Origin of the sequence: Amycolatopsis bullii, assembly GCF_014654205.1 — a bacterium.
Taxonomy (GTDB): domain Bacteria; phylum Actinomycetota; class Actinomycetes; order Mycobacteriales; family Pseudonocardiaceae; genus Amycolatopsis; species Amycolatopsis plumensis.
In genome coordinates, this window is sequence record NZ_BNAW01000035.1 from 1 (window position 1) to 57671 (window position 57671).

A 57671-nucleotide genomic window follows, 5' to 3' on the forward strand; every position below is an offset into this window, starting at 1 on the left:
GCCTTCGCCGCCAGGCCGGCCCGCTCCGGCGACCCCGGCACCACGTGCGCCGCCCGGGCTGCCGGGCCACCCAGTGCCCTCGGCACCCAGCCCGGCCTGCCCGTCAGGCGCTCCCACCAGCGTGGCACCCGGCCGCGCCACCGGGCGCGTCCTCGCCTCCCCCGGCGCCGCCGGAGCAGTCGCCGAATTCAGGCCCGCGATCACCCGCGGCGTCAGGTGCAGCACCGGCACCCCGGACCGCTCCAGCCACCCCGGCCCGTACACGACCGTGGCCGCCGCGGCGAGGTCCGCCGCGAACGACTCCGCCTCCCGGTACCGCGCGTCCAGCTCGCGGGCCAGGCTGCGCATCACCACCCCGGCGATCGGCGACGGCACCCCGGAAATCGGCTGCGGGTCGGTGAACATGTGCTGGCGCATCATGCTGATCGCGCCGCGGGTGTTGTCGAACGGCAGCCGGCCCGACAGCAGCTCGTACAGCACCGTGCCCGCCGCGTACACGTCGGCCGCTGGGCTCAGCGCGTTGCCCATCGCCTGCTCCGGGGCGATGTACGCCGGTGTTCCGAGGATCTCGCCACCGTGCGTCACCAGCGTGGCGCCCTCGCTGATCACCCGGGCGATGCCGAAGTCGGCCACCTTCACCACGCCCTGCGTGCTGAAGAGCAGGTTCCGCGGCTTGACGTCGAGGTGCAGCACGCCCGCCCGGTGCGCCGCGTGCAGCCCGGCCAGCATCGCCAGCCCGATCGCGCACGCCTGCTCGCCGCTCACCCCGCCGCCGTGGAAGCGGCTGTGCACCGTCCCGCCGTCGAGGCGCTCCATCACCAGCAGGTGCTCGCGGCCGGTGCGGACGTAGTCGTACACCGGCACGATGTGCGGGTGGTCCAGGCTCGCGAGCACCCGCGCCTCGCGGTCGAAGAGCTCGCTGCTCGCCGCGTGGTTGAGCACGTCCCACGGCAGCTGCTTGATCGCGACGCTGCGGCCCAGCGTCCGGTGCACACCGGCGAACACCACGCCCATGCCGCCCTCGCCGATCGACTCCCCGATGTCGTACTGCGGCAGCGCGGCGACCAGCTCGGCCGGTGCGCTCATCGGGTGAACTCCTGCGTGGACGGGACCGTGAGCCGGACCGTCTTGTCACTCTCGGTCACCGCGGGCGGGGCCGGGTGCGGGGTCAGGTAGCCGAGCAGGAACGCGATCGCCGCCGCGCCGAGCACCACCGGGATCTCGACCGCCGGCTCGGGCGGGACCAGGCGCAGCACCGACAGGCTGATCACCGCGACCAGGCCGGTGCCGAACCCGGCGGGCAGGAACCGCACGCCGCGGCGCCAGCGGTTGGGCGCCAGCCGGTGCCGGGCCAGCGCGAGCAGCGCGGTCACCCACGCGAGGATGGTCAGCACCAGCATCGCCAGGCCGAAGACACCGTAGACCGACCAGAAGGAGCCGCGGACGTCGGCGACCGTCGTCGCCTCCCCCAGCGTGACGCGGCCGGCGTCGAGCAGCTCGACCGACGACGGCAGCAACCCGGTCGCCTGCCCGGCCAGGTCACCGAGGTCGAGGACGAACGTCCGGGACACCGAGCCGCGGGCCGGCACCTCGAAGGGCGCGGTCGTGTCGTAGGCGAAGAAGGTCAACGCGAGGGCGACGCCCGAGAGCCGCACGCTGCGGACCTTCACCGGCGCGGTGCCGGAGTTGGTCGCGACGACCTGCAGCTCGACCTGGCTCGCCGGATCGATCGCGACGGTGGCGTCCTCGATCGGGCGCTGGTCGATCGACACCTGCAGCCGCAGGGAGCCGGAGTCCGCCGACGCCGGTGGCGCGCCCAGCAGCACCGCGCACAAACCCAACGCAACCCCCGCCGCGATGACACGTCCCATTGGGCACCCCTACTTGCGTTATCCGACTGGTCCGGAATGCTACAGCGAGCACACACCGGGGAGGGACGTCCCAATGCGATCCGTGGTTCGGCTGTTTTTCGGCGCCGTGGCCGGAACGTTGCTTCTGCTCGCCGGGGCGGGCACCGCCAACGCACAATACACATCGTCGGTTGGTTTGAAACCGTCGAGCGGCCAGGCCGGGAGTTCCTTCACCATTTCCTGGAATTTCTACCCCTGCAAAGGGCCGGTCACCTTTTCCTGGAACGGCACACCGATGTGGTCGGCGAACGCGACCCTCACCGAGACCAGCGGGACGGTCGCGGCCACCGTGCCCGGCGGCGCCCAGCCGGGGACCTACCCGGTCACCGGCACGTGCACCAACGCCCGGACCGGCGGCCCGCTCAGCGCGGGCAGCCGGTTCACCGTGACCGGCACACCCACCACCACGCCCCCGCCGCCGGTGACGACCACGCCGCCCCCGCCGGTGACCACGCGCCCGACCCGGCCGGGCACCACCACGACTCCGGCCAAGCCGACGACCACCACCCCGGCGCCGACCACGAGCACGCCGCCGACGACGGCGACGACCCCGCCGGCCACGCCCGGCACCCCGACGACGTCCACCACCGGGCCGAAGCCCGGCGAGCTGGTGCTCGACCACCCGAGCATCAAGCCCGGCGACGCGCTCTCGGCGTCCGGGAAGGGCTGCCTGCCGGGCCGGATGGTGACGCTGGTGTCCGACGGCACCGAGGTCGGCACCGCCTACACCGACAGCTCGGGCGCCTTCACCGCACCGGTCGAGTTCACCCGCATCGAAGCCGGGCCGCACACCGTGATCGCCGAGTGCGGCGTGCGGCTGACCGGGGCCGTCGACCAGGTCGTGACCCGCTCGTCCGGCGGGCAGACCGGCACGCTGGTCGTCCTCGTGTTCTTCGTCCTCGCGGGTATCACGGTGATCCGCTTCCGGTGAGCCCCGGTTGACATGCAGCCGTCCGGCTGCCTATCGTCGAAAGGCAGCCGGACGGCTGCATATCGACGGAAGGCGCGATGGACGAGGTCTTCAAGGCACTGGCCGACCCCAGCCGCCGCCGGCTGCTGGACGTGCTCAACGAGCGCAACGGCCAGACCCTGCGCGAACTGTGCGCGGGGCTGGACATGGCCCGCCAGTCGGTGAGCAAGCACCTGGCCGTGCTCGAGGCGGCCGGGCTGATCACCACCACCTGGCGTGGCCGGGAGAAGCTGCACTACCTCGACGCAGGCCCGATCAACGCGATCGCCGAGCGCTGGATGACCCGCTACGACCGGCGGCGGGCCGGCGCGCTGGCCGATCTCAAACGAGCACTGGAGTCCGCACCGATGAACGACTTCGCCTACACCACCTACATCAGCACGACGCCGGAGAAACTCTGGCAAGCGCTTACCGATCCGGCGTTCACGAGCCGGTACTGGGGTGTCTCCTTCGAAACCGACTGGAAAAAGGGCTCGCCGATGACGTGGGCCGAACGAGGCGCGAAATCGAGCGATCCCGAACAGATCGTGCTCGAATCGGAACCCCACCGGCGACTGGCGTACACCTGGCACACTTTCACCGCCGACTGGGCGAAAGCGAACGGTATCGACGAAGAAACGCTGGAAAAACTGCAGCGGGAAAGCCGGAGCAAAGTCACGTTCACCATCGAGCCGCACGGGGAAATGGTGAAGCTGACCGTGCTCCACGACGGTTTCGACCCCGGCAGCACGACGCTCGAGATGTGCAGCCAGGGGTGGCCGGCCCTGCTGTCCAGCCTGAAGACGCTGCTGGAGACCGGTGCGCCTCTTCCGTGAGCCCGGACAACCGGGCTAAGTACCCGAACCAGACAGATCTGGCACAGAGATACGTCTGAATCCTCCCCGTTTCGTGGGCGCCCCGCTGAAGTCCGGGTGAATTTCGCTCGTTCGACAGGATCCGATGCGGTTTTGCGGGCGTTAGGCTCGCATAATCCGTGACCGGTGATGGTCCGATCGAGTGACGGGAGAGTGCGCGTGCCGGGGTCAGTGCGTACCCGCTGGATCGTGGTGGCCGTGGTCGTGGCCGCCGCGGCGGGCGCCGTCGTGGCGTTCTGGCCGGACGACGCGGCCGCCGTCGACCCCGAGATCGCGGTCTCGCGCTCGGCGTGCGGCACCGGCTGGACGGACCCGAAGCCGGGACCGCAGACGTTCCGCCTGCACAACACCGGGTCGGTGACGGCCGAGGTCGACCTGATCGACCCGGCCACCGGCGTGATCTACGGCGAGGTCGAGGGCCTCGGCGCGGCGACGACCCGGCCGTTGCAGGTGAACCTCGGCAATGGCAGCTACGCGTTCCGCTGCCTGCCCGAGGACGCGGGCGCGATCGTCGGGCCGTCCGTGCGGATCACCGGCGGCGCCGAGCGGACCGGGCCGGGCGTCGCGCCGGTGACGCACGACGACCTGCTCGGGCCGCTCAAGGCCTACCAGCAGCACGTCACGGCGGGGCTCGGCGAGCTGGTGGCGAACACCGGCGCGCTGAAGAACGCGGTGCACGGCGGTGACCGCGCGGCGAGCCAGGCCGCGTGGGTGACCGCGCACCTGACGTACGAGCGGCTGGGCGCGGCCTACGACGCGTTCGGCGACTCCGACGGCGCTCTCAACGGCACGGCCGACGGCCTGCCGGGCGGCGCGGCCGACCCGGGTTTCACCGGCTTCCACCGCCTGGAGCAGGGCCTTTGGCGCGGCGAGGACCTGAGCGGGCTCGCCGCCGTCGCCGACCAGCTCGACACCGGCGCCCACGCGTTGCAGACGTCCTTCGCCGACAGCCAGGTCGACGGGAACGACCTCGGGCTGCGCGCGCACGAGATCATGGAGAACATGCTGCAGTTCGAACTGACCGGCCGCACCGACTACGGCAGCGGCACGAACCTGGCCACGGCCCGCGCCAACCTCGACGGCACCCGCGCGGTCCTGGACGTCCTGCGGCCGCTGCTGACGCCGCGATACCCGGACCTGTCCAAAGTGGACAGCTGGCTGAACCGGACGCAGTCCGCGCTGGACGCGGCGCGCCGGCCGGACGGCACGTGGCTGCGGCCGGCGGAGCTGGGCCGGCAGCAGCGGCAGAAGCTCAACGCGGACGTGGGCGAGCTGACCGAACTGCTGGCCCCGATCGCGGCGATCGCCGAGCCGAGGAGGACCTCGTGACGCCTCGTGGGAACCGGACCTCGGGTTCGCCGCACGGGCCGATCGCCGGAACCGGCGTCCCCCGCCGTTCGTTCCTGCGCCGGGCCGCGATGGGGGCCGGGCTCACCGTGGCCGCCGGGGCCGGGCTCGGAGCTTCCTCCGCGACCGTCACCGACGGCAGCTCGCCGGTGCCCTTCCACGGCCCCCACCAGGCCGCCATCCTCCGCAAGCCGCCGTCCCAGACCATCGTCGCCTCCTTCGACGCCGTCGCCGAGTCCAAGGCCGAGCTCACCGAGCTCTTCCGCGCGATCACCGACCGGGCCCGGTTCCTCACCGCCGGCGGGGCGCCCGCGTCGCTCGGGATCACCGCGCCGCCCGCCGACTCCGGGGTGCTCGGGCCCGTCGTGCCCGGCAGCGATCTCGGCGTCATCCTCGGCGTCGGCGCGAGCCTGTTCGACGACCGGTACGGGCTCGCGAAACTCAAGCCCGCCAAGCTGAAGCCGATGACGACGTTCCCGGACGACGCCCTCGACCCCGCCCAGTGCCACGGCGACCTCAGCCTGATCCTGTCCGCGAACGACACCGACACCGTCCTGCACGCGCTGCGGGACATCGCGCGCGCCACCCGCGGTGGCATGCAGCTGCGCTGGAAGCTCAACGGCTTCAGCTCCCCACCGCGCCCGGAAGGCACGCCCCGCAACCTCATGGGCTTCAAGGACGGCACCGCCAACCCCAACGGGTCCGAAATAGACGGTCTCGTGTGGACGACGGGCGAACCCGCGTGGACCGCCGGCGGCAGCTACCAGGTGATCCGGCTGATCCGGATGCTGGTCGAGTTCTGGGACCGGGTCTCCCTGGCCGAGCAGGAGAACATGTTCGGCCGCCGCCGCGACACCGGCGCCCCGCTCGACGGCACCCAGGAAACCGACGTCCCCCGGTACGCCGACGACCCGGTCGGCACGGTCATCCCGCTGACCAGCCACATCCGCAAGGCGAACCCGCGCACGCCGGAGACCGACGGCAGCCGGATCCTGCGCCGCGCGGTGAACTACGACCGCGGCGTCGACAGCAACGGCAACCTCGACATGGGCCTGCTGTTCGTCTGCTACCAGCAGGACCTCGAGCGCCAGTTCGAGGCCGTCCAGACGCGGCTGGCCGGCGAACCCCTGACCGACTACATCTCCCCGTTCGGCGGCGGCTACTTCTTCGCGCTGCCGGGTGTCACCGGCCCGGACGACCACTTCGGGCGCGCCCTGCTCGCCTGACGACCCCATCCCCACCACGAAAGGAATCCACTGTGGATAGAAAGACCCGCCGGCGACGACGCGGGCTGCTCGGCGCCGGGGCCCTCGCCTCGGCCGCCGCGCTGGCCGTCGTCACCGGCTCCGCGGCGACCACCGCGGACGCCCAGCCGCTGAACCTGTTCCCCGCGCACTGGATCCCGACGTCGACGCCGATCAAGCACGTCGTCGTCATCTTCGGCGAGAACATCTCGTTCGACCACTACTTCGGCACCTACCCGAACGCGGCGAACACCGACGGCACCCCGTTCACCGCCGCGCACGGCACCCCGAAGGTCAACGGCCTGGACCACCAGCTGCTGACCGCCAACCCCAACGCCTACAACCCGAAGCGGCTCACCCACGAGCAGGCGCTGACCTGCGACCAGAACCACAATTACGGCGCCGAGCAGGCCGCCTTCGACGGCGGCAAGATGGACAAGTTCGTCGAGAAGACCGAGACCGACAAGTGCACCGGGCAGCCGATCCTGTTCGGCGAGCCCGGCCTGGTGATGGACTACTACGACGGCAACACCGTCACCGGCATGTGGAACTACGCCCAGCACTACGCCCTGAACGACAACTCGTTCAACACGGTGTTCGGCCCGTCCAGCCCCGGCGCGATCGACCTGATTTCCGGCAACACCCACGGCGTCCAGGCGGTCGACCCGGTGACGCACGAGCCGGTCAGTGACGCCTACGCGGTGCAGTCACCGGACTCCAGCGGCGTCGGCACGATGATCAACGACCCGGACCCGGCCTGGGACGACTGCTCGGGCAAGAACCACACGAGCAAGGACAACCTGGCCACCATGCACGGCCGCAACATCGGTGACCTGCTCAACCAGCGCCACGTCACCTGGGGCTGGTTCCAGGGCGGCTTCCGCCCGACCGGCTCGGCCAACGGGTACGCGGTCTGCGGCCAGACCCACACGAACATCGGCGGCAACGCGGTCGTCGACTACAGCCCGCACCACGAGCCGTTCCAGTACTACCCGTCGACGGCGAACCCGAAGCACGTCCCGCCGTCCTCGGTGCGGGCGATCGGCCAGACCGACCGCGCGAACCACCAGTACGACATCTCGGACTTCAACGACTCGCTCCAGGCCGGCTCGATGCCCGCGGTGAGCTTCCTCAAGGCCCCGGAGTACCAGGACGGCCACGCGGGTTACTCGGACCCGCTGGACGAGCAGCAGTTCGTCGTCAGCGAGATCAATAAGATCCAGCAGTCCCCGGACTGGAAGTCGACGGCGATCGTGCTGGCCTACGACGACTCCGACGGCTGGTACGACCACCAGAAGTCGCCGATCATCAACGGCTCGCACGACGCTTCGCAGGACCAGGCGATCTGCACGGCCAAGGCGACGACGCTGGGCACGTACGCCGACCGCTGCGGCTACGGCCCGCGCCTGCCGCTGCTGGTGGTTTCGCCGTTCAGCAAGGTCAACCACGTCGACCACACGCTGACGGACCAGACGTCGGTGCTGAAGTTCATCGAGGACAACTGGTTCACCGGCCGCATCGGCGACTCGTCGTTCGACACGCGCGCGAATTCGCTCAACGGGATGTTCGACTTCTGGTGGCCGAAGGCCCGCAAGGTCACCCTCGACCCGAAGACCGGAGCCGTCGTCCACTAGCGCCCCAATGTGGCCTTCGGTGCGTTGAATTGGCACTGCGGCGCGAAGCGCCTCCGTTGAGGGTGGTGGCGGGGGCATGGACGGAGCACCGAAGGCCGCCTTGGGTGCGTCAGACGCAACCAAGGCCGCCTTGGGGCGCTTGGGTCAGGGGGTGACGGGGTCGAGGTCCCAGGTCAGGGTGACGACCGTGCCGGAGTCGCCGGAGGTGATGTCCGCGCGGTCGGCGCTCGCGCGCAGCAGCAACAACCCCCGGCCCCGCAACGAAACCGGGCGGGTGTCCGGTACCGGGGTGCGCCATTGGCCGTGGTCGGTGATCACCACCTCGAGCCGGCCGGGGGACACCGACGCGTCGACGTCGACGAGACCGCCGTCCACACCGTCGTAGGCGTGGTCCGCCACGTTCGCCAGTGCCTCGTAGCTGGCCAGCACGATGTCGCCGGCCCGGTCCTCGTCGACGCCCGCCGCCAGCACCCACGCCATCAGTTCGTGCCGCAGGCGGCGGAGGGCGCCCGGCGCCGCGGGGACGTCGTGGCAGCGGAACGGTTCCGGCCTCATGTGAGTGCTTCGTCGACGGTCGGGTGGACGCCGATCCACGTGTCGAGCCCGGTCGTCTTCAACGGACCCGACGTCACCGGGGAATCGCTCACCACGCACAACGCGCGCTCGGCCAGCCTGCGGTGGGCCGCCGCGAGCACCTGCAGCCCCGCCGAGCAGAAGAACGTCACCTCGCGCAGATCGACCACCAGTTTCTCCGGCCCGCGGGCCAGCACCACGTCGACGACTTCCCCGAACTCCGGCGCACTGACCAGATCGATCTCCCCCGCCACGGCCAGGACCGCGGCGCGGCCCCGCCAGTCGAGCGTCACCGCCAGCTCGGTGGCCGGCAGGTCCGGCGGCGAAGAGGTCATGGCCTCCCATCGTGCCGCACTCCCCGCCAAACGGCTACCTGTGCGGGAGCTTCACCACCGTCACCCAGAAATCGTCGATCTTCCGGACCACCTCGACGAACTTCTCGAAGTCGACCGGCTTGGTGACGTAGGCGTTGGCGTGCAGCTCGTAGCTGCGCAGGATGTCCTCCTCCGCTTCGGACGTGGTCAGCACGACCACCGGGATCGTGCACAGCCCGGGGTCCTGTTTGATCTCGCCGAGCAGTTCCCGGCCGTCCTTGCGGGGCAGGTTCAGGTCGAGCAGGATCAGCCCCGGCCGCGGCGCCGCACCGAACGGCCCTTCGCGCTTCAGGAACCGCAGCGCTTCGACGCCGTCTTCGGCGACGTGCAGCGGGTTGCGGATCTTGTGGTGCGCGAAGGCTTCCCGGGTCATCAGCACGTCACCCGGGTCGTCCTCGACGAGCAGGATGTCGATCGGGGTCGGCGCCTCGGTCATGCGGTCTCCCCCTCTTCGAGAGCCGGCAGGGTGAAGCGGAAGGTGGTGTCCGCGGCCTCGGTGTCGAGCCAGATCCGGCCGCCGTGGTACTCGACGATCCGGCGGCACAGGGCCAGGCCGATCCCGGTGCCCGGGTACGCCGAGCGCGTGTGCAGCCGCTGGAACAGCGCGAACACCCGTTCCGCGTACTCCGCGTCGATGCCGATCCCGTTGTCCGTCACGGAGAACACCCAGTCGCCGCCGTCGCGTTCGGCGGTGACCCGGACCTCCGGCGGCGCCTCGCCCTTGAACTTCAGCGCGTTGCCGATGAGGTTCTGGAACACCGCCGTCATCAGCGCCGGCTCGACGCGGACCTCCGGCAGGTCGCCGCGGGAGACCTTGCCGCCGCTGAGCGAGAGCGCGACCTCCAGGTTCGCGATCGCGTCGTCGACCAGCGCGCCCGCGTCGGCCACGACGTGCTCGCCCGGCTTCCGGCCGACCCGGGAGAACGCCAGCAGGTCGTTGATCAGGGTCTGCATCCGCTTCGCGCCGTCGACGGCGTACTCGATGTACTGCTCGCCCCGCTCGTCGAGCAGGCCCTGGTACCGCCGCTGGAGCAGCTGGCAGAAGCTGGCCACCTTCCGCAGCGGCTCCTGCAGGTCGTGCGAAGCGACGTAGGCGAACTGCTCCAGGTCGGCGTTGGACCGCTCCAGCTCGCGCGTGCGCCGGTCGAGCATCGCGTTGGTTTCTTCCGCCTCGCGCGTGCGCCGGTCCAGCATCGCGTTGGTTTCCTCCGCCTCCCGCGTGCGCCGGTCCAGCAGGGCGTGCGCCTGCTCGAGCTCGGCGACCTCGTCGAGGATGCGCTGCCGCATCGCCTCGACGTCGGCGCCGAGCTGGACGATCTCGCGCGGCCCGCTCCCGCTCACCGGGCGGTGGATGTCGGAATCCGCGACCCGGCGGACTTCGGCGGCCAGCCGCAGGATCGGCCGGGTGACGACCTGCCGCAGGCCGAAGAACAGCATCGCGAACAACACCAGGACCAGCACGCCGACGACCACGAACATCGCGTTGAGGAAGCTCGCCGCCGCGTCGAGGTCCGCTCGGCCGCTGTCGCGCAGCGCGGCGAGGTGGTCGAGCTGGGCGTCGAGTGCCCGGCGCACGTCGACGAACAGCGTCCGGCCGCGCTCGACCTGGTCGGCGGTGACCGGCGGCGCGTCGGGGGCGATGGTGGGGGCGGCCGCGGCCTGCCAGGCGGTGGCCGCCCGCAGCACGGCGTCGAGGTCGTCGCCGATCCGGGTGCCCGGGGCCGCGCCGAGCTGCCGCAGCTGCGCGACGGCGTCGGCCTGCGACCGCATTCCGTCCGTGTAGGGCACCAGGAACGCCGGCTGGCGGCCGAGCTGGTAGCCGCGGACCCCGCTCTCCTGGTTGAGCAGCGCGGTGGACAGCTGGATGGCGGCCAGCCGCTGCGGCGCGACCACGTCGAGCAGGCGGGTGCGCGCTTCGGCGAGGTTGTTCAGCGCGATGCCGGCGGCGATCAGCGCGGCGACCAGCAGCACGGTCTCGACGGCGGCCAGCAGCGCCAGGCGGCGGCGGATCGGCCGGCCGCGTGCGTCAACGCTCATCGGCCTCGGCTTCCGGGTCGTGGGCTTCGGGGTCGTGGCTGAGCAGGGCGAGGGCGACGTCGTCGTCGAGCGGGCCCGAGTTGAGCCGTTCGGCCCGGGCGATCAGCTCGTCGAGCAGGGCGTGGCTGTGGATCCCGGTCTCCCGCTTGATGTCGAGGACCAGCTCGGCCATCCGCTCGTGGCCCAGCCGTTCGGACCCGGCGCCGACCCGGCCCTCGAACACGCCGTCGGTGTACAGCAGCAGCGACCACCCCGGTTCCAGCGGCACGTCCACCGCGTCCCACTTGGCGCCTTCGACGACGCCGAGCGGGACGCCCAGGCGTTCGCGGGAGAGCAGGTGCCCGTCGCCCGGGGTGAGCAGCAGCGGCGGCAGGTGCCCGGCCAGCGACAGGCGCAGGGACCTGCGGTCCGGCGCGACGACGACCATGCAGACGGTGGCGAACAGCGGCTCGATCCGCTCGTGCACCAGGACCCGCTCGACCATGCTCAGCACGTCGGGCATCGGCAGGCCGGCCATCACCAGCGAGCGCCACGCGATCCGCAGCGCGACGCCGAGTGCGGCCTCGTCCGGCCCGTGGCCGCAGACGTCGCCGATCATCATGTGCACCGTGCCGTCGGCGAGCTCGATCGCGTCGTAGAAGTCGCCACCGAGCAGGGAGCCGTTGCGGCCGGGCCGGTAGCGGGCGGCCAGGTCGAGGTGGGGGTCGCGCAGCAGCGGGCTGGGCAGCAGGCCGCGTTCGAGCCGCGCGTTCTCTCGCGCGAGCAGCTGCTGCTGGAGGAACTGCTGCTCGACCTGCTCGGCGCGCTTGCGTTCGCGGGCGAAGCGCAGGGCCTTCACCAGCAGCGGGCCGTCGACCTGGTCCTTGACGAGGTAGTCCTGCGCGCCGGCGGCGACCGCGGCGACCCCGGTGGCCTGGTCGTGCTGCCCGGTCAGGACGACCACCGCGACCCCCGGCGCGTGCTGCCCGAGCTTGGTCAGGCCGCCCAAGCCCATGGCGTCGGGCAGCTGCAGGTCGAGCACGACGCAGTCGGCGGTGAGCGGGCCGCTGAGCGCGGCGGTGAGCGTCTCGACGCGTTCGAGCGCGTACGGCACGTCGGTGTCCGCCAGCATCTCCTCGACCAGCAGCGCGTCGCCGTCGTCGTCCTCGATCAGGAGCACCCGCAGGCGCGTGCGGGGATCCCACGATGAGTCGAGCGCGGCGGTCACCGGCGTCTCCCGTTCGGCTGCTCTTGAGCCAGCACATCCAGACGATCAACCCTAGCGGCACCGGCCGCGGCCGCCTACGGCCGTGGAACCGGTCCCACCGGGGTAGCGTTTTATAGCACCCCGGTGGGACACCGGATCGATAACGGTTCGGGTGCCGCCCGTGCCGGGACCGGACATATCCCGCATACGCTGCGCGGATGCCCCGGTCCGCCGCGCTCGCCTGGTGGGGTGCGACGGCGTGCTGGTTCCTCGGCACCCTCGCCGGCCGCCTGACCGGTCACCGGAGCGAGGTCACCGGAGCGGTCCCGCTGCCGGTCGCCGTGCTCGTGTTCGCCGTCTGCGCGGGAGCTTTCGCGCTGCTCGTCCACGCCGCCCGCCGCGGGGTGAAGGGCGCCCGTCCGGCGCTGGCGGTCGCCGGTGGGCTCGGCGTCGTCGACCTCGTGGCGCAGCTCGCCGGGGACGTGGTCGCGCGCGACTTCGGGCACGGCGGGTTGTTCCTGGCCGCGCTGGTCTGCTCGGGTGCCGGGTTCAGGTTGATGTTCCGGTCCCGCTGAGCCGTTCGGAACAGGTCCAGCACCGGCGTACTGCCGACGCTCGCCCAGCCCGCCAGTGCGTCGCCGCGATCGCGGCCACGAGCTGCGTGCGGGTCGCCGCGGACAGCACCTGCGTTCGCAGCGTCAGCTTGTCGTCGGTCGCGCCGCGGGAAGTGAGCGGCCGTCAGCGCGCGGTCAACGTCAGGGCGAATGTGTTCCCCTCACCCTGCACCAGCGAACTCAGGAACGCGGTGAACGCGCCACAGCCGGTCAGCGGCGGGATCGTGTACGTGCCGGTGACCGGACCGCCCGTCGCCACCGCGAACCCGCTGCCGGTGCGCAGGTCGACCGGGATGGGCGCGCCCGCCCGGCAGCCCGGGTCGGCGACCGGCAGCCCGAAGAGCGTCACCTGCGGCAAGGCCAGCGTGAACGCCGAGTGCGCGGTGAACCCGCCGTCGCGCAGTTCGCCGGTCTGCGGGCCGTCCGGGGTGAACTGCAGGTCCGCGCGGCCGGGCACGAACCCGAACGCCTTGAACTCCGCGCCGGTCCTGTCGAACGCCGTCGCGAACTCCGGGCCTGCCGCGAGCGATCCGGTGAGCGGGGCGGTCGAGCGCAGTGCCTTCACCGCCGTCGACCCCGCCACGGTGTAGCGGTGCTGGGTCGGCGTGCTGCCGAGCTCGAAGCCGAGCAGCACCGGGTCCTGGCCCGGGTCGAGCGTGCACTCCGAGGTGAACGAGCCGAGCCCGGTGAACGAACCGTCCGCCTTCTTCGGCGTCAGCCGGGTGCTGAACCCGCCGATGGTCAGCGTCGTCTTCCCCGCGTTCGGCAGCTGGACCGGCGGCACCGAACCGGACGCCGTGGCGGTGAACGCCCCCGACGGCGGCACCGCCGTCTTCGCCACCGTCAACGGGAGGCTCAGCGGCAGCGTCAGCGGGCCGTTGGCCAGCGTCACCCCTGCGGACGCCGTCCCTTCGATGCTCGCCGCGCCGACCAGGGCCAGGCCACGGGCGGACTTGTCCGGCACCGTCACCGAGACCGCGAGGTCCCCCGTCGTGAACGTCCCGCCCGGCGCGGACGGCACCTCGAAGGCGGCCTTGATCTCCACGGCCAGCTGCTGCCTGCCGATCAACGGGAACGGGCAGGTGAACGTCAGCTCCTTGTCGACCGGCGTCGACGCCGCCGCGGGCGTGGCGACGGCGGAAGCGAGCACGCAGGCGGCGAGCAACGACCGGGCGATCCGCACGGGCGCTCCCTTTCTCGAGGTTTGCGGGACGTGGCACCGGCCCCCGCCGCGGCACGGTCAGCGCGCAGCGGGGGCCGGCAGATCGGGCTACTTCTTGGCGAGGGTCAGGTCCAGCGAGTTGCCGTCGCTCTTGGCGAAGGCGCTGACGATGTCGTTGAACGGACCGCAGTTCTGCAGCGCGGACAGCGAGTACGTGCCCGACAGCTTGCCGCCCTTGAGCAGGTCGAAGTCGGGACCGGTGGTCATCTCGCTGGTCGAGGGGCTGGTCGTGCCGCACTTCGGGTCGGTGCTGATCGGGATGCCGAACAGGTTGACCGTGGTGAGGAACGTGTCGAACTTGATGTGCGCCTTGAAGCCGGTGCCCACCAGCTCCCCGGTCTGCGGGCCGTTCTGCACGACCTTGACGTCCGAGCTGCCCTGCAGGAAGCCGAACAGCTTGAACTCGGTGTGCGTCGGGTTCAGCTGCAGGTTGCCGGTGAACGTCTTGGCCGACAGGTTGACGTCGGCGTCGAACGAACCGGTGATCGGCGCGGTGCTGCCGAGCGACTTCAGCGCCGTCTGCCCGGTGATGCCGAAGGAGTACTTGATGCCCCCGCCCGGCGGCGTGGTCGTGGGCGGGGTCGTCACCGGCGGGGTGGTCGTCGGCGGCGTCGTGACCGGCGGGGTCGTGGCGGGCGGGGTGGTCGTCCCGCCGCCGCCGTTGATGGTGATCGTGGCCAGCGTGTTGTTCTGGCCGCTGTCCTGCGTGCAGGGCGCGTCGATCGTGCCGTCCGGCGTGATGCCGGTGACCGAGCCGTCGGCCTTGCGCGGGGTGACCTTGAGGTTCAGGTCGCCCACGGTGATCTTCGCCTGGCCAGCCTGGGTGAACGTCAGCGACGGCGTCTTCCCCGCCGCGTTGATGTTCATCTCACCGGACGCCGGGATGTTCGTCTTGTCCAGCGTGATCGGCACGCTGACCGGCAGGTTGAGGCTCGGCGCGGCGACGGTCGCGCTCGCCGTGGCGGTGCCTTCCAGCGTCGTGGCGCCGATCAGGCTCAGGCCGCTGACGGTGTCCGCGTTGATCGTGGACACGGCCTTGATGTCGAACGCGCCGGTCGGCTGCCCGGTGTTCACCGTGGTCGGCAGGTCGGTGTTGATCACCACCTTCAGCGACTGGGAACCCACCAGCGGGAAGGTGCAGTGGTAGTTCAGCGTCAGCGAAATCGGGTCGGCGGCGCTGGTCTGCGCCCCGGCGACGAGCGCGGTGGCGACGAGCCCCACCGCACCCGCGGCCGCGGCGGCCGCGACCGTCATCTTCTTGCCTCTTGGGTGACTCACGATGGTCCTTCCGTGTATCAACAGTGATACGAAACGGCGGCGCGTTCTCTGCAATCGCGGCCGGACCGTAAGCTAACGAGCGTCGATGGCGCCGATCAAGGGCTTTCGGTAAAAAGGCCACACGGGCACCGCAAATTGTCACACCGGCACGCCAGACCACCTGGTTTCCTAGCAGGCCGGGGAAGGTTTCCCCAGCACAGGGGCAACGACGAACCGCTGATGCACGTAACAAAGCCGGTCCTCGAAATGTTTACGCACATGCCAACCGGCCATTCTCTTCTTGCTCGCGCGCGAGCGCGGCGCGTAGCTTCGAAACCCATGAAAAGAATGCACAGCGCGGTGCTCGTGATGTCGGTGGCCGCGCTCCTGTCGTGCGCCGCGTGCGCTTCCGACGCCCCGCCCGACCCCGGACGGCACGCCGACCCCGCGGCCCTCGCCTGGGTCGACAAGGTGTGCACCGGCGTGGCCGCGGGCTCGGCGAAGCTCTCGCAGCCGCCCGCCGTCGACGACGCCGACCCGGTGAAGACCCGCGACGCGATGGTGGACTTCCTGGGGCGCCTCGGTTCCGCACTGGAGGACATGGCGGGCGGCCTGCGCACGGCCGGCGTCCCCCCTGTCCCGGATGGACAGTCCGTTGTGGACAAAGCCACCGGCAACCTCACCGAGACGCAGAGCAAGCTGGCCGAGACGAAGACCCGGATGGCGCAGGCGAAGGTGACCGACCAGCCCAGCCTGCGCCAGGTCATCTCCGAAGCCGACGCGACGATGGGCAAGCTGACCGATCCCGAGGGCCCGATCAAGGACCTCAAGGCCAACCCGGAACTCGACCTGGCCTTCAGCGAGTCCGCGACCTGCAAGCGGGTCTACGGGAGCGGCGCGTGAGCGCCCGCCGTGTGCTCGCCACGCTGGTGGCGCTGGTCCTGACCACGGCATTCGCCCCCGCTGTGGCCACCGCCGAGCCCGCGCCGCCCGACGACACCTTCTACGTGCCGCCCTCGCCCTTGCCCGCGGGCCGGCCGGGTGACGTCATCCGGTGGCGACCGTCGAACGCCGGCCCCCGGCACGCGTCCGTCGACGCCTGGCAGGTGATGTACCTGTCGACGAACGCGCTCGGGCAGCCCGACGCCGTCACCGGCACGGTCCTGGTGCCGAAGACCGCCGACCGCGCGACGGCGCCGATCGTCGCGTTCGCGCCGGGCACGCACGGCCCGGCGTTCGCCTGCACCCCGTCGAAGATGATCGACATCGGCGCCTTCTACGAGCAGCCCGGCCTCGACGACCTGCTCGACGCGGGGTACGCCGTCGCCGTCCCGGACTACGAGGGCTACCAACCGGCGCCGAAGACGACGTACGTCGTGGGCCGGTCCGAAGGGCCCGCGGTGATCGACGCGGTCCGCGCGGCCCAGCGGCTCGGCGCGGCCGGGCTGTCGACGTCGGCGAAGGTCGTCTTCCGCGGGTACTCCCAGGGTGGCGGCGCCGCGGCGTGGGCGGGTGAGCTGCAGCCGTCGTACGCGCCGGAGCTGAACCTCGTCGGCGTCGCGGCCGGCGGCGTGCCGGCCGACCTGGTCCAGGTGACGCTGCAGCTCGACGGCAAGTTCGGCTTCGGCGTGTTCGCCTACGCCCTGCTCGGCCTCGACCAGGCGTACCCCGAGCTTCAGCTCGACTCGTTCCTCAGCGACAACGGCCGGGCGAAACTGGCCGAGATGAAGCAGAGCGCGTGCACGTTCGAGCTGCTCACGACGTACGCGAACCAGAAGATCGCGGACTACACGACCGGCCCGGGCTACATCAAGCCCGCGTGGGTGGCGCGGCTGAACGAGAACAAGCTCGGCGGGACCCCGCCGCGGGTGCCGGTGTTCCTCTACCACGCCACCGGCGACCAGCTGGTGCAGTTCGCGCAGGCCGACAGCCTGCACAAGACCTACTGCGCGGCCGGGGTCCAGGAGACCTGGAAGACCTACGACACCGACCACATCACGCTGGTCTACACCGGCAACGCCGACGTCCTGGCCTTCGTGCGGGACCGGATCGCCGGGAAACCGGCGACGGCGAACTGCTGATCAGCGGCTCCGGCCGCCGCGGGGGTGCTGCTGCCACGAGCTGATCACCGAGCTGACGTAGGAGCGCCACTGGTCCTCCGGCGACGCCGAGGTCGGGGTGGGGGTCGGCTCGGGCGCCGCGGGCTTGCGCCCCGCGCCGGGCGGCGCGCTCGTGGTCTCCGCCGTGGTGTGCCGGACCTCGGCGGTGAGCGGCGGCGCGGAGGCGGCGGCGCTCATGGTCTCCACGGCTTGACTGGAGGTCGGCGGCGGCGGCACGACCGGCGCGGGGGCGTCGGGCGGCGGCACGGCCGTCCCGCCCACCTGGCTCGGCTGGAGCAGCACGACCGCGGCCAGCCCGAGCCCGACGGCCGCCCCCGCGGCGAGGACGTACGGCTTCGCGCGGCGGGACCGGTCGGCGGGCGGCGCCTCCCGCGGACGGCTGTCATCGTCCTCGCTCGTCGCCAGCTCGGCGTCGAGGATGGCCAGCGGATCGGGAATGGGATCGGGCTCGGTGGCCGCCGCTTCTTCGGCGAGCTTCGCGTCGAGTTCACCGCGGATCATCAGCGGCTTCGTCTGCGAAAGGTTCACCAGCTCGGCGACCGAGGGGAGTTCGCCCTCACCGCCCGTGCGTGCCATCGAAAACCTCCACCCGTTCCGGCGTCACCTGGAGGAACCATGCCAGAGCCGCGAGAGCTGCTCCGCTTCGCCGTCGTCGGCCTGGCCGCGTACGGGGTCACACTACTGGGCGACTACAGCCTGAAGCTCACCGTGTGCCGGGAGAAGCCGGTGACGGCCCTCGCGATCGCCACGGTCGTCTCGACGGCGTTCGCGTACCTGCTGTCCCGCCGCTGGTCGTTCGCCTCGCGCGGCGGCCACCGGCGGCTGCGGGAGGCGACCCTGTTCTTCGCGGTCAACGCGGGCGCGGTGGCGGTGAACCTCGTGCCCGCGCTGGTGTCGCGGTACGTGCTGCACCTGTCGGTGCCGCACGTGGATCACCTGACGCAGGAGGTCGCGGACTTCGTCGCCGGGATGCTGCTGGGCACCCTGGCCGGGACGGCGTTCCGCTGGTTCGGGTACCGGCGGTGGGTGTTCCCGTCAGCGCCACCAGTTGGCGTCGCCGAGGGTGGCGAACCCGAGCTTCTCGTAGAGCGGCCGCCCGAGCTTCGAGGCGGTCAGCGTGACGGGCAGGTCGTCGAAGTGCCGTAGGACGGCGTGCATCAGCGCGCGCCCGACGCCCTTCGAGCGGTGCTCGGGCAGCGTGGTCACCCAGTAGACGCCGCCGACACCGCCGTGGGCCATCGTGAGGCACGCGCCCTGCGCGCCTTTGCGGAAGAACGCGGTGGCCTGGTCGAGGAGGCCTGCCGGGAAGACGCTGCCGGGCCGGTGGGGCTGGTACTCCTCCAGCGGGAAGCCGCGGACGATCAGGTCTTCGGCTTCGGCCAGGCCGTCGGCGGTTCCGATCCGCTCGACGCCTTCGGCTTCGGGGGCGGAGCCGGCCTCGCGGGCCATCACCGGCAGCTGCCCGGCGGACATCCCGAGCCCGGTCAGGTCGAGCACCCGGAACGGGTCCTCCACGACGACGGTCCGCCCGTCCGCGCGGCGCTTCCCGGCGAGTTCGGTCAGCTCCTCGACGGCAGCGGCGCCGGGCGCGGCGGTCCGCAGCATGATCCGGAACCGGCGGCCGTCGATCACGGTGAAGGCCGGGTGGTCTTCGACGTGGTCCCCCCGGGCGCGGGCGAGGGTGCTCCACATGGCGACGGCGTTGTCGGAGGCTTGGCGCAGGCGCTCGGTGAGCAATCCGGTCATGTCCGGCAGCCTAGAGCCGGACAACCACCCACCGGACCGTTTTCCCCCAGCAGCCCCACCCACCCGACCCTCCAGGCACGCAACCCGACCCTCCAGGCACGCAGGCTGACCCTCCAGGCACGCAGGCCGTCCGTCCAGGTACGCGTCCGGGCCGGTCAGCCGCGGTCCGGCAGCGCCCGTTCGGCCAGCAGGGCCAGCTCCAGCCGCAGCCGCTCCGACGGGTCGTCCAGCTTCTCCCCGAACAACTCGCCCAGCTTCTTGAGCCGCGCGCGGATCGTCTGCGGGTGCAGGTCGAGCAACCGGCCCAGCTCGGGCGCGCTGCCGCGGGTCCGGACCAGCGCCAGCAGCGTCTCCGCCAGGTGCTCCCGCCGCCGCTCGGGCAACCCCGCCAGCGGCTCCAGCGTCGTCGAGGCCAGCTGGCCGACCAGGAACTCGTCCGCGAGCAGCAGCAACGTCGTGACGTGGTCGCGGCACCAGATCACCGGGCCCGGGACGTCCAGCAGCCCGCGGGCGGCGAGGTCGACCGCGCGGCGGGCGATGCGGAACGATTCCGGTGCCTCCGCCGGCGGGACCAGCGGCCCGACCGCCGCCGTCCAGCCCGGGGGCAGGCCCGTCAGGCCGATCAGGTCCACGTCCGGGGCCGGGGTCAGCGCGGCCGGTGGGTCGCCGGCCGGGTCCGCCGGGACGTGCTCCGGCAGCAGGCCGGGCGGGAGCTCCGGGGCGCCCGGCAGCGCGCGGAACGCCACCGCCGCCACCCGCTCGGGCACCGGCAGCCCGGACACCGCGATCAGACCGTCCACTTCCGACGGTGTCCGGCCGCCGAGCAGCGCGTGCAGCAGGCGCCGGTGCCGTTCGCCGCTTCCCGCCACCGCGGCCTCGGCCGCGCTGTATCCCTCCGCGACGGCCGCCATCGACGTCTCCACGTCGGCGAACATCCCCTCGGCGGCGCCGTACAGGACGTCACCGGACAGGCCCGCTTCCCGCGCGATGTCGGCGATCCACCGCCAGGTGACCCGGCTCGACACGCGCACCGCCGCCTGCACGGCTTCGCGGCTGAGACCACTGTGGAACGCGTCGCGCCCGTGGCCGCGGAACCCGGCCAGCCGGTCGGCCTGCCACAGCGACGGCGTGCCGACGCGGTCGACGTCCCGCTCGATCCCGCGCCGCGCCAGCTCGATCGCGGTCGCGCGGCCAGGGCCGTCGCCGAATTTCTCGGAATAATCCGGAATCTCCGCGGCGATGGCGTCGATGCAGGCCCGGGCGATCTCGGGGATGCGCGGGCGCACCGCGTCGCCGAGCTCCTGCGGCAGGCGGGACCACACGGAACTGTCCGAGGCAGCGGAACCGCGCATGGGGAATTCAGTCCTCCACTGGGAATTGGCTCCTCGGAAATACTGACACGGAGCGTAGAACGCGCACCCGTCCGTGTCAAAAGGACGTGTCAGCGTCACCCTTTCCGGGAACCGATCGTTGATTTTTCAGTGACACGTGCGTCGGATACGCTCGGCGCCCACGCACTCTAAGGGGGATTGGTGGTCGAGTACCGCAGCTTTCGCCTGCTGGCTTCGCTGCCGCGTGCGCTCGGCGCGGGATTGCGCCCGCACGTCGGGCACGCGGCGGCCTCGATGATCCAGGAGGTGCAGCGCACGGTGCCGGCCTACGGCCAGCCGCTCAAGGGCGTGTTCGGCAAGGTCCTGGTGAAGAGCGTCGAGTTCGCGGTGCAGCACTGCATCGATTCGATGGGCGAGCCGTCGCTGGGCCACGAGCACTGGATCGAGTTCTACCGCGGCCGCGGCCGGATCGAGTTCACCGAAGGCCGCAACCTCGACGCGCTGCAGGACAGCGCCACGATCGGGGCCCGGGTGGCCTGGCGCGCGATGCACCCGGCGGTGGTCGCCGCCGGCGTCGACCCGGCCGTCATCTCGGTGGCCGCGGAGGCCATCTTCGCCTACGTCGACGAGCTGTGCGCGACCGCGATCGAGGGGTACCAGCAGGCGCAAGCCGAGGCCGAGGGTGCCGTCCCGGTCCGGCGTCGCCGACTGCTGGAGCTGATCGCGGGCGCCCCGGAGGGCGCGGCGAGCAGCATCGCGGGCCTGGCCGGCGGGGCGGGCTGGCCGCTGCCGGAGACGGCGGCAATGGTGGCCCTCGAACGCGGCCCGGAGGCGGCGGACTTCCCGGCGGACCTGCTCGGCGACGGCGTCCTGGCCGACCTCGACGGGCCGGAGCCGTACCTGCTGACCAGCGACCCGGACACCGACCTGACCCCGCTGACGGCCAAGCTCGACGGCTGGCGCGCGGCGGTGTCCCCGACGGTCCCGCTGGCCGACGCCCCGGCCGCACTGCGCACGGCCCGCCGGGCGCTGCTGCTGTCCGGCCCGGACGTCCCCGGCCCGATCATCTGGTGCCGCGACCACCTCGCGACGCTCTGGCTGCTGGCCGAGGACTTCCTGGCGGCCGAGCTGGCCCGGCAGAGCCTGGACCCGTTTGCGTCGCTGAGCGAGAAGCAGCGGGAGCGGCTGAGCGAGACGCTGCTGGCCTGGCTGGAGACGCGCGGGGGTGCGCCGGAGATCGCGCAGCGGCTGGGGGTGCACCCGCAGACGGTCCGCAACCGCCTGCGCCAGCTGGAGGAGCTGTTCGGAGAGCGCCTGAAGGACGCCGACGACCGCTTGGGGATGCAGCTGGCGCTGCGGGCGCAGCGGCTGATGCGTGCTCACCGGCCCCCGGAGGGCTGAGCGGCCGCCGGTGCGGCGAAAGCTGTGGACAACTCCGGGTACGGCCCGGACTTGGGGACAACTCCGGGTGCGGGGCCGCGCGCGGGACCGGAATTGTCAGTGGCCGCGAGTAACGTTGAAACCGGGGGTCCCCCAAGCGGCCGGGGGCTTCGACGCGTCCGGAGATCCGGCGCGGCCGGCCCCGTGCCCCGCAACGCTCACCATCCGGTCCAGCGTGCGCACCGGCATCGGCAGCACCCGCCGCCACGGGCGGCGGCCCGACCACCCCGGCCGCGGCCCCTGGTGAACGAAATGGAAACTCGCGCGGCAGGACATCAGCGCGTCCGGTGCGTCATTGCGACCATGCCTCCGAGGATTACCGGATACCGGCGGAATGTCGATACGCATTCCCGGTGACGCCGCGAAAACCCGCACGCGCCGCCGCCTTTTCGCAATCGGACTTGTCACGCCCGTCCGTGATTCCCCGGCGGTGGCGTTCACCACATCCGCGGCAGCAGTCGGATGCCCTAATTTCCCCTTCGCGAGAAAGGCCGCCCATGACCGTCAAGACCCTCACCCTCCACGGCCGTCGCCTCCGGCTGCACGAGCACCTGCCTCACGCAGGCGAGAGCGACGAAGCGGTCGTGCTGCTGCACGGGATCGCCGGCAGCGCCGAAACCTGGGCGCCGGTGCTGGAGCGCTGTGCCCGGCTCGGCCGCCGAGTGCTGGCCCTCGACCTGCCCGGCCACGGCGAATCCGAGGCACCCCGTGCCGACTACGGGCTCGGCGCGCTGGCCAGCACCGTGCGGGACGTCCTCGCGGTGTCCGGGGTGCGGCACGCGACCGTCGTCGGGCACTCGCTCGGCGGCGGCATCGCGCTGCAGTTCGCCTACCAGTTCCCGGAAATGTGCGACCGCCTCGTGCTGGTGGGCAGCGCCGGCCTCGGCCCGGAGGTGAGCCCGGTGCTGCGGGCCGCCGCCCTGCCGGGCGCACCGGCCACAATGGCCTTCGCGGTCAACCGGCTGACGCTCGCCCTCGCGCGGGCCGCGGCCCGCCTCGGACGCCGGCTCGGCGGTTCGCTCCAGCCCGAAACCCGGGAACTGGCCCGGCATTTCGGCTCGCTGGCCGACCCCGCGCGCCGCCGGGCGTTCCTGTTCATCGCGCGCAGCCTGATCGACCTGCGCGGCCAGCGGGCGAGCGCGGTGGACAAGCTCTACCTGGCCGAAGCGGTGCCGGTCCTGCTGGTGTGGGGCGCGCGAGACCCGCTCATCCCGGTCGCGCACGGGCACCGAACGGCCGCACTGCTGCCGGACAGCCGCTTGACCGTGCTGGAAAACGTGAAACACTTTCCGCACGTGGCCGACCCGGACCGGTTCTGCGCGCTGCTGCACGAGTTCCTCACCGAGACCGCGCCCGCCCGGCTCACCCTCGACGACATCGTCACGCGGCTGACAACCGATGATCGGGGCCGCTGAAAAGTTGTCACGCGCGCACCATCCGCCCGCGCCGGAAGTGTCACGTCCTCTCGCGACGCTCCACCCGTTCGGGTGTAGTCCGGACGGGTTACCGCAAAGTCAGCGGACAACCCGTTGACAGTGCCGTTCGCGCGAAATTATGTTGCCTGAGCCACAAAAACCGGATCGGCGGTCCCGCCGACAAGGCCGATTTTGTTGCCAGCAAGGATAAAACACATGACCGACGTGGACACCGGATTCGCCGCCCCCGCCCTGCGGGCCGGACGGCCGAACGCCGGCGAGCGCACTCCCGGACCGGCCTACCGGCAGCAGTCCGTGTCGGCCGACCGGCCCCGGCCCGCCTACCCGCCCGCCCCGCGCAGCCCGGTGGATCCCCGCCAGGGACGCGCTTCCGGGGCGATCGGGCTGTGGGCGTCCCTGCCCCGCGAGCTGGCGATCCGCTTCAAGCCGCGGGTCGACCCGCTCGCCCGCGCCATCCTGCAGGAGGTGCAGCGGGCGGTGCCCGAATACCGCCAGCCGCTGGAAGGCGCGTTCGGGCACATCATCACGCAGGGTGTCCGGCAGTCGATCATCCAGTGCCTCGACAGTGTCGGCACCCCCGGTGCCGTGCCGCTCGAGACGTGGACGACCGTGTTCCGCAACCTCGGCAAGATCGAGTTCAACGAGGGCCGCAGCCTCGACTGCCTGCAGACCGCCTACCGGGTCGGCGGCCGGGTCGCCTGGCGGCACATCAGCGAGTTCGGCCAGGCCGCCGGCGTCTCCGCGGACACGCTGTGCACCAGCGCCGAAGCCATCTTCGCCTACGTCGACGAGATCTCCGCGCTCTCGATCGAGGGCTACACGGCGGCCCAGACGCGCGCCGCGGGCACCCGCGCGCGCCGCCGCCGGCGGCTGCTGGAACTGCTGCTGGCCGATCCGCCGTCCGCGCCCCAGACCATCACCGCGCAGGCCGCCACGGCGCAGTGGACCCTGCCGGCGGAAGTCACCGTCGTCGCCCTCGAACCCCGCGCCGACCAGCACAGCCTGGCCGCACCGGACCTGCACTCCGACGTCCTCGTGGACCTCGAGGGCAGCGAGCCGTGCCTGGTCACCGGTGCCCCGGAGAAGCACCTGAGGAACCTCGCCGAGCGGCTGCCGGGGTGGCGCGCGGTGATCGGCCCGACCGTGCGGCTCACCGACGCGCCGCGCTCGCTGCTGTGGGCGCGCCGCACGCTGAAGCTGCTCCAGCGGGGTGTGCTGCCGGACGCGCCGGTCACGCGCTGCACCGACCACCTGTCCACGCTGTGGCTGCTCGCCGACGAGTTCCTCGTCCGCGAGCTGTGCGCGCGCAGCCTGCAGCCGTTCAAGGACCTCACGCCCAAGCAGCGGGCGCGGCTCGGGGAGACGCTGCTGATCTGGCTGCAGTCCCGCGGCAGCGCCCCCGAAATCGCGAAGAAGCTCAAGGTGCACCCGCAGACCGTCCGGTACCGCATGCACCAGCTGATCGATCTGTTCGGCGACCGGCTCAACAACGCCGACGACCGGCTCGACATGGAGATCGCGCTGCGTGCGGAGGCACTTCTCGGTTCCTGACTCCCTTCAACGACGAGGTGAGCCATGACGGGATCGCCCGTCGAGACGGCCTTCGGGCCGATGCTGAGCGGCGACGGCAGGCCCGGGCAGCTGTGGGCCATGCTCCCCCGCGAGCTGGCCGCGGTGTTCCGGCCGCGGCTGCTCGACGTCGCCGACGAGGTGCTGCGCGAGATCCAGCGGACCATCCCGGACTACGCGCGGCCCCTCGACGGCGCGTTCGGGAAGGCGCTGCGGGCCGGCGTCCAGGCGGCGATCCTGCAGTTCATCGACCGGATCGCCGCGTCGGGGCCGCTGCCGGACGAGCGGCGGAAGGTGTTCGTCGGGCTCGGCGTGCACGAGCTCGCGCAGGGCCGCAACCTCGACGTCCTGCAGGCCGCGTACCGGGTGGGCGCGCGGGTGACGTGGCGGCGGATGGCGGAGGTGGGGACGCGGGCGGGCGTGCCGTCGGCAACGCTGTGCCTGCTGGCCGAGGCCATTTTCGCCTACATCGACGAGCTGTCGGCGTTGTCGATCGCGGGGCACGCGGCGGCTCAGGCGCGAGCGGCGGGCGCGCTGGAACGGCGGCGGCGCCGGCTGCTGGACCTGCTGCTGGCGGACCCGCCGTCGCCGTCACGGACGGTGCAGGAGGCCGCGACGGCGGCGGAGTGGCCGTTGCCGCACCGGCTCGTCGCGGTGGCGCTGGACGGGCCCGCCGACGTCACCGGCTTGGGCGCACTGGAGGACCTCGAAGACGGCACCCCGCGGCTGCTGTTGCCGGCGCCGGCGGACCGGAGCGCGCTGACCGCGGCCCTGGCCGGCCACCGGGCGGCGGTGGGGCCGCCGGTCCCGCCGCGTCAGGCCGGCCGTTCGCTGGCGACGGCCCAGGAGGCGCTGCGGCTGGTGGCCGCGGAGGTCCTCCCGGACGAGCCGCTGACCTGGTGCGAAGACCATCTCGCGACGTTGTGGCTGCGCAAGGAGCCGTTCCTCGTGACGGAGGTGTCCCGCCGCCGGCTGGCCCCGCTGACGTCGTTGACCCCGAAGCAGTACAACCGGCTCGCGGGAACGCTGCTCGCCTGGCTGGAGACGTGCGGCAACGTCCGCGAGGTCGCCGACCGCCTCGCGATCCACCCCCAGACGGTCCGTGCCCGGGCCCAGGAGCTGGAAACCCTCTTCGCGGACCACCTCCGAAACCCGGACGCCCGCTTCGAGATGATCCTCGCCCTCCGCGCCACCCTCCCCTGACCTCGTGTCGACCCCGCAATCACGAGTGATGCCCCTCCAGACACGCGTGATGCCCGCCCGATCACGCCTGAAGCCCGTTCCCGCCCGGCGGGCCGGTGTGCGGAAAGGGGTATCTCGGGTGATCAGAGGGGCATCACTCGTGATTGGAGGGGCATCACGTGTGATTGGAGGGGCATCACGTGTGATTGGAGGGTCGACACGGTCAGAGGGTGGAGAAGTAGGGGCGGGGGAGGTCGGGGAGGCGGGGGGTGCCGAGCTGGACGATCGTGGCCGGGAGGCCGCGGGAGCGGCGCCAGGCGGCGAACGCCTCGAGCCAGGCGTCCGCCGTGGCGCGGGAGGTTTCGCCGGGGGCGCCGAACAACGCCGCGGCCGACGTGGCCAGGAGCCACCAGTCCGGTGGGGTGTCCGCGGTCGCCTCGTGGAGGCGGCGGGCGCCCAGGACGCCGCGGTGCCAGGCCGCCGACGGGTCGTCGGTGAGGACGCCCGCCGCGTGGATGATGCCCCGCAGCGGGAGGCCGTCCGCCGTGGCCGCCGTGACCAGGCGCTCCGCGACGCCGGGCTCCGTGATGTCGCCGGGGACCACCACCGCGCCGGACGCCCCCGCGGATGGTCCACAGAGGACGATCCGGGTGGCCCCCGTGCCGGCCAGCCACCGCGCGGCCGCGGGCCCGAGGCCACCGGTGACGACGTACGCGCCGGGCCCGGTCGGCACTTCGACGGCGAACGGCACCCGCGTCAGCCTGGCCGCGTACCGGACGTCGTGCCGCCAGCGGACTTCGTCGTCCGGCGCGTCCGACCGCAGTTCGCGCGCCAGAACGTCCACATCGGACCGGGCGTCGAAGTCGACCAGGCTGGCCCGCAGCTGCGGCCGCTCGAGGGCGAGCACCCGCACCAGCCCGCGCAGGCACGCCAGCCCCGGCTCGCCGCCGGCCTGCGTGACCAGGTGGAACCGGACGCCGAAGCCGAGGCGCGCGACCACCGACCGCACCGACAGCAGCAGTTCCTGCGCGGCCTCGGGATCGTGGTAGGCGTACGGCGACCCGGTCAGGTAGACGACGCCGCGCACCGGCCGTTCGGTGAGGAACCCGGGCAGCTCGTCGAGGTCGTCGCGCGGCAGCGACAGCGCGTCGTCGCCGGCCGCGGCCAGCGCCAGGGCCAGCGCGACGGCCCGGCCGAGCGCCGCCGGGTGCTCGTCGGTGAGCAGCAGCCACGCGCCCGGCCCGGGCGGGGCCACCGGCGGCAGCGGCACTTCGGGCCACGTCACCTCGAACGACGAGGTGGCGAACGGGACGCCCGGCGACAGCGCCCGCTCCACCGGCCCGGTCACCACAGGCCGTCCCCGATGGAGGACTGCAGCACGACGACTCGGCGCAGCGTGAGCCCGTGCCGCGCCGACACCGCGTGCCGCACCGCCCGCTCGACCTCACCGCGCGGCGGGACGACGCCGACTGCCAGCTCGAGCACCACCACGGCCTGGCCCCCGGGAACGGCGAACGCCGACGCCGCACGCGGCCGGATCGCCGGGTGCGCCTGCTCGGCCGTCGCTTCGAGGTCCTCCGGCCGGTGCCCGGCGACGAAGTTCCGGCCGGTGACGCACAGCTCGCCCGAAGCGTTCAGAACGCCCTGGTCACCGGTTCGCAGCCACCACCGCGGCTCGTCGTCGCCGGGGATGAGGGCGCAGAAGACCCGCGCGGACTCCTCGGGCCGCCGCCAGTAGCCACGGGCGACGTTCGGCCCGCTCACCCAGATCTCGCCGACGTCGCCCGCCGGCACCCGCCTTCCGGCGCGGTCGACGATCGCGACCTGCTGGCCGGCCGGGTGTCCACAAGCGACCAGAGCGGTCGCTTCGGCGACGACGTAACACCCCGGCAGCGGGTCGGGAGCGGACGCGTCGTGCACCACGGGCCGGCCGGTGACGATCGGCAGGGCCACCCCGAGCACCAGTCCCAGCGGATCGCCCGGCGGCCGGCTCACCACGGCGGTGTGTCCCAGCGCCTGAGCCGCCTGCCGGGCGTTCGCCAGCACGTTCGCGTGCGTGACCATCACCCCGCCCGGGTACTGCAGGTAGGCGACGTCCGACGGCGTGACCGGGACTTCGGCGAAGCCGGAAGCGTCCGGGACGGTGTCCACGGCGAGCACCCGGTGCCCGCAGGTGTCCAAAGTGGCCAGGAACCGCCGGATGGCGGGCACGGTGGCCGCGGTCGCCAGCACGATCGACGGCTCGGCGTCGGCGAGGACGCTCGCCCGGCGCTCCGGCCCGGCGGGGATCGCGACCAGCCCGGCCCGCAGCGCGCCGAGGAACGCGACGACGTGGTCGGGTGACGGCTCGATGAGGATCGCCGCCCGCTGCCGCGGCTCGGTGACCCGGCGCAGGGCGGCGGCGACGGCGGTGACCCGCCGGTCCAGCTCGGCCCAGGTCAAGGTGACCGCCGGCCGGGCCCAGGTCAAGGCCGGCGTCGAGCCCGCCGCCGCGGCGCGGCCGGCCAGCAGCTCGGAGAGGGTCATGGGGTCCTCGCGCATGCTCAGGCCGCGGACATCCCGGTGACGCGCCACTTCCCGGCGACGCGCTCGGCCGTGACGCTCAGCTGGGCGGCGCCGGTGCTGCGCTGCCCGTCCCCTCTCGTGCCGGTCTGGTCGAGGAACACCAGCAGCGCCGCCCGGTCGCCGTCGAGCAGCTTGACGCCGGACGCGACGGCGGTCGACGTCACCACCAGCTTCTGCTCGGCAGCCAGCTTCCGGACCTGGCCGAAGAGCTGTTCGTACTGTGCGAGCGCGGGCCCGGTCAGGACGTCCTTCGCCGCCTGCTCGCTCTTGGCCGGATCGTCGTACCGGTAGGAGAAGACCGTGCCGAGCGCGGCGCTGACCTGCTTCCCGGCCTCGGCCGTTCCTGCGACATCGGAAAGCGCGCTGTTGTGCGCGACGACGGCGTTCGTGCTCCGCGCTTCGAGCGTGAACCACACCGCGAGTCCCGCCATGACCACGGCCACCACCGCGAGCACCACCGTCACCCGCCGCCGTGGCCCGGGGGTCGTGAGTGGCAAGGCGGGTTCTAACCCGTCCAAACACTCACGAGGGTCGGGGTGCCGGCGGCCGGCGACCTTCACGGGACGCTTCTTCGTGGCTGTCTTCACGGTGCCTCCCCGACGGGAACCTGGCCGAGGCCGGTGACGCGCCAGCCGTCCGGGCCGCGGGTCAGGTCGGCCTGGAACCGGTTGCGCTTGGTCACGGCGTCCCCGCCGTCCGGCGCCACGATCAGCTCGACCGAGGCGATCAGCTTCGCCGTCCCCGCGCCGGTGTCCACTTCGGTCACCGCGGCGTCGGTCACCTTCCCGGTGGTCACGGTCTTCGCCTGGGCGATCCGGTCGAGGCTGCCCTGCCGGTCGGCCGCGAGCTCGTCGTGCAGCGCGCCGCCGGAGAGGTCCAGCCAGTGCTGGTACCCGGGCGCGGCCTGCCGGTAGTCCAAGGTGGTCAGTCCGGTGACCGCCGTCCGGCCCGCCCGCAACGCCTCCTCCCGGACGACCGCGCGGGCGACGCCGTCGTCGTGCGCCGCCTGCCACCAGGTGAAACCCGACCAGCCGGCGGCGACGGCCGCCAAGACCGCGGCCACCCACGCAAGAATCCTCACGGCCGTCCTCCTGGTGCGTTCTGCGAGCCCCGCACGTTCGTCGGGTCGCCCTTCGGCAGCGCACAGCGCGCGGCCGTGTTCAGCGGGCGGACCGACGTGTCGAGGCCGTTGCGGTACGGCGTCGTGTACCCGGTGGTGCACGGCGGTGGGTCGAAAAACGTCAGCGAAAGTCCGATGTGGACGCCGTCCGGCCGCACGATCGTGCCCGCCGCCGCGACCGCCTGCGGCGCGGTGATCAGCAGCTGCCGGATCCCGTCCTGGCGCGCTTCCAGGACGTCCGCGGTGGTCAGCAGGTTCGCCAGCAGCACCCCCAGGTTCGGACCGGAGTCGCGGATCAGCGCGCCGACCTCGTTCGCGGCCGCGGGCACTGCCGGGATCAGCGTGCGCAGGTCGCCGTCGGACTGCTTCAGCGTCGAAGCCAGCAGTTTCGCGTTGGCACCGAACTCGCGGATCGCGCCGGCCTGCTGCACCTGGGTGTCGAGCACGGTGTGGGCGTCGGTGACGAACCGGGTCAGCGGCGCGACGTGCGCGCTCGCCGCCTGCACGAACTCGATGCCCCGGCCGACGAGCTGGTCCAGTGCCGGGCCCGCGTCGGACGTCGCGTTGTACAGCTCGTCGACGACGGTCCGCAGCGCGGGTTTCGGCACCGAGTTGGCGAAGGAGTCCACTGTCGACAAGACGATGTCGACCGGCAGCGGGATCTTCGTGTCGGCTTGGGTGATCACCGAGCCGTCGTGCAGCTTCGGCCCGCCGTCGGTGCGCGGCCGCAGGTCGACGTACTGCTCGCCGACGGCCGAGCGGTCCGCGACGACGGCTTCGGTGTCGGCCGGGACGGGTGCGGTGCCGGAGTCGATCTCGAGGTCGGCTTCCATTCCGGCCGGGGTCAGCCGCAGTTCGCCGACGCGGCCGATCGGCACGCCGCGGTAGGTGACCTCGGCGTTCGTGAAGATGCCGCCGCCGGTCGGGAACTGCGCGGTCACGGTGTAGCCGCGGTCGAAGAAGACCTTGTCGAGGCCCGCGTAGGTGGCTCCGACGTAGGCGACGCCGACGACGGCGATGACGACGAAGATCGTCACCTGCGCGCGCACGAACCGGGTCAGCATCAGTGGCCTGCTTTCAGGAACCCGTTGAGGTAGTCGCCGCGGATGGTGTCCAGTGCGGCGTCCGGGAACGGGAAGGTGAAGACCATCTCCATCGCCTTCGGCAGCTTGTCGCCGGAGTCGGCCAGCCGTCGCAGCAACGGCTCCAGCGCGCGGAGGTCGGCGACGAGGTCGTCCTTGCTGCGGTTGACCGTGTCGACGGCGACCGAAGTCAGCCCGTCCAGCGACTTCAGCATCCCGACCAGGGCTTCCCGCTGCTGGTTGAGCACGCCGATGCCGGGGGTGAGGCCGTTCAGCGTGGTGGTGATCCGGTCGGTGTGCGCGTTCAAGGTCGTCGCGAGCTTGTTGACGCTCTCGATGGCCCGGGTGATCTCGTTCCGGTGTTCGTCGAGCCCCTGCACAAAACTGTCCAAATTGGACAGGAGTGAACGCGCTGCGGTCTCTCTGCCCCCGAGGGCGTCGTTCAGCTCGTGGCTGATGTTCTGGACCTGCGCGACACCACCGCCGTTGAGCAGCAGCGACAGCGCTCCGAAGACCTCCTCGATCTCGGGTGTCAACGTCGACCGGTCCAGGGGGATGGTCGCGCCGTCGAGCAGCCGCCCCGACGGCGTCGCGTCGTCCGGCGGGGCGAGCTCGACGAACTTCTCGCCGAGGATGCTGGCCTGCCGCAGCCGGGCGACGGCGTTGGCCGGCAGGTCGACGTCGCCGTTGAGCAGCAGTTCGACGACCGCGCTGCGGGAGTCCGGCGCCAGTTCGACCTTGACGACCTGGCCGGCCGGGACGTCGTTGACCTTGACGCCGGACTGCGGCACCAGGTCCAGGACGTTCGTGAAGCTCGCGGTCACGTGGATCGGGTGGTCGCCGAGCGCGGCTCCGCCCGGAAGCGGGATGTCGTAGACGCTCACGCCGCTGCCGCAGCCGGTGGTGACCAGCGCGAGGGTGACCACCGCGGCGAGCTTGACCAGGGATTTCATTTCGGCTCCGCGAATTCGAGGAGGTTGCCGCGGCCGTCGATGGTGCCGTTGGCCTGGTCGTAGGCGCCCAGGAGGTTCGTCAGCGCGTTCGGGGCCGCCTGCAGTGCTTCGGCGAGCGAGTCCTTCTGGTTGACGAGCACCCGGGTGACGTCGGCCAGCTTGTCCACATCGGACTGAACCTTGCCGCGGTTGTCCTTGATGAACCCCTGCACGACGCTCAGCGCCTGGGTCAGCTCGGTCAGCGCGCCGGAGAACTGGTCGCGCTGGTCGGCCAGCACCTTGCTCAGCGAAGCGATCTGCGAAATGGCCTGTTTCACCTGGCCGTCGTTGGCCGCGAGCATCGCGGTGAACTTGCTGATGTTGTCGACGGAACCGAACAGGTCGTCCTTCGAATCGCTCGCGGTGCGGGCGAACTCGCCGAGGTTCTCGATCGCGGTGCCGATGGTCTGCCCGGTGCCGTTCAGGTAGTCCGCGGACCGGGTCAGGACGTCGCTGACCGCGCCGTCCTTGTTGGCGCCCTGCGGTCCGAGCGCCGACATGAGCTGGTTGAGGCTGTGCAGCAGGTCGTCGAACTCGACCGGGGTCGCGGTGCGCTCCCGCGGGATCGAAGCGCCGTCGGCCAGCTGCGGCCCGCCGCGGTAGACCGGCGTGAGCTGCACGTACCGGTCGGCGACCAGGCTCGGCGTGATGACGACGGCCCCGGCGTCGGCGGGCAGCGGCACCCCGGGCCGCAGCGTCATGGTGACCTTGACGTCGGTGCCGTTCGGTTCCACTTCGGACACGGAGCCGATGGCGACGCCGAGGACGCGGACGTCCGAGTTCGGGTAGATCCCCACGGCGGCCGTGAAGTACGCGGTCAGCGTCCGCTCGGCCGGCGCGGTCACCACCGGCCAGGCGGCCGACACGACGAGCGCGAGGACGACGCCGAGCGTGAGGGCCCGCGATCTCGTCCGCCGCCGCGCCGCCGCACCCAGATCGACGAGGGTGGCGGAGAGGGCACTTTCACGTGAAAGTGCCCTCTTCGAGCGGTGGTGGGCCATCAGCGTCCCCCGTTCTTCGGTGGCTGGCAGCTGCCCGGCGTGGTGCCGGTGGGGATCAGCCCGCAGATGTAGGTGTCGATCCACCGGCCGTTGCCGACGGCGTTGCCGAGCAGCCGGTAGAACGGCCCGGCCAGGCGCAGGCTGTCCTCGAGCTTCCCCTGGTTCCGCTGGAGCACCCCGGCGACGCGGTCGAGCTGGTCGAGCGCCGGTCCGAGCGTCTTCTGGTTCTCCGCGACCAGCCCGCGCAGCTGGATCGAGAGGTTCTTGATGCCGGTGAACAGCTTCGCGATGGCGTCCTTGCGGGCGTTGAGCTCGGTGAGCAGGGTGTTGCCGTCGCGGATCAGGGCCTGGATCTGGTCGGATCGCTGTCCGAGCGTCTTCGAGACCTGGTTGGTGTTCTGGAACAGCTTGACCAGTTCCTCGTCCCGGGAAGCCAGCGTTTGCGACAGGGCCGCGATGCCGGTGAAAGCCGTCTTGACGTCGCTGGGAGCGGACGCGCCGAGCGTGTCGGAAAGCACCCGGAACGCCTGCGCGAGCTGGTCGGTGTCGATGGCGCCGACCGTGCTCGCGAGGTCGTTGAAGACCGCGGTGACGTCGTAGGGCGAGCTCGTGCGGTCGGCCGGGATGGCCTGGTCCGGGTTCAGCTCGGCGTTGCCGACCGGGTCGAGCACCAGGTTCTTCTGGCCGAGCAGCGTCTTGATCTTGATCGCCGCCGTGGTGCGGTTGCCGACCCAGGTGTCGCGGACCCGGAACAGGACTTCGACGTGGTCACCGGCCAGCCGGACGTCGGTGACCTCGCCGACCTTCACCCCGGCGACGCGGACCTCGTCGTTCGGCTTGAGCCCCGCGGCCTCGTGGAACTCGGCCCGGTAGGTGGTGCCGCCGCCGATGAGCGGCAGGTCGTCGGAGAAGAAGGTGGCGCTGCCGATCAGGGCCATGACCAGCGCGGTCGCCGCGCCGACGGCGATCGGGTTGCGGCTGCGGAACGGTTTCACCGGCACCTCGCAGCGGTGACGGGGATGCCCGGTGGCGGACCACCCGGTGCCGGTTTCGCGTCGGTCTGCACCGAACACAGGTAGAAGTTCGCCCACGAGCCGTAGGAGAAGAGCGTGCCGATCCGGTCGAGCTTCTTCGGGAGGTTGTCGAGGAACTGCTGGAACACCGGGGTGTTGTCGGCCAGGTTCTTCGACAGGTCGCCGAGCGCGGTGATGCTGTCCTTGAGCGGCTGACGGCCTTGCTCGAGCAGCCCGGCGGTCGCTGTGGTCAGCTCGCCGAGGCCGCCGATGGCCTGCCCGATCGGCTTGGCGTCCGCGGCGAGGCCGGTGACCAGCTGGGCGGTGGTGTCGACGAGCGTGTCGAACTGGTCGCCCTGGGCGTTCAGCGTGTCGAGCACGGTGTTGAGGTTGCCGATCACCTGGCCGATCAGCGCGTCCTTCCCGGCCAGCGTCGAGGTCAGTGACGCCGTGTGCCGCAGCAGGCTGTCGATCGTGCTGCCCTCCCCCTGCAGGACCTGGATGATTTCGAACGACAGCTGGTTGACGTCGTTCGGCGAAAGCGCCTGGAAGAGCGGCTTGAAGCCGTTGAACAACGCGGTGAGGTCGAGCGCCGGCCTGGTCCGTTCGAGGGGGATCTGCGCGCCTTCGGCCAGGGTCGGTGCCGTGTCGGTGGCACCGGGGTCGATCGAGAGGTACCGCTGGCCGACCAGGTTGCGGTAGCGGATGGTGACCGAGGCCGCCGCGGTGAGCCGGTGCGCGCGGCCGACCGAGAACTCGACGTCGGCGAGGCGGTGTTCGACCACCCGCACCGAGTCGACCTGGCCGATCCGGACCCCGGCCATCCGCACCTCGTCCCCGCGGTTGACCGAGGTGGCGTCGGTGAAGCGGGCGGTGTAGCCGATCGTCGCGCCGACGTTCGAATTGGCGATGGTGACCGCGAGCACGGCGGTGGCGGCCGCGGTGACCAGGAAGAAGATCACGCCCTTGACGGCGGGTCCGGCAACGCTCCTCATCGGACGGTCACCTCCGTCCCGCGCAGCGCCGGTCCGATGAGGACACTGCTCCAGTCCGGTACCTCACCCAGCGTCGGCCGCAGCATTTCCGCAACCAGGCGCCGCTCGCCGGGTGAGTTCGCGGGCCCGAGGTCGCCGTCGGCGGCGGCCGCCGCGCCACCGCCGTAGCACTTCGGGCCGCCGGTGGCGTCGAACCGCGGGGTGTCCCGGCCGGGGACGTACTTCTCGCGCGGGTCCTGCACGGTGAGCGTGACGTGCAGGCCCGGCTCGTTCGTGCCCTTGCCGAGGGCCTTCTCCATCAGCGGTTTGAGCCGGTTGACCGCGTCGAACAGGCACGGGAACTCCGGCGAGTAGCGCGCCAGCAGCTCCAGGGTGGGCCGGCTCGCCGCCGAGACGCCGATGAGGTTGTCCTTGTTCTTGCGCAGGAACTCGTTCAGGTGCCCGGTGGCGCTGGTGACGCTCGTGTACAGGTTGTCCAGGTCCGCGCGGGTGTCCACAATGGTCTTCGCGGTCGTCGACAGGTCGCTCAGCGCCTGCAGGATGTCCGGTGCGGCCTTCGTGTAGACGTCGGCGGCGTTCGCCAGGCCGGTGATGTCGGCCTTGAACTGCGGCATCAGGGGGTTGACCTGCCCGAGGAGGTCCTGCAGCTTGACGATGCTGTCGCCGAGGGGCTTCCCGCGGTTGTCGAGAGCCTGGGAAATCGCGCCGAGCGAGCTGTTCAGCTTCTGCGGCTGGACCGCGCGCAGCAGCGGCAGCAGGTCGCCGAGCACCCGTTCCAGCTCGATGGCGTTGGTCGAACGGTCCTGGGCGATCACGGCACCGGCCTGGAGTTTCCCTTGTGGACTGTCCGGCAGCACGAGGTTGACGTACCGTTCGCCGAACACCGTCTTCGGCAGCAGCCGCGCGGACACGTTCCCGGGCAGCAGGCCGATCTTCGCCGGATCGAGCGCGAGGTCGATCTCGGCGCCCGCCCGGGTGCTGCGCACCGCCCGGACCTCGCCGAACGGGACACCCTTGACCTTGACCTCCGCGGTCGGCGCGAGCTGGTTGCCGAGGCGGTCCGCCCGCAGCGTCACCAGTTCGGCGTCGTCGAAGTCCTTGTCGTAGATGGCCACCGCGAGCCAGCCGAGCAGGACCAGCACGCCGAGGAAGGCGACCCCGGCGAGCTGCGTGCGGAACCGGCTCATCCGGACACCTTCACCGTGGTCGTCGCGCCCCAGATGGCCAGCGAGAGGAACAGGTCGAGCACGCTGATCAGCACGATCGACGTCCGCACGGCCCGGCCGACCGCGACACCGACCCCGGCCGGGCCGCCACTCGCGCGGTAGCCGTAGAAGCAGTGCGTCAGGATCACGCCGACGCTGAAGACCAGCACCTTGCCGAACGACCACAGGACGTCGCCGGGCGGCAGGAACAGCGTGAAGTAGTGGTCGTAGGTGCCGCCGGACTGTCCGAAGAAGACGACCGTGGTGAGCCGCGAGCCGAGGTAGGAGATCAGCAGGCCGATGACGTACAGCGGGACGATGGCGATGAACCCGGCGACGATCCGGGTGGTGACCAGGTACGGCATGCTCCGCACGGCCATCACCTCCAGGGCGTCGATCTCTTCGGAGATCCGCATCGCGCCGAGCTGCGCGGTGAAGCCACTGCCCACAGTGGACGAGAGCGCCAGCCCGGCGACCAGCGGCGCGATCTCGCGCGTGTTGAAGTACGCGGTCAGGAAGCCGGTCATCGCCGAGATGTTGATCTGGTTCAGCGCGCTGAAGCCCTGCAGGCCCACCGTGACGCCGGTGAACACGCACAGCCCGACCATCACGCCGATCGTGCCGCCGATCACCGCGAGCGCGCCGCTGCCGAACGTCACTTCGGCGAGCAGCCGCACGACTTCGCGGAAGTAGCGCGTGACGGCGAGCGGAACGGCCGCGAGCGCGCGGACGTAGAAGAGCAGCTGGTCGCCGAGGTCGAACAGCCGGTCGCCGGGTTTGCCGAGGATGGCCACTCAGGTTCCCTTCGCCGGGACGAGCTGCAGGTACAGCGCGGTGAGCACGGTGTTGACGAAGAACAGCAGCAGGAACGTGATCACGACGGACTGGTTGACGACGTCGCCGACGCCCTTGGGGCCGCCCTTCGGGTTGAGGCCGCGGTAGGCCGCGACGACCCCGGCGAGGTAGCCGAAGATGACGGCTTTGATCGAGCTGACGACCAGGTCCGGCAGCTGCGCGAGGGCGTTGAAGCTGGCCAGGTAGGCGCCGGGCGTGCCGCCCTGGACGATCACGTTGAAGAAGTAGCCGCCGAGCACGCCGACCACGCTGACCAGGCCGTTCAGCAGCACGGACACCCCGACGGCGGCCTGCACGCGCGGCACGACCAGCCGCTGGATCGGCGAGACGCCGAGCACCTCCATCGCGGCGATCTCCTCGCGGATGCTGCGTGCGCCGAGGTCGGCGCAGATGGCGCTGCCGCCCGCGCCGGCGATGATCAGCGTCGTCACGATCGGGCTGGCCTGCTGCACGACGGCCAGCACGCTCGCCGCGCCGTTGAACTGCTGGGCGCCGATCTGGCTGGTGAGCGAGCCGAGCTGGAGCGAGATGACCGCGCCGAACGGGATCGAGACCAGGATCGCCGGCGTGATGGACACGCTGGCGATGAACCAGAACTGCTGGACGAACTCCCGCACCTGGTACGGGCGGCGGAGCATGGCGAGCAGGACGTCGAGGCCCATCGCGCACATCCGGCCGAACTCACGCAGGCCGTTCGCGGCCTTCTGCGGCGCTTCGCTGAGGAACGTCGTCATGGCTGCTTGCACCCGGTGCTGAAGCAGCGCAGCTGGAGATTGGAGACGAAAGTGTTGCCCGGGCCCGAAACCAGGCCGGTGAGCAGCCGGCTGACGTCCTCGTGCCCGACGCACCCGGCGAACTCCGGCGTGGTGAAGGTCGACGTCACCTTCACCGGCGGGGCGGGCAGCGAGATCGGCACCAGCGCCTTGATGGTCACCGCCGCGGGCTGGGCCGTCCGGCAGTCGGGGCCGACGTCGAGGGCTCGTCCGTCCACTTCGACATCCGAGAGCTTGATGAACACCTTGGCGGTCACGTCCGTGTCGGCGCAGATGTTGGTCTGGGTGGCCTTGCAGTCCTTGTCTTTTCCCGTGTGGACGGTCGCGGTCCCGGCGGCGTCGCCGTCCGGGACGATTTCGACCCGGCCGGTGGTGGCCATGAACCGGAACGCGACGAAGTAGCCGTTCGTGGGCGGGATGGTCAGCTTGCCGGTGATCGGCACGGTGCTCGTGAGGCCGCCCAGCGCGCCGTCGAAGGTGCCCGGCGGGAAGGCGACGTCGGACCCGAGCTTGGCCACGTGGCTCGTGGTCGGCTGCTGCGCGTCCCCGAGGGTGAAACCGAAGGGGATCTGGGTGGCCGCCGGCACCGCCGGGGCGTTCTCGCCCGGCGCGGCTTGCGCGGCGCCGAGCGAGAACGCGGCCACTGCCAGCACGAGCGGCAGGGAAAAGCGGATCAGCTTCATCGAGTTCACTTCTTGGTGAGGGCCACGTCCAGCTTGTTGCCGGGGCCGGAGGTGATGCCGGTGATCAGGCCGGTCAGGAAGCCGCAGCCGGTGAACTGCGGGATGCCGTAGGTGGCGGTCAGCTTGCCGCCCTTGAGCGGGTCGAAGCCGGGCGCCGAGACGAGCGGCACGTCCGCGGGCTTGACCGTGTGGCACGACTTCGACGACAGGATCGGGAAGCCGAACACGCGGACCTTGGTGAGCTGGACGTCGACCTGCGCGTTCGCCTTGACCGCACCGGCGATGAGGGTGCCGGTGATCGCGCCGACCTGGTTCAGCTTCACCGTCGCGGACGCCGGGATGAAGCCGAGGACGCGGAAGTTCACGTCCGACTTCGGCAGCGCGAGCTGGGCGCCGAACTTGCCGGAGGCCGCGTCGAGCTTGGCGTCCAGGGTGCCGGGACCGAGGGGCAGCGTGGCGTGCAGCTGCTTGAGCTCCGACCTGCCCTTGACCGAGTACTCGACCTCGATGCCGCCCGGCGGGTTCGTCGGCGTGGTGACCGGGGTCGTCGGCTGGGTGGTCGGGGTCGTCGGCTCGGTCGTGGGAGTCGTCGGCTCCGTGGTCGGAGTCGTCGGCTCCGTGGTCGGAGTCGTCGGCTCCGTGGTCGGGGTGGTCGGTTCCGTGGTCGGCGTCGTGGGCTCGGTGGTCGGGGTCGTGGGTTGCGTGGTCGGGGTCGTCGGCTCGGTGGTGGGCGTGGTCGGCTCGGTCGTGGGAGTGGTGGGTTCCGTGGTCGGAGTCGTGGGTTGCGTGGTCGGGGTGGTGGGTTCGGTGGTCGGGGTGGTCGGCTCGGTCGTCGGAGTGGTCGGCTCCGTGGTCGGAGTCGTCGGCTCGGTCGTCGGAGTGGTCGGCTCCGTGGTCGGAGTCGTCGGTTCCGTCGTGGGCGTGGTCGGAGTGGTCGGCGTCGTGGGCGTGGTCGGGGTGGTCGGGGTCGTGGTGCCGCCCGCCGGCTTGATCTCGAACGTGCCCAGCTGCTGGTTCTGGCCCGGGACCGCGACGCAGTCCGAGGTGAACGTGCCGAGGTCGGTCGGCTGGCCGTCGGCCGTGCGCGGGGTCATCGTGGTGCTGAAGTTCCCGACCGTCACCGACGCGGTGCCCGGGCTGGGGAACGTCACCGCCGGCGCCTTTCCGCTGCTCTTGACGTGGAACGCGCCCGACGGCGGCACCGGCGTCGAGGCGATCGTCAGCGGCAGGTTCAGGTTCAGCGTCTTGTCGACCGGGTACTTGAGCACGGCCGCGGCCTTCGCCGAGCCGTCCAGCGAAGTCGCGCCGACGAGGGCGAGGCCCTCGGTGGCGGTCTCCGGCACGGTGACGTCGACGTCGAAGGTGATCGGGGTCGACGCGGCGCCCGCGACGGCGTTGTCCGGCAGGTTGGTGTCGATCTTCACCGACAGCACCTGGTCGCCGATCAGCGGGAACGGGCAGTTGTAGTTCAGCGTCAGGCTCACCGGCGCGGCCTGGCTCGGGCCCGCCCCGACCAGCGCGACGGTCGCGGGGGCCCCCCGTTGGGGCCCCCGCGGCCAGGCCGAAGGCGGGCTTTCTCGACTTCCACGAAAACTTCACGGGTCGTCACCTCGGGAAATGGGGGAATTTCGGCAAAGCTACCTCCGTGTTTCTGCGGGAACAAGCCACCGACGATTCTTTGTCACGCGCAGGGGATAGCGCACGGCCGGAAGAGTCACGCAGGTCAGCCCTTGTCACGCGGATGCGATCCGATTCCGCGAAAATTGTCACGCGCACGGCGGATGGCGGCGGTCTTCTTGATCGACACGGCCCGGCCCCGATATCTTTTACCCGGCAGGAAAGGAGCGGTCATGTCGCAACCGGTCATCGCCGTGACGGACCTGGCGAAACAGTACGGCGAAGTCACCGCGCTCGCCGGGATCAGCCTCACCGTCGCCCGCGGCGCGGTGCTGGCGGTCCTCGGCCACAACGGCGCCGGGAAGACCACCCTGATCGACATCCTCAGCACCCGCGTCCGGCCGAGCGCGGGCACCGCCCGCGTCTGCGGCTACGACGTCGTGCAGCGCGGCCGCGCGGTCCGGCGGCGGATCGGCGTGACCGGGCAGTACGCCGCGGTCGACGACACGCTGTCCGGGCGCGGGAACCTCCTGCTGATCGCCCGGCTGCTGGGCGCGAAACCACGGCAGGCGCTGGCGCGCGCCACCGAACTGATCGCCGCCTTCGGCCTCGAAGACGCGGCCGACCGCCCGGCCGGGACGTACTCCGGCGGGATGCGGCGGCGGCTGGACCTGGCCGCGGGCCTGGTCGGCGCGCCGCAGGTGCTCTTCCTCGACGAGCCGACCACCGGGCTCGACCCGGTGAGCCGGGCCGGGTTGTGGACGATCGTCGAGGGCCTCGCGGCGCGCGGCACCACCGTCGTGCTCACCACGCAGTACCTCGAGGAAGCGGACCGGCTGGCCGACCACGTCGTCGTCCTCGGCTTCGGGCACATCACCGTGTCGGGGACGCCGGCGCAGCTGAAGGCCCGGCTCGGGACCCGGACGGCGACGTGCACGTTCGGCACCGAACTGGCGTTGCGGCGCGCGGCGGATGCGGTGGCGCGCCTCGGTCTCCCGGCCGGCCGCACCGGGCTGGTGCTCACCGTGCCGCTGTCCGGCCCGGGTGACATCCCGGTGGTGGTGCGCGCGCTCGACGCGGCGGGCGCGCCCCTGCGCGACCTGACGGTGACCGAGCCGACGCTCGACGACGTCTACCTTTCCCTGCACCGGGCGGCGTCGTGACGCCGCCCCGGCACCACGCCGCCGTCGCCGCACTCGGTGATCCCACGGCCTGGCCGGAGTCCGGCTTCTGGACGCAGGTTCGCGTGCTGGCCACCCGATCGCTGCGCACGGCGTTCGGTGACCGTCGCCTGGTGTTCTTCGGCCTGCTGCAGCCGGTGGTGCTGTTGCTGTTGTTCAGCCAGGTGTTCAGCGGTGTCGGCGCGCTGCCGGGTGTCGCGGCGTACCAGGGTTACGTGAACTTCCTGGTTCCGGCGACCTTGGTCAACATCGCGATGACGACGGCGATGAGTTCGGGAGCGGGCCTGCTGGCGGAGATCTACGGCGGCTTCACCGGGCGGCTGCGCTGCCTGCCGATCTCGCTGTTCTCCGTTCTGGTGGCACGGACGCTGGCGGATTCCGCGCGGCTGGGCGTCCAGCTGGTGGTGACGGCCCTGGCGAGCGTGGTCTTCCTGGGCTTCCGCCCGGCGGGCGGGGTACTGGGCCTGGGATCGGCCCTGGTGCTGACGTTGGTGGTCGGCTGGTGCCTGAGCTGGGTGTTCGTGGCGATCACGACGTGGTTGCGCAAGGCGGAGACGCTGCAGGCGGCGTCGTTCGTGGTGATGTTCCCGCTGATGTTCTCCTCGAGCGCGTACATGCCCCTCGACACGATGCCGGCGTGGGTCCGCGCGGTCTCGGCGGTGAACCCGCTGACGTACGCGATCGACGCGACCCGGGCGCTGGCGCTGGCCCGCCCGCTCGGCTGGTCTCTCGTCGTGGCGCTCCTGATCGCGGCGATGGCCGCGGTGGCGGGCGCCGTCCTGGCGGCCCGCACCTTCCGCGCCCGGACCTAACCCAGCGACTCCAGGTGGGTGGCCGCCTCCTCCGCGCCACCAGCCGCTTCGAAGAACTCGCGGATCTTCTCCGCGCCCGGGCGGTAGTGCTCCGCCGCCTCGATCGCCACGCGGATGTCCGCCGCCTTCGCCCGGTCGAACCGCAGCCGGACGCCCGCCGAGGCCGCGGTCACCTGCTGGGCCAGCATCGACTGGTCGTCCCGGATCGGGGCGACCGCCAGCGGCACCCCGGCCGCCAGTGCTTCGCAGACCGTGTTGTGCCCGCCGTGGCAGACCACCACCGACGCCCGCGCGAACACCGCCACCTGCGGGATCCGCCGGGCCAGCAGGACGCTTTCGCTGCTCAGCTCCCCGGATGGATCCACCACCAGCCCCCGCACCGACGGCATTCCCGCCAGCGCGTCCACGCTCTCGGCCAGGAACCGGGTACCCGCCGCACCGTTCGACGTCCCCAAGGTGACCACGACCAGCGGGCGATCGTCCACAAGCGACCACTCACCCGAAGCCGCGGGCAGCACCGGCCCGACGTAGGCCACCGGCACCGCCGGCCGTGCCTCCCCCGCCAGCGCGCGGGTGGTGAACGCCAGCACCAGATGCGGGGAAAACCGCAGGTCACCGAGCAGCACGCCGTGGCGGGCCCGCAACCCGGCCTGGAGCTCGGTCACCCAGGACGCGATCTTCGGCAACGACCCCAGCGGGTCGGCCAGCTCGGTTGACGTCGACGCCGAGGTCGCCCACGGCACGCCGCACCGGGCCGCCACCAGCGCGCCCGCCATCGCCTGCTGGTCGGCCACCACCACGTCCGGCGCGAACGAGGAGACCGCCGAAGCCACCCCCGGCACCATGGCGTCGGCCAGCGGCACCAGGTACGACTCCCACAGGTACTTCAGAGCCGCGAACCCGCGCAGCTCCGGCGGCCGCAGAGCCACGGAGAACGGCCTGGAGTCCCCCGCCGGGAACACCCTCCCGGAGACCAAAGCAGACAGCTCCGGCTCCGGACCGCACCAGGCCACCGCATGCCCGCGCGAAGAAAGCACCGCGGCCACCCCGCGCAACGGCGCCACGTGCCCGGCCAGCGGCGGCACGACCAGCAGGAACCTCACGCCGCGTGCCGTTCGATCCACTTCAGCACCAGCTCGCGCACCTCGCGGTGCTGCTCCACCAGGACCGAATGCCCCTGCCCTTCGAACACGTGCAGCTCGCCGTTCGGCAGCAGTGACGTCAACGCCTCGAGGTCGTCGGCCTGGTAGCCGTGACTGCCCAAAATGGACAGCACCGGGCAGCCGATCCCCGCCACCTGCTCCCAGGTGAGCAACGGCCCGAGCGGCACCTCCTCGGCCATCTTCGTCGACGTGATCCGCTCGGCGGCCAGCCGCGCCAGCCGCCGGTGGTGCGCGCTGAAGTTCGCTTCGATCCAGTCGAAGCTCTCTTCCACCTGCAGGAACCGCACGGTGTGGGCGAGGATCGCGCTCATCTTCTCCGCCCACACCTCGGTGGCGGGCTCGGACTCGATGCACACGATGCTGCGGACTCGCGAAGGATTCGCCACGGCGTAGCTGTAGGCGAGCGTGCCGCCGAAGCTGTTGCCGACCAGGTGCACCGGCCGGTCGACGCCGAGCTGCCGCAGCAGGTCGTCGAGGTCGGCGACGAAGTCCCCGAGCGTGTACCCGCGCTCTGGCCGCTCGGTCTTGCCGTGCCCGCGCAGGTCGTAGCTGATCACGTCGATGCCCGCGGCCGCGACCGGCGGCGCCAGCGTGAGGTAGAAGCTCGCCAGGCTGTCGGTGCCCATGCCGTGCAGGAACACCACGGTCTCGGTGCCGCCGGCGGGCACGAGCTGAACGTTCGTGCGCAGCCCGTTGACGGTCATCGTGGGCACGTGCGCTCCCCCACGAACCGGGCGATGTCGCCGACGGTCAGCCCGATGACGTCGTCCAGGTCCTTCTCCGCCAGGTACTCGGCGAGGTTGACGTCGGCGCCGAAGTGCTCGGACAGGATGCTCGCGAAGGTCACCAGGTCGATGCTCTCCAGCTGGAGGTCTTCGTGGAAGGTCGTGTCGGGCGTGATCTCGATGCCGAGGACGTCGGCGTCACCGACGAGCTCGGCGAGCAGCTCGGCGACGACGTCGAACGTGGCGGACGCGTGGTCGATGGTCATGAATCGCTCCTGAGTCGTGCGATGGCGGTGTCGCCGTCCAGTTCGGCCGTGACGGCGAAGTGCGGCAGGTCCCGGTGCCTTCCGGACACCGTGCCGTCGTCGTGCACGCGGATTTCCGCCGGGTAGACGGGTTCACCGAGCCGTGCCCGGACGGCGTCCTTGACGGCGATCCGCGTCAGCAGCCAGCCGCGCTGCTGCCGCGGCGGGACGGCGGCGAACTCGGCGCGTTCGGACGCGCTGAGGTAGATCCCGGCGTAGATGTCCCGCGCGGCGACCGTCGCCCAGCGGTCGGTGACGGCGACCGAGCCGTCGTCCCGCCGCTCCCCCAGGAGGTGCTCCGCCGGGAACGCGTAGACGCGGTGGGCCGCGCGGTCGCAGGGGAACCGGACGTCCCGCCAGCCCTCGATGCTCGCCAGGACCCGCCCGTCGAGGACCAGCTCGGCGTCCATCTCGAGGACGTCCGGCCGGGGCAGCCGGACCCGCACCAGGCATTCGAGCCGGGTTCCGGGCGCCGGTTCGGGACCGTGCCAGGTCAGCCGGCCGATCGAGCGCGGGAACGCGAGCAGGTCGTCGGCCCGGGTGGCCATCAGCCAGCAGCCGAGCAGCTGGCCGACGTTGTCGAGCAGCCCGCCGGGCGCTTCCGGGACGACCAGCTCGCCGCGGATGTGCTGCGCGCCGAGGCCGGTCAGCCGGGCCAGACCCTGGTAGGCGGGGCCGTGGAACATCTCGCGCCGGGCGTAGATCTCGGCCGCGCTCAGCGGTGGCGCGGTCTCCGGCCCGGGCACCTCGGCCCGCGGCGGCGGTGGGGTGAACGCCCCCAGCGCGACGGTCATCAGCGCGTACGGCCCGATCTCGACGGTCACGTGATCGTCCTCGCGGCTCATCGACAGCGGCACGTGCTGCGCCGGGGCGGCGATGAGCCAGCGGGAGAACACGGCGTCCCGCACCGCGACCGCCGTCGTGCCCGGCCAGGCGCGCTCGGCCGCCCGGCAGGCGAGGTCGACCAGGGTCGTCGCGGGCACCACCGGCCGGAAGTCCGATTCGTCGGGCCAGCCGTCGCGCTGCCGGAAGAACCGGTGGTCGCGCAAGTACGGCATGGCCGCCACCGAGACCTCCACAGTGGACTCGACGCGGCGGCGGGCGGCCGCGACGACGTCCGCGGCGGCCCGGCGGGTCTCGGTGAGCAACGCGGTGAACTCGGCGACGATCGGATCCGGCAAGCCGGCAGGCAGGCTCGGCTCCTCGAGCAGGCCGCGAGCCGATTCCCCCAGCGAGAGCAGGGCATTGCCGGTGGTGAGCCGGATCCGCCGCGGTTCCAGCGCCGCAAAGTCCGGGTCGCCGCCTTCGGTCCACAGCGCGGTCGCGAGGCGCCGCAGCTGCGCGAGCCCGGGCTGGGTGCCGGACGCGGCGGCGACGACCAGGTGCCGCCGCTCGCCCAGCGTGTCGGTGACGAAGGAGCCGAGCTGACCGGCGCCGACCTGCACGAACACCCGGAACCCGGCGTCGTGCAGGGCTTCGGTCAGCTCCCGGAACCGGACCGGGCGCAGCAGGTGGTCCAGGTAGAGCCGGCGGACGTCCTCCGGGGCCGCCGGGTACGGCCGGGTGGTCGTCGCCGACCACACCGGCAGCGCCGGGGCGCGCAGGTCCAGGTCCGCGACGAGCCGGGCGAAGGGCGCGAGGTAGGGCCGCATGAGCGGGGTGTGGAAACCGGACCGGAACGGCAGCGTGGTGGCCACGATCCCGGCACCCCGGCAGGTCGTCGCGAAGTCGGCGACCACATCGGGCGGCCCGCACACGATGGTCTGCCGCGCCGCGTTCTCGTGCGAGACGACGAGTTCGCCGGGCAGCAGTTCGGCCACGCGCGCCGCCGGGGCGCCCAGCACGAGGTAGTCCGCCTCGGGCAGCTCGAAGCCGTCCGGCCAGTAGCGCGCCAAGGCGTCCGGCACCGCGGTGCACATCCCGGCGGCCTGCATGGCCGTCCACTCCCCGACGCTGTGCCCGGCGAGCGCGTCCGGCCGGATCGCGAGCCGCCGCAGGACGTCGTCGAGCAGCAGCCCGGCCGCCGACACGCTCGCCGCGCGGTCGAGCACGTTCGCCGTCGACCACCGTGGCCGGTCGAGGCCGAAGTGCCGGGCCACGTCGTCGAGGCGCGGTTCGCCGCCGGCTTCCAGTCCCGGGTGGACGAACGCTGTCTTCCCGCCCGGCAGGAGGGGATCGACGCTGCACCAGACGTCACCGGCGCCGTGCCACGACCGGCCCTCAGCCGCCACCTTGGTGACCACCCGGCGGGCGGCGGCGAGCTTGCGGTCGTCCGGGCCCACGATCCCGAGCCGGCACGGTCCGTCGCCCGGGCCGGGCCGGTCGAGCCGGTCCAGCAGCTCCGCCGGTGTGCGCGCGGCCAGGCGCAGCACGCGTTCCGGCTCGTCGACGCGAACCCGCCGCTTCGGCGCCGGATCGCCGGCTTCGACGACGACGTGGGCGTTCACCCCGCCGAAGCCGAACGCGTTGACCGCGGCCACCCGCGGCAGCGCGCCCCACGGCTCGGCCTCGGCCAGCACCCGGAACCGCGTCTTGTCGAGCAGCGGGTTCGGGTCGGCGCAGTGCAGGGTCGGCGGCAGGACGCCGTGGTGCAGGGCCAGCGCCACCTTGACCAGCCCGGCGACCCCGGCGGTCGGCAGCGTGTGCCCGATCATCGACTTGACCGAGCCGATCACCGCACGGGGCCCGTCCGCCGGGCCGAAGACGTCGGCCACGGTGGTCAGCTCGGCGGCGTCCCCGGCGGGGGTCGCGGTGCCGTGGGCCTCCAGCAGCCCGATTTCCGCGGGATCGCGCCCCGCCCAGGCGCGGCGCAGGGCGAGGGTCTGCCCGGCGACGGACGGGCTGAGCAGGCTCGCGCCCCGGCCGTCACTCGACGTGCCGGTGCCGCGGATCACGGCGTACACGCGGTCGCCGTCGCGACGGGCGTCGGCCAGCCGCTTGAGCACGACGATCGCGGTGCCCTCGCCGATGAGCATGCCGTCCGCCTCGCGGGACAGCGGGCTGATCCGCTGGCTCGGCGACAGCGCGCCCAGCTGGGTGAACAGGGCCCACAGCGTGTCGTCCTGGGTCTGGTGCGCGCCGCCCGCGAGGACGACGTCGCAGCGGCCGCGGGTCAGCTCGCCGATGGCCTGGTCGACGGCGACCAATGAGGACGCGCAGGCGGCGTCCACCGTGTACGCCGGGCCGCCGAGGTCGAGCCGGTTCGCCACCCGGGCGGCGGCGAGGTTCGGAACCAGGCCGGCGGCGGTCTCGGGCCGGAACTCGCCGAGCGGTTCGAGCAGCGCCGTCCGCAGCCGCTCGAGGACGGCCGGCCCGGCCGACGGCATCAGCTCGCCGACCGTGCGGGTGATCTGCCGGACGGTGCGGACCCGCTGGTCGAAGCCCCGCAGGCCGGGCGAGAGGTACCCGCCGCGGCCGAGCACGACACCGATCCGCTCCGGGTCGCCGAGCCGGCCGAGGCCCCCGGCGTCGCCGACCGCGGTCACGGCGACGGCCAGCGCCGTCAGCTGGTCCGGCTCGGTGCCGTCGAGGGACGTCGGCGGGACGCCGTGGGCGACGGGGTCGAAGTCCAGGGTGTCCGGGGTGAAGCCGCCGCGGCGGCCGGGGAACTCCGGGTCCCGGTGGTGCGGCGGGACTTCGGTGACGGCATCGACGCCGTTGACCAGGTTCCGCCAATACTGGTCCATCGTGGACGCGCCGGGCAGGAACACGCCCATGCCCACGATCGCGACCGGGGTCACCACAGCGACGCCGTGTACAGCACCGCACGGTCCGTGCCGTAGGCGAGTTCCCGCAGCAGGGCCGCGGTGGCCTCGGCCGGGTCGAGCAGGGCGACGTCGCGGCGTTCGTACTCGCGCGCCAGTTCCGGCGACACCATCCCCGCGTGGTCGCCGTCCGGCGCCCACGGTCCCCAGTGGACGGTCACGGCACGGCCCGGCCAGGTCGTCCCCAGGGTTTCGAGCGCGTCGTTCGCGGCGGCGTAATCGGTCTGGCCGCGGTTGCCGAGCACCGCGGCGATGCTGCCGAAGAACGCGACGAACCCGGGCTCGGCCTCGAGCGCGCCGAGCAGGGCACGTGCACCATCCACTTTGGTCTCGACGACGGTCCGGAACGACGGCTCGTCCTTGTCCGCCATGAGCTTGTCGTCGATCACCCCGGCGGCGAAGACGACGCCGTCGACCCGCCCGCCGAGGTCCTTGATCAGCCGGTGCACCGCGTCCGCGTCGCGCACGTCGATGCTGTGGTAGGCCGGGTTGCCGCCGGCAGCGCGGATCTCGTCGAGGGTCCGGCCGATCTCGCGCTGGGCCAGCGCGGTCCGCACCCGGCGTTCGATGTCGGCGACCGGCCCGCCGCGGCCGGCCAGCACCGCGCGCATCGCCGTGGTGTCCTGCGGCAGGTCGTCCGGTTCACCCGGCCACGGCGTCCGCCCGGCGAGCTCCAGCCGACACCCGGAAGCGGCGAACGCGACCGCGGCGCGGGCGGTGATCCCGCGGGCCCCGCCGACGAGCAGCACGACGGAGTCCGGCCCCAGGCCCAGCGCGGCGAGTTCACCGCTGCCCGGACCGGCGCCGGAGTAGGCGATCGACGGCAGGTCCGCAGGCCGCGGCTCGATGGTGAAGCGGCCGGCGTTGTCGTGGCCGACGACCGGCGGGCCGTCGCTGAGGGCTTCGTCCACCAGCGTTTTCGCCACGTCCTGCGTGACCTCGACGAGCCGCGTCACGCCGTCGCGCTCCAACGCGGCCGACCGCACCAGGCCCCGGAGCCCCGGGACGGTGTCCGGCTCCGCCGCCACGAAGACGTCCCCTCGCAGGGCTTTGAGCTGGTTGAAGACCTCGGTGAGGTCGCGGGCGAACAGCACGGTGATGTCCGCGTCCCCGGTGACGACCTCCGCCCCGGCCGCGGCGAAGGCGGCCCCCACGGCGTCGTCCGGCGTGGCCACGGTTTTCCCGCGCAGCCGCCCGGGGTCCGGGTCCAACGGCACCGGGACCCGCTCGAGGCGGTATCGGCGCGGCGGGGCGGCGGGTGGTTTCGGCGTCAGCCAGCTTTCCAGGTGCGCGGCGAGGGCGTTCGCCGTGCGGTCGCGGCTGAGCTGGTCGGTGCGGTCGTCGGCGGGCAGGCCCAGGCGGGACAGCAGGGTGCCGGCGATCTCGGTCCGCTTGATGGAGTCGATCGAGAGGTCGGCTTCGAGGTCGAGGTCGGCGGCGATCATGTCGGCCGGGTAGCCGGTGCGTTCGCTGATCACGCCGAGCACGGTGCTCATGACGTCGGCGGCTTCGGGTTCGGGTTCTTCCTGCGGGACCGGTTCTTCGACGACGACCGGGGCCGGCAGCGGGGCGGCGGGTGCGGCGGGTGCGCTGCCGAGGTAGCCGAGCATGACCTCGCGCTGCGCGGCGACGAGTTCGCGGGTGGTGCGCAGGAAGTCGGCGATCGCCTGGTCACGGCCGGGCGCGGGCTGGGTCATGGCGGTACTCCGGATTCGTCGAGCCGGGGGCAGGGCGGGGGCGGCGGAACCGGGCGCGCGGGCGGACCGCCCGTCGACGGCCCAGGCGGTGGGTGCGGGTCCGGGAGGTTTCGGCCGGGCCAGCCGTTCGGTCCGGACGTCGACACCGGCTTCGGCGAGGGCCTTGAGCGCGGCCAGGAAGCCGGTGAGGTCCGGCCCGCAGGCGACGACGGTGTGCGGCCGATCGCCGAGGATGTCCTTCACCAGCCGGGTGAGGACGCGCCCGGGCCCGGCTTCGACGAAGATGCGCGCCCCGGCCGCGTACATGGCTTCGATCTGGTCGAGGAACCGCACCGGGGCCCCGATTTGCGCGGCCAATTCACCGCGTACATCGTCTTGGTAGGGCTTCGCGATCCGGTTGGCCCAGACGGGTTTCCGCGGGGACTTGATTTCTTCTTCGTCGAGTGCCCGGGCGAACACCTCTCCCGCGGCGGCGACCAGCGGACTGTGGAAGGCGCAGGCGACCGGGATCCGCTGGGCGGAGATGCCGGTTTCCCCGAGCCGCCGGACGGCGCGTTCGACGGCGGGGACGGGACCGGAGAGGACGACCTGTTCGGGCGCGTTGTGGTTGGCGACGACCACGTCGGGACCGATGAGGGTGGCGCTGAGCGCATCCCGGTTCGCTTTGACGGCGGCCATGGTGCCCGGTTGCGCGACCTCGGCGATGGCTTGCGCCCGGGCCCGGCTGAGGCGCAGGAGGGTCTCGGTGTCGAAGGCCCCGGCGACGGAGAGGGCGACGAGCTCGCCATAGCTGTGCCCGCCGAGGAAGTCGGGGTGGACGCCGACCTGGGCGAGCAGCCGGGTGACAGCGGTTTCGACGAGCCCGAGAGCAGGCTGGGCGACGCGGGTGTCGGTGAGAGCGGCTTCTTGGGCGTCGACCGCCTCGGCGGTGAAAGCGCGCGGCGGAAAAGCCGTGGCGGCGATGTCGGGAGCGAGGCGGAGAAGCTCGGCGAGTTCGGGGAAGTGGACGAAGAGCTCGGCGAGCATGCCGGTGCGCTGGCTGCCCTGGCCGGGGAAGAGAAAGGCGACCTTGCCGGGGTCGGCGACCTTCGCGCCGGCCGCCGCCGCATCAGCCGCGCCCACGCCACCCCGCTCACCCGGCCCGGCGGCGGCCATCGGCCGCCGGGCGGCACTCCCGTTGCCGGAGCCGCCCGTCTGCTTCTCCGCCACCGTGCGGTCCAGCTCCACCAGGGCCTGCTCCGCCTCCGGCGCCCAGTCGCGCAACCCGTGCCTGCGATCCGGCGCCACCGGCGCCGCGCCCAGGACCGCGTGGAAGTTCGTCCCGCCGAAGCCGAACGCGCTCACCCCCGCCAGCCGGGCCGGATCTGCCCACGGCCGGGCCGCCGTCGTGAACGTGAACGGGCTCGCCGCCGGGTCCCAGGCGTCGTTCGGCTTGGTCAGCTGCAGCGTCGGCGGGACCACCTCGTGCCACAGCGCCAGTGCCGCCTTGATCAGCCCCGCCAGTCCCGCCGCGCACTTCGTGTGGCCGATCTGGCTCTTCACCGACCCCAGCACGCACGAACCCGGCTCGGCGCCGGCCTCGGTGAAGAAGCCGGTCAGCGTGCGCAGCTCCGTCGCGTCGCCCACCACCGTTCCCGTGCCGTGGGCTTCGACCAGCCCCACGTCCACAGGGGACACTCCCGCGTCCCGGTACGCCCGCTCCAGCGCGCGGCGCTGACCCTCCGGCCGCGGCGCCGTCAGCCCGAGCGCCTTGCCGTCACTGGCCGCGCCGACGCCTTTGACCAGCGCGTAGATCCGGTCGCCGTCGCGCTCGGCGTCGGACCGGCGCTTGAGCACCAGGCACGCCACCCCCTCGCCCAGCGCGATGCCGTCGGCCGCCGCGTCGAACGGGCGGCAGCGGCCCGTCGGGGACAGCGCCCCCGCCGAGGTGAACATCAGGTAGTCGTGGATGCCGTTGTGCAGGTCGACCGCGCCGCACAGGACCAGCGAGCTCGTTCCCGCGCGCAGCTCCTTCGCCGCGAGGTCCAGCGCGGCCAGCGACGAGCCGCACGCCGCGTCCACCGTGTAGTTCGCGCCGCCGAGGTCGAGCCGGTTCGCGATCCGGCCCGAGATGACGTTGGCCAGCGTGCCCGGGAACGTGTCCTCGGTCGGCTCGGGCAGCTGGGCGAGCAGTTCGGGTGGCACCTCGTCGAGGTAGCCGTCGAGCAGGGACCGCAGTGTGCCCGCGTTCGCCAGGTCGCCGCCCGCCTCCGCGCCGAACACGACACTCGTGTGCTCGCGGTCGAAGTCCCGGTCCGCGTACCCGGCGTCGGCCAGCGCACGGCGCGCGGTCTCCAGCGACACCAGCTGCGCCGGGTCGATACTGCCCATCGCCGAGGGCGGGATGCCGTATTCCAGCGGGTCGACGTCCAGCGCGGGCAGGAAGCCGCCCCACTTCGACGTCGACTGTCCGAAGTAGACTTCCGGGTCCCAGCGGTCGCGAGGGACTTCGGTGACGGCGTCGTCACCACGGAGGACGGCGGACCAGAACGCCGGGAGGTCGCGCGCGCCGGGGAACGTGCAGGCCATGCCGACGATCGCGATGTCGTCCGAGTTCGTCGCCGGTTCTTCCGGGCGCACGAACGTCTTGCCGGACGTCACGTCGCCGTGCAGCTCGGCGATCGTCGTCCGGCGGTCCCGCAGCACCGCGACCTCGCCCGCCATGAACATCCCCTCGGCCAGCTGGGTGGCGGGATCCAGCGCCTCGCCGTCGCGGCGGACGCCCTTGCTGGCGACGCGCAGCCGTCCGGTGTTCAGCTCCTCCAGCCGTTGCCAGGCTTCGGGTGTGTCGCCCAAACTCGCCTTGACCTGCGCGAACTCAGCCGTGTACGGGCTCGGCAGGCACCGCGTGCGGTGGCCCGGCGCGGTTTCCAGGGTCACGGTGGCGTCCGCGGCGAGCGCGCGGTCCTGGAACAGGCCGGTGATCGCGCCGTGCGTCACGGCTTCTTCGGTGAACAGGTACGCGGTGCCCATCAGGACACCGGCGTCGAGCGGCGCGGCCATTGCGGCGACCATGGCGGCCGAGCGGGCGTCGTGGATTCCGCCCGCGAAGAGCACCTCGACGTCCTTCGCGCCGTCGAGGACGGCCAGTTGTTCCTCCCAGAGCTCGAAACTCGCCCGCGGGCCGACGTGCCCGCCGCATTCGGCGCCCTCGAAGACGAACCGGCGGAGCCCGGCGTCGAGGTACTGGCGGAGCAGGACCGGCGAGGGCACATGCAGGAACGTCGCGATCCCGTCGGCTTCCAGAGCCTTGGCCTGTCCCGGTTTGCCGCCCGCGACCAGCACGCACCGCGGCCGCGCCGCCCGGATGGCGGCGAGCTGGGCGACCCGCAGGTCGTCGGGCACGAAGCCGAGGATGCCCGCGCCCCACGGCCGGTCGCCGAGGCGTTCGGCGGTCCGGGCGAGCAGCTCCGCGGTGCGCGCGCCGTTCGCCGTGGCCACCGCGACGAACGGGAACCCGCCCGCGTCGGCGACCGCGGCCGCGAAGCCCGGCTGGTCGCTCACCCGCGTCATCGGGCCCTGGACGACCGGCAGCGCGGTGCCGAGCGTCCGGCACAACCCGGTGCCGAGCGGCGCCGCGGGCACCTTCGCGCCGACGACCCGGCCGACGTCCACAGTGGATTCGACGACGACCCCCGCGGCACCTCCGGCCAGCGCGCCCACGGCCGTCCGCGGCCCGGCCACCCGGCCCCAGACCGGGACGTCGAAGGCGGCCAGAAGCTGTTGCAGCAGAACGAAGTCACTCAGATCACCGCCGCGGGCGACGAGCCCGAGTGCGCCACCGCGGACGGCCTCCGCGGCCGTGGCGACGTCCGCGACCTCGGCGAACGACCCGGCCCACGGCGCCCGCGTCCGGACGGCGAAGGCCGCACCTTCGGGCACCGGGCCGTCCGTCCGCACGGCGTACGGCACCCGGACCCGGGCCGCGACCAGCCGCAGCGCTTCCGGATCGGCGCCGTCGAGCACGCCGAGGCCGCCGCGGCGCGCGACCGCGGCGACCACGTCGGGATCGCCGACTCCCAGGCACCGGAGCCGTCGAATGTGCGACGGCGGGACGAGCTCGGCCATCGGCGGACCTCCTGTGCGCGGGGCGTTGCGATCTTCAGGAATAACGCACCAGGCACCGGAAACGCAATACTCGTGCTAACGTGCAAAACTGTGGAACAAGGCAGGATCATGGCACTGACCAGCACTTTTATCACCCGCATCGCAACCGGGAAATACATTTCCCGCACTCGCGTGACAATTCGACGCTGAAATACCTGGAGCCCGCGTGGAACTGACTGGACGCGTGGTCGCGCTGACCGGCGCGGCACACGGAATCGGGGCCGCCATGGCCCGCCGCTTCGCCGCGGAAGGCGCGGCCGGGGTGGTTGTGTCCGACGTGGACGCCCCGGGGGCCGCCCGGGTGGCGGACGAGATCACCGCCGCCGGTGGGCGGGCCGTCGCCGTGGCCGCCGACGCGACGTCCAAAAAGGACCTCAAGGCCCTGGTCGCGACGGCCCGCGCCGAGTTCGGCCACCTCGACGTGTTCTGCGCCAACGCCGGCGCCGCGTTCGGCACCGGCGTGCACGCGGCCGACGAGCAGTGGCAGCGGTCGTGGGAGATCAACGTCATGCAGCACGTCCACGCCGCGCAGGTCGTGCTGCCCTCGATGCTGGCGCGTGGCGAGGGCTACCTGCTGATCACCGCGTCGGGCGCCGGCCTGCTCGGCATCCCGGGCGACGCGCCCTACTCGGTCACCAAGCACGCGGCCGTCGGCCTCGCCGAGTGGCTGGCGATCACCTACCGGCCGCGCGGGGTGCGGGTCAGCGCGCTGTGCCCGCTCGGCGTCCGGACGGCGCTGCTGGAGCCCGGCATCGCCGCCGGCCACCCGGCCGCGCTGGCCATCGCCGCGGCGGCCCCGCTCATCGACCCGGAGGACGTCGCCGAAGCGGTCGTGCGCGGGCTCGGTGAAGAGCAGTTCCTGATCCTGCCGCACGAATCGGTGCGGGAGTCGTTCGCGCGCAAGGCCGGCGCGGTCGACGCGTGGATCGACGAGATGGCCGTGGGAGGCTGACGTGGAGTACCGCAGGGTCGGCGCGAGCGGGCTCGCCGTCAGCGAGATCGCCTACGGGAACTGGCTGACGCACGGCTCGCCGGGCTGCGTCGCCGCGGCGCTGGACGCGGGTGTCACGACGTTCCACACCGCGGCGGCCTGGGACGGCGGCGCGGCGGAGGCCGCGTTCGGGGCGGCGTTCGCCGGTGCGCGCCGCGACGACCTGGTGCTGTGCACCGGAGTGTTCTGGCCGGAGGGGCCGGGCCCGAACGACGCGGGGTTGAGCCGCAAGCACGTGATCGCGTCGCTGGAGGGCTCGCTGCGGCGGCTGCGCACCGACCACGTCGACGTCTACCAGCTGCTGCGCTTCGACTACCGGACCCCGGTCGCGGAGACGTTCCTCGCGCTCTCGGACCTGGTGCGCCAGGGGAAGATCCGGTACGTGGGCACGTCGGAGTGGACGGCCGAGCAGCTGCTGCAGGCCCACGAGGCCGCCGCGCGGTACGACGTGCCGCTGATCGCCAACCAGCCGCACTACTCGATGCTGTGGCGGGTGCCCGAGGCGCAGGTGATGCCGGTGGGCACGCGGATCGGCCTCGGGCAGTTCGCGTCGATGCCGCTCGCCCAGGGCGTGCTGACCGGCAAGTACCGGGACGGGCGAATCCCGGCGGGGTCGCGCGCGGCCGGGCCGTCTTCCACCCGGCCGCTGCTCATGCCGGAGCTGCTGGAGCGCGTGGCGTTGCTGCGCGGTGTCGCGGACGACGCCGGCCTGACGATGGCCCAGCTCGCGCTGGCGTGGACGTTGCAGCACGAGACGGTCGCCTCGGCGGTGACCGGCGCGAGCACCCCGGAGCAGGTCACCGAGAACGCCAAGGCCGCCGGCGTCCGGCTCGACCTCGACGTGCTGACCCGGATCGACCAGCTGCTCGGCAGCTTCGTCCAGACCGACCCGCGGCTGGTGTGGTCACCGCCGGCCCAGCCGGGCTAACCGGCGCCGAGGCAGACGAAGGGGCGCCGGAAGGGGTCGACGGCGATCGCGTCGGCCAGCGCGAGCGCCGGGCTTTCCCGGACGGCCAGCGCGCGGTAGTAGTCGTCCATCGCGGCCGCCGAGGCGAGATCGCCGACGCGCGACAGCGGCGCGATCACCGTCCGGGAGCCGCTGGCCAGCAGCGCGCTGGCGAAGCCGAGGGCCTCGTCGCCGGGCCGGATCCGGTTCATCGCCAGCTCGCAGGCGGCGAACACGACCTGCCGCGGCGGTTGCCGCAGCCCGGCCATCTCGTGCCCGAAGAGGGCGCCGTCGGCGAGTTCCAGCCGGGAGAACAACGCGTTCTCCGGCTCGTGCGCGCCGTGCGCGGCGAAGTGCGCGAGCTTGGCGCCGTCCATCGCACGCAGCACGGACTTCACGGTGGCCTTGGCGCCGGTCATCGTCGTCGCGGTGCGGTAGTGGGTCGTGAGCTTCTCGAGCTCACCGCGGGCGCCGGCCAGCCCGGGCCCGCGGACGAGCACGATCTTGCGGGCGCGCGACGACTTCGTCAGCTCGGCGGCCAGCCAGGCGGTCGCCGACGGCGCGACGACGGTCGGCCGCCCCCGCAGGCCCGGCAGCACGCCCCACGGCACGGCGTAGAGCGGGCCGGTCGGGACGATGACCAGCTCGCGGTCGCCGATGCTGTCGGCCAGGGGCTGGATGAGCTGCGTGTCGAGCTTGTCGGCCTGCTTGTGCGCCGACGCCATGACGACCTCGGCCAGCCGATCGGGCAGGTTGTCGGGCGCCAAGGCGTCGAGGTCGACGTTGAGGACGCGCGCGGACTCGGCCGCGGCCCCGGCGGACCCGAGCCGCACGAGCCGGCACTCACCCCCGGCGACGACGACGGCGACGAGCTCGTCCCCGGAAGCGGCGAAACTGACCATCGCCCGCTCCCCGAGCCGCGCGACGACCTCGGCGAGCCCCGCGACGGGTCGCGGCCGGCCCCACCGCCCGGTGTGCCAGCCGAGCCGCTGGGCCTCCCGCAGCCGTTCGTTGTACTTCGCCCGCAGCCCGGCGATGGGGTGCCCGTCGTGCTGGGCTTCCTGGATCGCCTGCCCGAGCCCCCGCACCTCGGCCACGCGCGCGGCGAGCTCCGGATCGGTCCCGGCGGAGAGGGGTTCGTAGCGGTAGGTCTGCGCGCGCGTCCGCTCGAGCCAGACGAACAGGCGCCGGGCGTCGTTGCGCTCCAGCACGAGCTTCACGGCCAGATCGGCGAGTTCCTGCCCGTGCAACGCGGTCCCGGAGACGAGGTCCAGCCCACCCATCCGGTCCCGCACGGCGTCGAGTTCGGTGAGCCCGGACCGGATCTCGGTGAGCGCCTTGCCCCGGTCGCCCTGGGCCACGGCGAGTTCGGCCCGGCAGAGCCGCCGGAGCATCCGGTAGTCGATGGGGGTGAGCTGCCCCGGGCGGGGGACCTGCTGAAGGGTTTCGACGGCCCGCTTGAGGTTGCCGCGGCGGATGTCCAGCCGCACGGCGAGCATGCGCGCGGTGGCGGCCTGCTCGACCAGGCGGGGTTCCCGCATCTTTTCCGCGGTTCGCAGGGCCCGCACCGGCAGCGCGGCGGGCAGCGTCCCGCTCGCCACCGCCTCGCGCACGTCGGCCTGCAGGCCGAGGACGGTCGCGTTGGCCACACAGGTCTGGCAGCCCACCCGCAGCAGGAGCCGGCGAGCGGAGGCGGCCGTCTGCCGGGCGAAGGCGACATCGTCGTTCAGCAGCGCGGCCGAGGCCCGCAGCAGCTCCGCGTTCCCGAGGTGGTTGGCGATGCTGGGTTCCGCGGTCATCCGGGTGATCAGGTCGTCGAGGTGGCTTCCCGCCTCGTCGGCCAGCCCGGCGGTCAGCAGGGCCTGGGCCTGCTCCATCGACAGGAGGGCCGGCGCCTCGAGATCCAGCGCGCGGTACGCCCGCTCGCTCTCCTCGTAGAGCCGCAGGGCCTCCGGCACATCACCGGTCCGCAGCGACAACGTGCCGAGGATGCG

At 72.4% G+C, this 57671-nt stretch carries 49 protein-coding genes (1 of these 49 running past the window's edge); 17 read left to right on the plus strand and 32 right to left on the minus strand.

The genetic code is table 11. The features are described 5' to 3' along the window. Window positions 1-1086, minus strand: a 1086-nt coding sequence (locus IE317_RS30230) for a serine/threonine-protein kinase (protein ID WP_229903001.1), incomplete at its 3' end; no start/stop codon positions are given. Next, the gene (locus tag IE317_RS30235) at window positions 1083-1871 is read right to left on the minus strand and encodes a hypothetical protein (RefSeq protein WP_191314757.1); all 789 of its coding nucleotides are present in this window, start codon (window positions 1869-1871) and stop codon (window positions 1083-1085) included. The genes IE317_RS30230 and IE317_RS30235, both read right to left, overlap by 4 nt. A gap of 274 nt (window positions 1872-2145) precedes the next feature. On the opposite strand from IE317_RS30235, the gene IE317_RS44765 reads away from it, so the two are divergent. From IE317_RS44765 to IE317_RS30260, 5 genes are all read left to right on the plus strand, one after another. Then, a complete protein-coding gene (locus IE317_RS44765) occupies window positions 2146-2841 on the plus strand; it encodes a hypothetical protein (RefSeq protein WP_229903002.1) in 696 nt (231 codons plus the stop codon). Window positions 2842-2918: 77 nt separating this feature from the next. Then, entirely contained in the window at window positions 2919-3695 is a 777-nt protein-coding gene (locus tag IE317_RS30245; RefSeq protein WP_191314758.1) for an ArsR/SmtB family transcription factor, read from the plus strand. Window positions 3696-3905: 210 nt separating this feature from the next. Then, a complete protein-coding gene (locus tag IE317_RS30250; protein ID WP_191314828.1) occupies window positions 3906-5063 on the plus strand; it encodes an EfeM/EfeO family lipoprotein in 1158 nt (385 codons plus the stop codon). Window positions 5064-5152: 89 nt separating this feature from the next. Further along, window positions 5153-6307, plus strand: coding sequence for a Dyp-type peroxidase (locus tag IE317_RS30255; protein ID WP_191314827.1), 1155 nt, complete (start codon window positions 5153-5155; stop codon window positions 6305-6307). Between the two features lie 32 nt (window positions 6308-6339). Continuing rightward, window positions 6340-7959: a phospholipase C gene (locus IE317_RS30260; protein ID WP_191314759.1), complete on the plus strand. Its 1620-nt coding sequence runs from the start codon at window positions 6340-6342 to the stop codon at window positions 7957-7959. A gap of 144 nt (window positions 7960-8103) precedes the next feature. Here IE317_RS30260 and IE317_RS30265 read toward each other — a convergent pair whose 3' ends face one another. The 5 genes from IE317_RS30265 to IE317_RS30285 are packed head-to-tail and all read right to left on the minus strand — an operon-like array spanning window position 8104 to window position 12150. Continuing rightward, a complete protein-coding gene (locus tag IE317_RS30265) occupies window positions 8104-8514 on the minus strand; it encodes an ATP-binding protein (RefSeq protein WP_191314760.1) in 411 nt (136 codons plus the stop codon). Next, window positions 8511-8867 (minus strand): STAS domain-containing protein, encoded by a 357-nt coding sequence (locus IE317_RS30270; protein ID WP_229903003.1) that lies wholly within the window; start codon window positions 8865-8867, stop codon window positions 8511-8513. The genes IE317_RS30265 and IE317_RS30270 overlap by 4 nt, the downstream gene beginning before the upstream one ends. A gap of 34 nt (window positions 8868-8901) precedes the next feature. Next, on the minus strand, window positions 8902-9342 hold the full coding sequence (locus IE317_RS30275) for a response regulator (RefSeq protein ID WP_191314761.1): 441 nt from the start codon (window positions 9340-9342) through the stop codon (window positions 8902-8904). Continuing rightward, a complete protein-coding gene (locus IE317_RS30280) occupies window positions 9339-10943 on the minus strand; it encodes a sensor histidine kinase (RefSeq protein ID WP_191314762.1) in 1605 nt (534 codons plus the stop codon). The genes IE317_RS30275 and IE317_RS30280 overlap by 4 nt, the downstream gene beginning before the upstream one ends. Continuing rightward, entirely contained in the window at window positions 10933-12150 is a 1218-nt protein-coding gene (locus tag IE317_RS30285) for a PP2C family protein-serine/threonine phosphatase (RefSeq protein WP_191314763.1), read from the minus strand. Before IE317_RS30285 ends, IE317_RS30280 begins: the two co-directional genes overlap by 11 nt. 197 nt (window positions 12151-12347) lie before the next feature. Here IE317_RS30285 and IE317_RS30290 point away from each other — a divergent pair, with 197 nt between their 5' ends. After that, entirely contained in the window at window positions 12348-12704 is a 357-nt protein-coding gene (locus IE317_RS30290) for a hypothetical protein (protein WP_191314764.1), read from the plus strand. A 163-nt stretch (window positions 12705-12867) separates the two neighbouring features. On the opposite strand, the gene IE317_RS30295 is transcribed toward IE317_RS30290, so the two are convergent. Together IE317_RS30295 and IE317_RS30300 are read right to left on the minus strand one after the other, a co-directional pair. Beyond that, a complete protein-coding gene (locus tag IE317_RS30295) occupies window positions 12868-13926 on the minus strand; it encodes a DUF6801 domain-containing protein (protein WP_191314765.1) in 1059 nt (352 codons plus the stop codon). An 87-nt stretch (window positions 13927-14013) separates the two neighbouring features. After that, entirely contained in the window at window positions 14014-15243 is a 1230-nt protein-coding gene (locus IE317_RS30300; RefSeq protein WP_191314766.1) for a DUF6801 domain-containing protein, read from the minus strand. A gap of 318 nt (window positions 15244-15561) precedes the next feature. Between IE317_RS30300 and IE317_RS30305 the strand changes: the two genes are divergently transcribed. Continuing rightward, window positions 15562-16125 (plus strand): hypothetical protein, encoded by a 564-nt coding sequence (locus IE317_RS30305; protein WP_229903004.1) that lies wholly within the window; start codon window positions 15562-15564, stop codon window positions 16123-16125. Then, on the plus strand, window positions 16122-17303 hold the full coding sequence (locus IE317_RS30310; RefSeq protein WP_191314767.1) for a lipase family protein: 1182 nt from the start codon (window positions 16122-16124) through the stop codon (window positions 17301-17303). Before IE317_RS30305 ends, IE317_RS30310 begins: the two co-directional genes overlap by 4 nt. Here the strand turns inward: IE317_RS30310 and IE317_RS30315 are convergent, their stop codons facing one another. Then, window positions 17304-17918, minus strand: a complete 615-nt coding sequence (locus tag IE317_RS30315) for a hypothetical protein (protein WP_191314768.1) — start codon at window positions 17916-17918, stop codon at window positions 17304-17306. Window positions 17919-17957: 39 nt separating this feature from the next. On the opposite strand from IE317_RS30315, the gene IE317_RS30320 reads away from it, so the two are divergent. Then, on the plus strand, window positions 17958-18488 hold the full coding sequence (locus IE317_RS30320; RefSeq protein WP_191314769.1) for a GtrA family protein: 531 nt from the start codon (window positions 17958-17960) through the stop codon (window positions 18486-18488). Here the strand turns inward: IE317_RS30320 and IE317_RS30325 are convergent. Next, window positions 18378-19088 (minus strand): GNAT family N-acetyltransferase, encoded by a 711-nt coding sequence (locus IE317_RS30325; RefSeq protein ID WP_191314770.1) that lies wholly within the window; start codon window positions 19086-19088, stop codon window positions 18378-18380. The two genes, IE317_RS30320 and IE317_RS30325, sit on opposite strands and share 111 nt — an antisense overlap. Window positions 19089-19243: 155 nt before the next feature. Beyond that, a complete protein-coding gene (locus tag IE317_RS30330; RefSeq protein ID WP_191314771.1) occupies window positions 19244-20440 on the minus strand; it encodes a helix-turn-helix domain-containing protein in 1197 nt (398 codons plus the stop codon). Window positions 20441-20617: 177 nt separating this feature from the next. On the opposite strand from IE317_RS30330, the gene IE317_RS30335 reads away from it, so the two are divergent. From IE317_RS30335 to IE317_RS30350, 4 genes are all read left to right on the plus strand, one after another. Then, the gene (locus tag IE317_RS30335) at window positions 20618-21820 is read left to right on the plus strand and encodes a PucR family transcriptional regulator (RefSeq protein ID WP_191314772.1); all 1203 of its coding nucleotides are present in this window, start codon (window positions 20618-20620) and stop codon (window positions 21818-21820) included. Between the two features lie 536 nt (window positions 21821-22356). Then, window positions 22357-23274: an alpha/beta fold hydrolase gene (locus IE317_RS30340; protein WP_191314773.1), complete on the plus strand. Its 918-nt coding sequence runs from the start codon at window positions 22357-22359 to the stop codon at window positions 23272-23274. A gap of 216 nt (window positions 23275-23490) precedes the next feature. Continuing rightward, window positions 23491-24846 (plus strand): helix-turn-helix domain-containing protein, encoded by a 1356-nt coding sequence (locus IE317_RS30345; RefSeq protein ID WP_191314774.1) that lies wholly within the window; start codon window positions 23491-23493, stop codon window positions 24844-24846. A 24-nt stretch (window positions 24847-24870) separates the two neighbouring features. Continuing rightward, entirely contained in the window at window positions 24871-26067 is a 1197-nt protein-coding gene (locus tag IE317_RS30350; protein WP_191314775.1) for a helix-turn-helix domain-containing protein, read from the plus strand. A gap of 202 nt (window positions 26068-26269) precedes the next feature. On the opposite strand, the gene IE317_RS30355 is transcribed toward IE317_RS30350, so the two are convergent. The 14 genes from IE317_RS30355 to IE317_RS30420 are packed head-to-tail and all read right to left on the minus strand — an operon-like array spanning window position 26270 to window position 39814. Next, window positions 26270-27394 (minus strand): KR domain-containing protein, encoded by a 1125-nt coding sequence (locus IE317_RS30355; RefSeq protein WP_229903006.1) that lies wholly within the window; start codon window positions 27392-27394, stop codon window positions 26270-26272. Then, window positions 27391-28572, minus strand: coding sequence for an AMP-binding protein (locus IE317_RS30360; protein WP_191314777.1), 1182 nt, complete (start codon window positions 28570-28572; stop codon window positions 27391-27393). The genes IE317_RS30355 and IE317_RS30360 overlap by 4 nt, the downstream gene beginning before the upstream one ends. A gap of 17 nt (window positions 28573-28589) precedes the next feature. Then, the gene (locus tag IE317_RS30365; RefSeq protein ID WP_373309150.1) at window positions 28590-29198 is read right to left on the minus strand and encodes a hypothetical protein; all 609 of its coding nucleotides are present in this window, start codon (window positions 29196-29198) and stop codon (window positions 28590-28592) included. Next, entirely contained in the window at window positions 29195-29692 is a 498-nt protein-coding gene (locus IE317_RS30370; RefSeq protein WP_191314778.1) for a hypothetical protein, read from the minus strand. Before IE317_RS30370 ends, IE317_RS30365 begins: the two co-directional genes overlap by 4 nt. Further along, window positions 29689-30795: an MlaD family protein gene (locus IE317_RS30375; RefSeq protein ID WP_191314779.1), complete on the minus strand. Its 1107-nt coding sequence runs from the start codon at window positions 30793-30795 to the stop codon at window positions 29689-29691. Before IE317_RS30375 ends, IE317_RS30370 begins: the two co-directional genes overlap by 4 nt. Next, window positions 30795-31766, minus strand: a complete 972-nt coding sequence (locus IE317_RS30380) for an MCE family protein (RefSeq protein ID WP_191314780.1) — start codon at window positions 31764-31766, stop codon at window positions 30795-30797. The genes IE317_RS30375 and IE317_RS30380 overlap by 1 nt, the downstream gene beginning before the upstream one ends. After that, window positions 31763-32806 carry an MCE family protein gene (locus IE317_RS30385; RefSeq protein WP_191314781.1) on the minus strand — a complete coding sequence of 348 codons (1044 nt, stop codon included), beginning with the start codon at window positions 32804-32806 and terminating at the stop codon, window positions 31763-31765. The genes IE317_RS30380 and IE317_RS30385 overlap by 4 nt, the downstream gene beginning before the upstream one ends. Further along, window positions 32806-33801, minus strand: a complete 996-nt coding sequence (locus IE317_RS30390) for an MCE family protein (protein ID WP_191314782.1) — start codon at window positions 33799-33801, stop codon at window positions 32806-32808. The genes IE317_RS30385 and IE317_RS30390 overlap by 1 nt, the downstream gene beginning before the upstream one ends. Beyond that, window positions 33798-34814 (minus strand): MCE family protein, encoded by a 1017-nt coding sequence (locus IE317_RS30395; protein ID WP_191314783.1) that lies wholly within the window; start codon window positions 34812-34814, stop codon window positions 33798-33800. The genes IE317_RS30390 and IE317_RS30395 overlap by 4 nt, the downstream gene beginning before the upstream one ends. After that, complete coding sequence (locus IE317_RS30400) at window positions 34811-36001, minus strand: MCE family protein (RefSeq protein ID WP_191314784.1); 1191 nt, start codon at window positions 35999-36001, stop codon at window positions 34811-34813. Before IE317_RS30400 ends, IE317_RS30395 begins: the two co-directional genes overlap by 4 nt. Continuing rightward, window positions 35998-36813 (minus strand): MlaE family ABC transporter permease, encoded by an 816-nt coding sequence (locus IE317_RS30405; RefSeq protein ID WP_191314785.1) that lies wholly within the window; start codon window positions 36811-36813, stop codon window positions 35998-36000. Before IE317_RS30405 ends, IE317_RS30400 begins: the two co-directional genes overlap by 4 nt. Then, complete coding sequence (locus IE317_RS30410; RefSeq protein WP_043782186.1) at window positions 36814-37608, minus strand: MlaE family ABC transporter permease; 795 nt, start codon at window positions 37606-37608, stop codon at window positions 36814-36816. It lies immediately after the preceding gene. Further along, window positions 37605-38330 (minus strand): hypothetical protein, encoded by a 726-nt coding sequence (locus tag IE317_RS30415; protein ID WP_191314786.1) that lies wholly within the window; start codon window positions 38328-38330, stop codon window positions 37605-37607. Before IE317_RS30415 ends, IE317_RS30410 begins: the two co-directional genes overlap by 4 nt. Window positions 38331-38335: 5 nt before the next feature. Further along, window positions 38336-39814 carry a DUF6801 domain-containing protein gene (locus IE317_RS30420; RefSeq protein ID WP_229903008.1) on the minus strand — a complete coding sequence of 493 codons (1479 nt, stop codon included), beginning with the start codon at window positions 39812-39814 and terminating at the stop codon, window positions 38336-38338. 366 nt (window positions 39815-40180) lie between these two features. On the opposite strand from IE317_RS30420, the gene IE317_RS30425 reads away from it, so the two are divergent. Both IE317_RS30425 and IE317_RS30430 read left to right on the plus strand, forming a co-directional pair. Continuing rightward, the gene (locus tag IE317_RS30425) at window positions 40181-41110 is read left to right on the plus strand and encodes an ATP-binding cassette domain-containing protein (protein ID WP_191314787.1); all 930 of its coding nucleotides are present in this window, start codon (window positions 40181-40183) and stop codon (window positions 41108-41110) included. Further along, window positions 41107-41940 (plus strand): ABC transporter permease, encoded by an 834-nt coding sequence (locus IE317_RS30430; protein ID WP_191314788.1) that lies wholly within the window; start codon window positions 41107-41109, stop codon window positions 41938-41940. Before IE317_RS30425 ends, IE317_RS30430 begins: the two co-directional genes overlap by 4 nt. On the opposite strand, the gene IE317_RS30435 is transcribed toward IE317_RS30430, so the two are convergent. From IE317_RS30435 to IE317_RS30455, 5 genes are read right to left on the minus strand one after another with little or no spacing between them, the layout of a single operon-like run. Beyond that, the gene (locus tag IE317_RS30435; protein ID WP_191314789.1) at window positions 41937-43043 is read right to left on the minus strand and encodes a glycosyltransferase; all 1107 of its coding nucleotides are present in this window, start codon (window positions 43041-43043) and stop codon (window positions 41937-41939) included. The genes IE317_RS30430 and IE317_RS30435 overlap by 4 nt on opposite strands. Then, window positions 43040-43816 carry an alpha/beta fold hydrolase gene (locus IE317_RS30440; protein WP_191314790.1) on the minus strand — a complete coding sequence of 259 codons (777 nt, stop codon included), beginning with the start codon at window positions 43814-43816 and terminating at the stop codon, window positions 43040-43042. Before IE317_RS30440 ends, IE317_RS30435 begins: the two co-directional genes overlap by 4 nt. Further along, window positions 43804-44094 carry an acyl carrier protein gene (locus IE317_RS30445; protein ID WP_191314791.1) on the minus strand — a complete coding sequence of 97 codons (291 nt, stop codon included), beginning with the start codon at window positions 44092-44094 and terminating at the stop codon, window positions 43804-43806. Before IE317_RS30445 ends, IE317_RS30440 begins: the two co-directional genes overlap by 13 nt. Next, window positions 44091-47876 carry a beta-ketoacyl synthase N-terminal-like domain-containing protein gene (locus IE317_RS30450; RefSeq protein ID WP_191314792.1) on the minus strand — a complete coding sequence of 1262 codons (3786 nt, stop codon included), beginning with the start codon at window positions 47874-47876 and terminating at the stop codon, window positions 44091-44093. Before IE317_RS30450 ends, IE317_RS30445 begins: the two co-directional genes overlap by 4 nt. Beyond that, window positions 47870-53701, minus strand: a complete 5832-nt coding sequence (locus IE317_RS30455) for a type I polyketide synthase (RefSeq protein WP_191314793.1) — start codon at window positions 53699-53701, stop codon at window positions 47870-47872. Before IE317_RS30455 ends, IE317_RS30450 begins: the two co-directional genes overlap by 7 nt. Before the next feature lie 205 nt (window positions 53702-53906). Between IE317_RS30455 and IE317_RS30460 the strand changes: the two genes are divergently transcribed. Both IE317_RS30460 and IE317_RS30465 read left to right on the plus strand, forming a co-directional pair. Then, window positions 53907-54692 carry an SDR family oxidoreductase gene (locus IE317_RS30460; RefSeq protein ID WP_191314794.1) on the plus strand — a complete coding sequence of 262 codons (786 nt, stop codon included), beginning with the start codon at window positions 53907-53909 and terminating at the stop codon, window positions 54690-54692. A 1-nt stretch (window position 54693) separates the two neighbouring features. Continuing rightward, complete coding sequence (locus IE317_RS30465; protein ID WP_191314795.1) at window positions 54694-55659, plus strand: aldo/keto reductase; 966 nt, start codon at window positions 54694-54696, stop codon at window positions 55657-55659. Here IE317_RS30465 and IE317_RS30470 read toward each other — a convergent pair. After that, window positions 55656-57671, minus strand: partial view of a CHAT domain-containing protein gene (locus IE317_RS30470; protein WP_191314831.1) — the 3' portion only. It continues 594 nt past the right edge of the window; only the last 2016 of its 2610 coding nucleotides appear in the window; the start codon falls outside the window, past its right edge; it ends in the stop codon at window positions 55656-55658. The two genes, IE317_RS30465 and IE317_RS30470, sit on opposite strands and share 4 nt — an antisense overlap.

Excerpts from the sequence above, each read along its gene's own strand:
- IE317_RS30330 (WP_191314771.1), bottom strand. The coding sequence starts at position 20,440 with ATGCGCGGTTCCGCTGCCTCGGACAGTTCCGTGTGGTCCCGCCTGCCG.
- IE317_RS30415 (WP_191314786.1), bottom strand. The coding sequence starts at position 38,330 with ATGAAGCTGATCCGCTTTTCCCTGCCGCTCGTGCTGGCAGTGGCCGCG.
- IE317_RS30270 (WP_229903003.1), bottom strand. The coding sequence starts at position 8,867 with ATGACCTCTTCGCCGCCGGACCTGCCGGCCACCGAGCTGGCGGTGACG.
- IE317_RS30280 (WP_191314762.1), bottom strand. The coding sequence starts at position 10,943 with ATGAGCGTTGACGCACGCGGCCGGCCGATCCGCCGCCGCCTGGCGCTG.
- IE317_RS30375 (WP_191314779.1), bottom strand. The coding sequence starts at position 30,795 with ATGCTGACCCGGTTCGTGCGCGCGCAGGTGACGATCTTCGTCGTCATC.
- IE317_RS30345 (WP_191314774.1), top strand. The coding sequence starts at position 23,491 with ATGACCGACGTGGACACCGGATTCGCCGCCCCCGCCCTGCGGGCCGGA.
- IE317_RS30325 (WP_191314770.1), bottom strand. The coding sequence starts at position 19,088 with ATGACCGGATTGCTCACCGAGCGCCTGCGCCAAGCCTCCGACAACGCC.
- IE317_RS30255 (WP_191314827.1), top strand. The coding sequence starts at position 5,153 with ATGGGGGCCGGGCTCACCGTGGCCGCCGGGGCCGGGCTCGGAGCTTCC.
- IE317_RS30455 (WP_191314793.1), bottom strand. The coding sequence starts at position 53,701 with ATGGCCGAGCTCGTCCCGCCGTCGCACATTCGACGGCTCCGGTGCCTG.
- IE317_RS30245 (WP_191314758.1), top strand. The coding sequence starts at position 2,919 with ATGGACGAGGTCTTCAAGGCACTGGCCGACCCCAGCCGCCGCCGGCTG.
- IE317_RS30265 (WP_191314760.1), bottom strand. The coding sequence starts at position 8,514 with ATGAGGCCGGAACCGTTCCGCTGCCACGACGTCCCCGCGGCGCCGGGC.
- IE317_RS30400 (WP_191314784.1), bottom strand. The coding sequence starts at position 36,001 with ATGAGCCGGTTCCGCACGCAGCTCGCCGGGGTCGCCTTCCTCGGCGTG.
- IE317_RS30445 (WP_191314791.1), bottom strand. The coding sequence starts at position 44,094 with ATGACCATCGACCACGCGTCCGCCACGTTCGACGTCGTCGCCGAGCTG.
- IE317_RS30275 (WP_191314761.1), bottom strand. The coding sequence starts at position 9,342 with ATGACCGAGGCGCCGACCCCGATCGACATCCTGCTCGTCGAGGACGAC.
- IE317_RS30305 (WP_229903004.1), top strand. The coding sequence starts at position 15,562 with ATGAAAAGAATGCACAGCGCGGTGCTCGTGATGTCGGTGGCCGCGCTC.
- IE317_RS30380 (WP_191314780.1), bottom strand. The coding sequence starts at position 31,766 with ATGAAATCCCTGGTCAAGCTCGCCGCGGTGGTCACCCTCGCGCTGGTC.
- IE317_RS30360 (WP_191314777.1), bottom strand. The coding sequence starts at position 28,572 with ATGACCCTCTCCGAGCTGCTGGCCGGCCGCGCCGCGGCGGCGGGCTCG.
- IE317_RS30320 (WP_191314769.1), top strand. The coding sequence starts at position 17,958 with ATGCCAGAGCCGCGAGAGCTGCTCCGCTTCGCCGTCGTCGGCCTGGCC.
- IE317_RS30235 (WP_191314757.1), bottom strand. The coding sequence starts at position 1,871 with ATGGGACGTGTCATCGCGGCGGGGGTTGCGTTGGGTTTGTGCGCGGTG.
- IE317_RS30410 (WP_043782186.1), bottom strand. The coding sequence starts at position 37,608 with ATGACGACGTTCCTCAGCGAAGCGCCGCAGAAGGCCGCGAACGGCCTG.
- IE317_RS30290 (WP_191314764.1), top strand. The coding sequence starts at position 12,348 with ATGCCCCGGTCCGCCGCGCTCGCCTGGTGGGGTGCGACGGCGTGCTGG.
- IE317_RS30315 (WP_191314768.1), bottom strand. The coding sequence starts at position 17,918 with ATGGCACGCACGGGCGGTGAGGGCGAACTCCCCTCGGTCGCCGAGCTG.
- IE317_RS30385 (WP_191314781.1), bottom strand. The coding sequence starts at position 32,806 with ATGGCCCACCACCGCTCGAAGAGGGCACTTTCACGTGAAAGTGCCCTC.
- IE317_RS30425 (WP_191314787.1), top strand. The coding sequence starts at position 40,181 with ATGTCGCAACCGGTCATCGCCGTGACGGACCTGGCGAAACAGTACGGC.
- IE317_RS30340 (WP_191314773.1), top strand. The coding sequence starts at position 22,357 with ATGACCGTCAAGACCCTCACCCTCCACGGCCGTCGCCTCCGGCTGCAC.
- IE317_RS44765 (WP_229903002.1), top strand. The coding sequence starts at position 2,146 with ATGTGGTCGGCGAACGCGACCCTCACCGAGACCAGCGGGACGGTCGCG.
- IE317_RS30395 (WP_191314783.1), bottom strand. The coding sequence starts at position 34,814 with ATGAGGAGCGTTGCCGGACCCGCCGTCAAGGGCGTGATCTTCTTCCTG.
- IE317_RS30350 (WP_191314775.1), top strand. The coding sequence starts at position 24,871 with ATGACGGGATCGCCCGTCGAGACGGCCTTCGGGCCGATGCTGAGCGGC.